Below are 54490 nucleotides of genomic sequence, written 5' to 3'. Positions count from 1 at the left end.
GGAAGGCTTTTCCGAGGATCTCGTGGTTCAGTTCGAGGCGGTCGTCGAGCCAGGTGAACAGGCGGTTGTTCGGGTACTTCTGTCTGGTCTCGATCTCGCGGCCGTGGACGGGCTCGCCGCCGGTCGTGCCGTCGTACCCGCCCGCGTGACCGGCACCGTCCGTCTGTGGGGCCGGCGGGGAGTCCGACCGCTCGCCACCGTCGGCCACCGCGTCGTCCGAAGCCGTGTCGTCGTCTGGGCTGTCGCGTGTCATGTTACTGGGGACCGACCGGACCCTCGAAGGGGCCGGTCGCGAGGAGCAGTTGGCCGTCCTGTCCGTCTTCGACGCCGATGGGGAGCTGTGGGAGGGGACTCGGTGCCGGGCCGCCGGTCACCTTCGCGCCCTGCAAGGGGTCGAACTGTGACCCGTGACACTGGCAGTAAAACTGGTTGCCTTCCGTCCCGTTGACGGCACAGCCCAGGTGTGTACACACCTTCGAGTAGGCCGCGTAGCCCGAGACGGTGCCGTCGAGGTTCGTCGGTTCTTGATAGCTGTCCTCGGGGAACCGGACGAGCAAGACCGCGGCCCGATCCTCCGTGATCGCGCCGCCGCCCTCTTTCTCGGGGTAGACCGTCGTCGGCTCCAGTGTCTCGGTTTGCGGAATCGCGTCCGCGGTCGTGAGGGGGTTGCCGTCCGCGTCGACCAGTCGGACGCCCTCGACGAACAGCGGTTCCGGCGGTTCGATCTTCCCCGATTCGCCGAGACCGGCGAGGGCAGAGACGCTGAACGCGCCGACCGCGCCGGCACCGCTTACCGCGGCGAGCACCTTCGCGACCTGCCGGCGTTCGATCTCGATCTCCTCGTGTGGCTCCTCCGGCGGTGTGTCCGATGACATATTAGTGATCCCTCCGTTCGGCGACGGTGATCGAGGGGGTGAAGAAGACGGCGTAGACCAGCACCGTGGCCGCCAGCGAGAGGAACAGCATCCCGGCGTAGACCCCGATGAACTGGTTGCGCGCCTGGCCGAGGCCCTCGAGTCCCAGCAGTGCCGCGAAGACGAGGGTACTCCAGGACAGCCCCGCGAGTGCGATCAGGCCCGTCCGGTCGGCCGGCGCGGGCCAGTAGTCGACGATCCAGCGCGTGTCGGTCTGGAGGTAGGGCGGGACCGTGACGACCGGCTTCCCACCGTCCGACCGGGAGTCTGAGGAGGGGCCGCTCGCATCGCTCGCGTGCCCACCGTCGGTTTCCACGTCGCTCCCGGCGACCGACTCGCGCGTGTGTCCGAGTCGGTCCATGAACCGGGCCGCACCGGCCATCCCGGCGACGGTCACGAGGAGGGCGACCCAGGTGACGACCCCGGACTGGTTGGGACCGACCTCGACGGGCGTGGGGAGGAACTTCCCGGTCGGGTTGATATCCGCCGACTGGTTGACCGGGACCGGGTCCTCCCCTTTCCCGAGACCGATACCACTGCCTTCGGTGCCGCTGGTGAGCGCGACGTACCACATCGGGAGCAACACCGACGCGATCAACAGAACGATGAGTACCGTCTCGCGTCTCATCTGCGATCACCGGCGACGGGCCGACGGACAGTCTGGAACGTGCCAGTGTGTACTGTGTGACTCATGAGTAGCGGAGGACTGCCGTGCCACCGACCCACACACCGTGGCGACGAGCCCCGTCCGGAGCCGTCGCCGCCGCCAGTGCGGGCCGAATCATTACCAATTCGAAGATGTTCGAGTCTGGTTTATGTCCCTTCTGTTCGCGTTCGACCCGTTGTCGCGAGTTGTTCCCCGTTGTTCGGGGTTTCCGCGGCCCGATTCCGACAGACATACTACTCGGACGCCGGGACGTTCGGACGAACGGTTCGGCCCGAACCATGAATCGACGCACCTACCTCCGACGGCTCGGGGCCAGCGGTCTGGCGGGGACCGCCCTCACGGCTCCGGCGGCCGCCACGACCCAGGAGAACGAAACCAGTGCCGGAAACCAGACCGCGACCGACGGGACGGTCGAGAACGGAACCGCCGGGAACGGGACCGACGCCGGTGGCGGCCAAGCGGCAGTCCCCGCCGACGGGGAGACCTACGAGGTCCAGATGATCACCGAGAGCGGGAGCTACTACTTCGATCCCGTCGGGTTGCACGTCCAGCCCGGCGACACCGTCACCTTCGTCAACGCCTCCGGGTCCCACAGCGCGGCCACCTACTCGACGGACAACGACCGCGCCGAGACCCGGCGCATCCCCGAGGGCGCTCGAAGCTTCAACAGCGGCGTCTTCGAGGAACAGGGCGCAACCTTCAGCTACACCTTCGCCACCGAGGGCACCTACGACTACTACTGCTCGCCCCACAAGACGCTGGGCATGGTCGGCCGTATCGTCTGTGGCGAACCGGGTGGCCCCGCGACCGAGGGCTCGATCCCCGACTCGCCGGGCAGCGGTGTCATGCCCGACAGCAAGAAGATCGTCGAGGAGGGCTCGATTGCCTACCCGTTCGTCCCCGGTGGACTGGAGCCGCTGCCCTGGCAGTTCTGGGCCGGTGCCGGCGTGTTCGGGACCGTCTTCGCGTATCTGCTCTCGAAGTACGACCGCGAGTCCGACCGCTACAGCGTCGAGAACGCCGACAATCGGATTTGAGCCGCCCTATTCTCCGTCAGGAGTTACTGTCGTCGCCGTGTCGCTGGCCTCTCGCGCCGGCGCGACCGTGATGACGCCTTTCATCCCGAGCGCCTCGTGGGGCTTGCAGGCGTACATGTGACTCCCCACGTCGGTGAACGTGTACTCGAAGGCGGCGGTGTCGCCGGCCTCGGGCGATCCGGAGTCGAACGTGCCGTCCCGGGCGACGACGTTGTGTGCGCCGCCGTCGCCGGTCCACTCCCATCGCACCGTCGTCCCCACGTCGACGACGACGTCTACGGGGTCGAACGCGAACCCATCTTCGCCGGCTCCGGCGTCGATCGTCACGACGCCCTGTGCCCGTCTGTCGGCAGGTCTGCCACCGTCGTACCCGTTCGCATCGTCGAGGTAGTGGCCCTGCTCGTCGGTGGTGTCGTGGTCGTCCTCGGCAGGGAGAGGTTCGTCGGTCGTCGGGTAGTCGGTGCCGACGACGACCGAGCCGAGCATCCCGACGCCCCGGTGGGGCAGGCAGGTGTAGTTGTAGACACCGTCTTCGGAGAACGTGAACTCGTATTGGACGCCCGAGTCGCCGACCACGGCCCCGGAGTCGAGTGGTCCGTCGTCGGCCGAGACGACGTTGTGTGCGCCGCCGTCGCCGGTCCACTCCCATCGCACCGTCGTCCCGTTGTCGACGTGGACCGCCGGCGGGTCGAACGCGTACGTGTGCTCGCCCACGCCGACCGTCACCGTCACCGTCTCCTGGCCGGTCCGGTCCACCACCGTCCCGTCGAAGCCGTTTGCGTCGTCGAGGTGCCCGCCGAAGTCGGGCCGTTCGTCGCTCGACTGGTCGTCGGACTCGGTCGCCGCGGGTTCTTCCGTCTCTGTCTCCGGGTTCGTCTCGGTCTCCGGGTCCGGGTCGCCACCGCTCCCGGACACCGAGCGCTCGACACAGCCCGCGACGCCGAGGAGGGTACCGACCGCCGTTGCCTGTCCGCATCTGGCAAGCAGGGACCGTCGTGTTGCCATGCCAACACTATTCAGGACCCACAGCAAAACCGTTTTTGGACCGCCGACAGCGGCCAACGGGGTTATGTGTGACCCGCACAGCACCGTTGGGCCTTTGAGGCTGTACCCCGTAATTCGGTCGATGGCAAACCTGGAACTCTACGAACTCGAGGGGTGTCCGTACTGTGCGAAGGTCACGAAGAAACTGGACGAACTGGATCTGGACTACGAGTCCCACATGGTCCCGCGCAGCCACAGCGAGCGCACCGAAGTCGAAGAGATCAGCGGCCAGACCGGCGTCCCCGTCCTCGTCGATCCCGACAACGGCGTCGACGGGATGCCCGAGTCCGACGACATCGTGGAGTATCTCGAGAACACGTACGCCTAAATTTTTACTTCGTCGGGTTGCGCGCCCCCGGCGCGCAACCGCTCCTCGCAAAAATTTAGTATAAAAACTACCCGAACGCGAGCCTCAGGCTCGCGTTCGGCGAACCGGCGCGCTCCGCGCGCCGGATGCTGGCGGTGACCGCACCGCGACCGCACCGCGACAGCATTCCGCTACTTCCGTTCGATCTGCAGATCCGTCTGACTGATCGGGACGGCCGCCAGACCGTTGTCGTAGGCGTAGACGATCACGCCGGCCTTGTGGTCGATGACGCGTTTGAGCGTGCCGTCGAGGTTCTCGTCGTGAATCCGGGCCAGGGCGAGGTCCGGCCCCGCGTCGGAATCGCCCTCGAACGGCGACTCGTCGGTCACCTCGAACTCCGATGCGTCGTAGTCGGACCCCTGCTCGTCGGCATCGAACAGTCCCATACCGACCGTTCAACTCGGTGTCACAAAAGCGGTGCGCTCCGCGGGATCAGGCCGGCGTCTCGTCGGCCCGTTCCTTGATCAGATCCTTCAGGTCTTCCACGTCCCGGATGTTCTCGATCTCCTCGCGTTCGATGAGGGCGGTGCCGTCGACGGACTCCTGGCGAGCGCGGTCGACGACGTAGATCGAGGTGGTCCGGGTGACCCGGCCCACCGAGGACATGATCCGGGCGCGCTTCTCGGCGGTCTCGGTGAACTCCGAGTGGCCGGTAAGCATCCGCTGTTCGCGGTCTTTCTCCTCGCTGATCGTCTTGAACGGCGCGCGGTCGGTCGGGTGGACGTCGAAGCCGACGCGGGTGAGGACGGCCACGACGGGTGCGTCGTCGGGGTCGACCTCGGGGTCCTCGGGCATCGGTTCGTCCTCGCGGACCTCGTCGGCCCCGTCGATCACGTCGACGGGCGAGGTGAGGGGAGCCTCAAACAGGTCTTCGAGCTGGGTGGCCACGTCGACAGAGGCGTCCATGCCGTCCTCGTACTTCGAGACGGTCCGACGGGAGACGCCGAGTTCCTGGGCGAGACGGCCCAGCGACCAGTCTCGTTCCTCGCGGGCGTCGGCCAGCACCTCGCTGTCGATGTTGACGTAGAGGCCGCCGGGCGCGGCGTAGATCAGCGGCGGCACTTCCTCGACGAACAGGTCCATCGCGGTGTCGGGCGAGAGGACCGGGACGCCGTGGCGGAAGTAGACGACGCCGGGCTTGAGGTCCTCGTCGCGTGTCCGGAGTCCGATCACCACGGGCGTCGCGCGCAGGTACTCGCCGAGCCGACGCATCTCCGCGCCGGTCTTGGCGTCGAAGGCGTCGATGTTGCCGAGGATCTTGACCAGTACCGTGTCCTCACCGCGGCGGGCCGCGACGTCGAAGCTCTTGGGCCGGATCGCACACCGGTCGCTGACGAGAAACCCCGCGTCCCGCAACATCGCGGTGACGTTACCGACCAGTGCGGATCGTGACATCAGCGATACTTTAGTAATCCCTCGCATAAAACGTTTGTGACGGCGGGACACGCCCCGTCCGGCGGTTTTCGAGGTTCTTCGCCGATAGATTCATATAGTGTGATGGGTCCGAAACGCGTTACTCCGGCGGCCCGGAAGGGGCGGCCGTGACCATCGTCGGCCTGGACGACACCGACTCCCGGACCCAGGGGATGTGTACGACCTACGCCGCCGCCGTGCTGGCCGAGCGGGTGCGCCGGGCGGGCGGCAACGTCGAGCGCCTGCTCTTGATCCGACTCAACCCGGCCGTCGAGTACAAGACGCGGGGCAACGCCGCGCTGGCAGTCCACTGTGATCTCGGCGTCGACGAGGCCTTCGAGCTGGCGACGACCCTCGTGGACGAGACCGCCGAGACCGCCGACGACCGGACCAATCCCGGCGTCGTGGTGACCGAGGACGACCTCGGCGCGAAGTCTGACTGGCTCCGAACGCTCCCCAGGCGGGCGATCCAGGAGGTTCTGGACCCCGAGACCGATGTGCGCGACCCCCTCGACGCGGGTGGCTACCGCTACCGGGGCTGGGGGAACGGTCGCGGGCTCGTCGGTGCGAGCGCGGCCGCCGGCGCGTGGGCGGGACTGAGCGATAGAGGTCCCGTGGCCCAGCCCGCGGACTGGACCTACGAGTGCCTGACCTACCGCGAGCGCGAGCGCTGGGGGAGCGAGCGGGACGTGGACCCCGAATCGGTCTTTTCGGTGGCCGAAGAGTTCTACCCCGACATCTGGGACACCGTGGACCGCGGCGAGGGGGAAGCGGTCTGTGTCCCGAATACACCGGGCCCGGTGCTGTACGGCATCCGCGGTGACGACCGCGAGAGCGTCGAGGCGGCCGCCGAAGCCATCGAGAGCGAACCCGTCGCGCGCCGGGCGACGTTCGTCACGAATCAGGGGACCGATCAGCACCTCCGGAGCGTCGAGCCGGACAGCATCGCCGAGGATCAGGCCGTCCGCGTCACCGGGGAGGTCGTCGAGGGGCCCGAAACCTGGGAGGGCGGGCACGTCTTCTTCACGCTCGGGTTCCCGGACGCGGCGGTCGATACGCTCCGGTGTGCGGCGTTCGAGCCGACCAAGCGGTTTCGTGACCGCGTGCGCGCGCTCCGCGTGGGCGACCGTCTGACCGTCTGTGGGGAGGTCAGCGAGGGGACCTGCAAGCTGGAGAAGTTCGCCGTTCGCGACCTGAATACCACGGCACTGGTCACCCCGGACTGTCCCGAGTGCGGGCGGTCGATGAAGAGTGCGGGCGCGAACGCGGGGTATCGCTGTCGGGACTGCGGGACCAGCGCCGACGGGAAGGTCGAACAGTCGATAGCGCGCGACCTCGAACGCGGGTGGTACGAGGTCCCGCCGTGTGCGCGACGGCATATCGCGAAGCCGTTAGTGAGAGGTGGGTTCGACGGGGAAACGCATCCCGAGCGATAGGTCGCGTCAGTCGTCGTTTCGCTGCCGCCACGCACCGAACGCCAGGAGCGCGCTCCCGAGCATGGCGAGGGGAAACAGTACCACCATGGTCAGAACCGGAGCCACGAAGCCCGGGCTGTCCCGGTACGTCGTGATCTCGTGGACTCGACCGTCGCGCTGGACGAGGTACCAACCTATCCCTGGACCCGAGTGATCAGTCGTATATCTGAAATCGGGCGCAGTCTCGCCCTCGCTTTCGACGACGTATTCGCCGCGTTCGACGGTTCGGTCGACGATTGTCCGTCCGCGTTCCGAGAGATTCGCGTAGCGGAGGTGGCCCTTCTGAGACGCGTTGAACTCGTCCGAGGCGGGTTCGCCACGGTGGACGAAGTCGGTATCCCACAGGACGAATCCACCGGCGGCGACGGCGACGATCAAGACGACACCGACGAACACCATGAGTCGCCCGCGGCCGAGGTCCATGTGGGTGCTGTAGCTGTCAGCGGTAAGTACTTTCTGTGGCGGTGCAGATGCGGACGCAGTGCTGCTGGCAGGAGGACGGGCCAACGCACCCCGGGTGGTGAAAGAGTTCAGTTCTCGTCAGGCGGTCTGTCCGCGGTTCGCCGTCGGTACGCATCGAACGCGACGAGAGTTATCCCGGCCACGATGCAAGCGGCCCCCGCCATCCCCAGCGGAAGCAAGAGGAGCATCGCAGGGAACCAGAGGAGTCCCATCCCGGGCCCCTCCCGGTGCGTCGTGATCTCGTAGGCACGGCCGTCGCGCTGGACGACGTACCGGCCATCGCCATCATCGATATACATGAACTCGGGTGCGGTCTCGGCCTCGCTTTCGACGACGTATTCGCCCCGTTCGATGGTCCGGTCGACGGCTTCCTGCCCGCGTTCGGAGAGGTTCGCGTAGTGGAGGTGCCCCTCCGTCGAGGCGTCGAACGCCGCAGAGTCGTTCTGGAGTTCGTGGACGTAGTCGGAATCGAAGACGACGAAGCCGCCGACAGCCGCGACGGCGAGCATGAGAATTCCAACGGCGACCAGCCACGTCCCCCGGTCCCAGTCCATGCGGGTGCTGTAGCTGTCAGCGGTAAGTACTTTCTGTGGAGTGTGGAAGCGGTCGTGGTGCGGTCGGGGATGAGTAACAGCATCCAGTGATCTCTGACCGAGGTGTGGAGATTATCCGGAAGCTACTAGACGAGGATACGGTAGTCAGTCCTCTGTTGGGTACTGCCAGACGAACAGCGGGATGGAGAATCCGAAGTAGTTCGCCAAAACAGCCTGCACGTCGTTTTCAGTTCGCTCTAGCGTCGGGAAATTAACGTAATCGGGAATGAGAAGGACGGCAACGTCTGCGTGGTATCTGTCGTCGAACCCACGGGGGTCCCGGTACGCCGCCTCCATTTTGAGCAGATGCCAGTTCGCACGCATCTGCTCACCGCGCTCGTGTTCGAGTAACACACCGTCCTTGTACGCGTCGAAACTCGCACGACGGGAGGCGGTTCCGTCGGCCGTGAACGCCTCGAACTGCGCGGATACCTCCTGTTCCCAACCCAGCGGATTGAGTTCGTCGGCCCGAGCGGTGTAATTCTGGTTTCCCCCGCCGTGCGCATCGAACGCCCCTGCGATAGTCGGTAGGTCATCGAGTAGCCCTTTCTGTTCGATTATAGCTCGACCTTCGCGGAAGGACCACGTCGCGTCGCTACGCATTTCCGGTAACATGGCCGATACCAGACACGCCTTCCAGTTCGCTATTTTGGTAGCACACAGAACGGCGGACGAGAATCAATAGCTGTCCACGTCCGTCCCGACTGAACAGACGTACTCGCCGGTCGCGACCTGCGGGAGGCGGCGAGTGCGCCAGAACACGCCCTGAGAGTCGGCGGTGACTTCGGCCTTGGGCTGGCCGAACACGTCGGTGATCTCGAACAGAGTATCGTTGCGGGAGACACGATCGCCGAGATCCTTCTCGAAGGAGACGAGGCCGCCGGCGGGCGCGCCGTACTGCTCGAAGCCGCTGGCGCGGGTCTGGGGGTCGGGGACGTGGGTCTCGTCGGTGAAGCCGTAGTACGCGAGCACGTTCTGGACGCCCTGGACGCCGATTTCGATGGAGGTCTCGTCCCAGCCGACACAGCCCCCCAGCTCTGGGTCGATAGTGGGGATGCCGTCGTCGGGACCGGCGCGGGCCAGTTGGCCGTCGGGGCCTTTCTGGTCGAGGATGTAGCCACAGCCGAAGACTTTGGCGAGTTCGAGACACTCCTCGTGGAGGCGGTGGCGCGGGCCACACCGGACGCGGCACTCGTCGATCATCCGGGAGGTCGAGCCCTGGTGGAGATCGAGAATGAGGTCGGCGCGAGTGGCGGCGTCGAAGGTGGCGGCGGCGATGCGCTCGCTGGAGGTGCCCCGTTCGTCGCCGGGGTAGGTCCGGTTCATCTTCGTGTCGTCGACCGGGTTGCGGTGTTCGGCGACCTGGAAGGCGTGGTAGTTGACGATCCCGACGATCAGGATGGTGCCGGCGATCTCGTCGGGGTCGAGCTGGGGGACGAGGCGCTGGATCACGCCGACGCCGTTGAGTTCGTCGCCGTCGCTTGCGGCCTGCACGTAGAGCGTCTTCCCGCTGTCGGCACCGTTGACGACCGCGACCGGCAGTCCGACCTCGGTGCCGTCACGGGTCTCGCCGACGAACAGCCGCCCGGTGTCGATCTCGCCGGGGGCCGCAGTCGCCGTGCCGAGGCTGGTCATTATCACCACAGCGCGGTTGCACGGTCTTAGGAGATTCGATATGTTCCACGCCCTGCCGGAACCGGGGGCGAGTTCGATTTCGTCACGGGACGAACCGTGGATTCGCCGAGCAATTCGAGACGGTTCATCGTCCAGCATCCGGCGACTTGCTGGCCGCCAGAAATCTCCGGTGTCTGGGGACGTCTTTGCCCGAGCGGGTCGCGACTACCGGGATCGACCCCGAGGAGGACAGGTGGACCGACGCGATTTTTGCCCGGGAGTCACTAGTCGGAGTGTGACAGACGAGAGCGGGGACGCGAGTTCGGACGGCGGGACGGCGACCGACGCTGGCGGCGGCACTGGCGGTGACCCACGCCCCGACCGTCCGGGCGGAAAGACGGCGCTGGTCGAGGCGCTGCACGTCCGAGCGAAGGCCCGGCGCGGGCTGGTAGTCGGACTGGTCGTCACCGTCGCGATCTTCGGCTTTTTCGTCGTGATCCCCGGTGTCGACCGGTCGGCGCTGTACTACGCCGCGCTGGCGTTCGTCCTGTTTCTGACCACGTGGATGCTGGCGGTCGCGACGCTGGTCGGGCGGCGGGCACTCCACCTGACGGCGACGCCGGCGGGGATCGTCCGGTGGAGCGCCCGCGGTGGCGTCCTCGCGGGGGTGCTCTGGTTGCTGGCGGCCGCGGACCTCGCGCTCGGTGGCTCGCCGGCCGGCCTGACGGGTCTCCTCCTGTCGACCGCACCGGTGGTCGCGCTGTTCGGGGTCTGGGCGGTCCACACGCGATACAAGCGCGCGACGCTGGTTCGACCCCTGGCGACGGCGGGTGCGTGGCTCGCGATTCCGGGGGCGCTCGGGCTCGCCGTGACCGTGAGGGCACCCGACACCGGACAGGCTCTCCTGCTCCCGGCGTCGCTGCTGGTCGTGGCGCAGGGGTTACAGGCGGTCGCGACGGTGCTCGCCGACGCCGGTGGACGGGTGCCGGTCCTGCTCGGTGGCGGGTCGGCGGCGGGACTCGGCGTCGCCACGGTCACGCTCCCGGCGACGACGGGCCTCGTCGCGCTCGCTGTCGGGTTCGGGCTGCCGTGGCTCCTGATCGGTGTGTGGTTCCGGGGTGTCCGTGACGAGGACGTTCCCGGCGGGACCGAGTCGAACCTCGCGGCACCCTAGCCGTCGGCGAAGTCGTCGCCGGTGAGATCGGCCAGCCGGTCGCTTCCTGACCGGGTCCCCTTCGCGATCAGCACGTCACCGGGGTTGAGTTCCGTCTCCGGGCCGGGTGAGATGACCCAACTCCCGCCCTCGCGGCCGGTGCGTTCACTCTCGGCACGCCCGCGGCGGACGGCGATGACGCGCATACCGGTCTCGGTCTTGACCATCTTCTCGCCCAGCGTCGTGCCCGCGAGGTCGCTGTCGGGGGCGACGGTCAGGCGGACGATCACCTCGTCGGACTCGCGGACGGCCTCGGCGACGACTGGGTGGGTTCCGAGTCCCCGCAACACGCCCTCGCTGATCTCCAGGGCCGCGTCGCTGATGACCTCGGTCGCGCTGGCGAGCTGGACCAGCCCCCGCAGGTCCACGGGGTCGTCGACCCGGCCGGCGGCCCGGAGCGTCCAGGCCTCGAAGCGGGACTGGAGGGCGTCGACCTCGGCTTCGAGTTCCAGCACTTCCTCGGCCACCTCGTCGGAGTCGAACAGCACTGCGCCGTAGGCCAGATCGACGGCGAGTTCGCTCATGTTTTTCATGTGGACGATGGAGTCCACGGCGCGTTCGAGGTCGTCGATACCTGGCTCTGGGGGTTCGGGCGGGGCGTACGCCCGGCCGCTGGCGTCTTCGTAGACGCCAGCGATGTCCTCCTCGGAACCCCGGAAGATGACCACGTCGTCGGGCCGGAGCGTGGTCTCGGGACCGGGGTTGAACAGCCACTCGCCGTCCCGACGGATCGCGATGGCACGCACGCCCGTCTCGGTTTCGAGGTTGATGTCCACGAGCGTGCGGTCGGCAAAGGGCGAGTCGGGGACGATCACGGCCCGGACGACCGTCTCGACGGCTTCGGGGAGGGTGGCCCGCATCGCGTCGGGGAGGCCGATGTCCTCCAGCACGATCTTGGCGATGTCGCCGGCGGCGTCGGAGACCTTCTCGGCGGCCCCAACGACGCCCAGCACCGGCGCGAGCGCCTCGGCGTCCTCGGGGTTGCGGGCGGCCATGAGCAACCCCATCCGCGCACGTAGCTGGAGCACGTCCATCTTGGCTTCCAGTTCCAGCACCTCCTCGGCCACCTCGTCGGAGCCGAGCAGGACCGCCGAGTACGAGAGGTCGATCAGCAGTTCCGCAGTGTCTTTCATCTCGGCCAGCAGTTCCTTGACGCTGACCGGCTCGTACTCGACGTCGTCGACTGCCATACCCGAGGGTCCTCGTCGCCAAGTGAAAAGCGTTGCCCGGCGACAGCCGTCGCGCCCGGTATCAGAAACGTAATCAGTCCAGAGCGTGCGGGCACACCCCGACCGGCCGGCCCGTGCTGGTCACAGTCCAATCACCCAACGTTAGCGTTCCGAGGTGGATAGTTTTAATATTTCAGCCCGTATTTTATTCGCTCGTCCACTCCGTAGCCGGCGGGCGGATTTCGTGTCCCAGCCAAAAGATAATGCTTTTCCCGGCAGGTAGAGAACGCCGACGTATGTCCGACGAGCTCAAGAAAGGGCTTGAGGGTGTCCTGGTCGCCGAGTCGGAACTGAGTTACATCGACGGCGATGCCGGCGAACTCATCTACCGGGGCTACTCGATCGACGATCTGGCGCGTGACGCGAGCTACGAGGAAGTGCTGTACCTGCTGTGGCACGGCCACCTCCCGAACAGCGAGGAACTCGCCGAGTTTACCGAGGCGATGAGCGCCGAGCGGGAACTGCACGACGACGTGCTCGACCTGGTGCGCTCGCTGGCCGAGGCCGACGAGAACCCGATGGCCGCGCTGCGGACGGCCGTCTCCAGCCTCTCGGCACACGATCCCGACGCCGAAGCCGATCCCCAGGATCGGGAGGCAAACCTCCGAAAGGGGCGGCGCATCACCGCGAAGATTCCGACGATCATCGCGGCGTTCACCCGGATCCGCGACGGCGAGGAGCCCGTCGAACCCCGCGAGGACCTCACCCACGCCGAGAACTTCCTGTATATGCTCAACGGCGAGGAGCCCGACGAGGTGCTCGCCGAGACGTTCGACATGGCGCTCGTGCTCCACGTCGACCACGGACTGAACGCCTCGACGTTCTCTTCGATGGTAATCTCCTCGACGCTCGCGGACCTGCACTCTGCGATCCCCGGCGGGATCGGCGCGCTCTCTGGCTCGCTCCACGGCGGCGCGAACCAGGACGTCATGGAGGCCCTGCTCGAACTCGACGAGTCCGGCAAGGAGCCGGTCGAGTGGGCCAAAGACAAGCTCGAAGCCGGCGAGCGCGTCCCTGGCTTCGGCCACCGTGTCTACAACGTCAAGGACCCCCGGGCCCGCATCCTCTCGGACAAGTCCAAGGCCCTCGGCGAGGCCGCTGGCTCGCTGAAGTGGTTCGAGTACTCCACCTCGATCGAGGACTGGATGAAAGACGAAAAAGGACTCGCCCCGAACGTCGACTTCTACTCGGCGTCGACGTACTACCAGATGGGCATCCCGGTCGACATCTTCACGCCCATCTTCGCGATGAGCCGCGTCGGCGGCTGGATCGCGCACGTCCTCGAACAGTACGACGACAACCGGCTGATCCGCCCGCGCGGTCGCTACATCGGCTCGACCGACGAGGAGTTCGTGCCGGTCGAGGAGCGGTAGAGCACGAGCGCAGCACCCGTCACGAACGGTGCGAGGTGTGACCGGAGGGCGCACCCCAGAGAGCCAAGCGGGCGACGCCCGCGAGGCAGTGAGTGAGCGGTCCTTTTTTGCCCGAGCTTTTTGCGAGGAGCGGTACCACAGCGAGCGAAGCGAGCGAGGATACCCGACGAAGGAAAAAGGTCGTGGTACGATCGGCTGATCCGGCCGCGCGGTCGCTACACCGGCACCACGACCGAGGAGTTCGTCCCGGTCGACGAGCGATAGGGAGACGCGACTGGAAGGAGCGTCTCCGGTACGCGAGCGGTGGACCCGCGAGGCACAGGAGGGCGACCGGAGAGAGAGAGAGACCGCCGATACGGGAGCGGCGACCTTCGGGAGCCGCGAGCGGGAATAATTTTTGTCGTTCGATCGTGAGTGCAATCCCGTGAGCGATACGTCAGCACCCGCATCCGACTGGCACGTCCCAGAGATCAGGCTCATGCTCACGATCCCGCTCCTGGCGGGCCTGTGCTGGGTCGTCTGGGCTGGCTACGCCGCCGGCCAGTTCCGGCCGGTGCCGCTCGTGGGCGGCGTAGCGGCCGGGATGCTGACGCCGTTTGTGGTTCGGCGACTGCCCGCCGGACGGGAAGCGAAGCCGGCGGACCAGCTGTCGGCCCGCCGGCAACTGGTGGTGTCGTTTCTGGCGAGTATCGGGGGGATCGCCGTCTTCGAGTACGTTCTGGTCCCGGTCGTGCCGGCCTGGGTCGGGCGCTGGTTCCTGTGGGGACTGCTCGGGTGGGGTGTCGCCCTCGTCAGTTACGCGGCCGGTGACGCGGTATGGTCGTCCGTCTAGAGCCAGCCCTCGATCTCGTCGGCCAGCGGACCCCGCCTGTGAATCTTGCCGGCCTCGACATCGACGACTGTACTTCCGCCGCCAGGGGTCTCCCCGCCGTCGAGCAGGACGGTGGCCGTGTCCCGAATCTGGTCGCCCAGTTCGTCGAGTTCGCGGACGCTGCCGGTTCCGCTGACGTTGGCGCTGGTGGCGGTGATCGGGTGGAAGGCGTCCAGCAGTTCGAGTGCCAGCTCGTGGTCGGGCACGCGAACGCCAACTGTCCCGCTGCCGGCGGTCAGCACGTCCGGCACCACGTCTGTGCGGTCGACCAGCACCGTCACGGGCCCGGGCAGGAACTCGTGCATGAACGCACGCTCGTCGGCGGTCGGCGCGGTGTACTCCAGGGCGGTCTCGATGTCGGGGACGGCCAGCGACACGGGCTTGTCACGGTCCCGGCCCTTCGCCTCGAAGACGGCTTCGACGGCGTCGGCGTCGGTGGCGTCCGCGCCGAGGCCGTAGACGGTCTCGGTGGGGTAGACGACGAGATCGCCGTTGCGCAGGGCGTCGGCGGCACGCTCGATGGCTCCGTCGGTCATGGGAGAGGATGGGCCGGCGACGGGCAAAAGTCGGTCGCTACAGGTCGTCGATGGCGGCCTCGATCTCGTCGTAGTCGGGGAACTCGGGCCACTCGTCGGCGACCCAGGCGTACTGGATCACCCGCTCTGTGTCGAGCAGGAAGACCGCGGGCCGGGGTTCGCTGACGCCGGCCATCCCGTCGAGGTCGTGGGCGATGTCGTACTGCTCGGCCACGCCGTTCTGCGGGTCCGAGAAGAGCCGATAGTCGGTGTTCTCGATGCCGCGTTCGGCGATGGTCGTCTTGTGTTCGTACGGCGAGGAGACCGAGAGCCCGACGACGGTCAGGTCGTCGTCCGCCTCGCGCTCGCCCCACTCGCGGTCCCGAATCTCGTTCCACAGATAGGTCGTCGGGAAGGCCCCGTCCATGGTGTGAAAGAGCAGGAGGACCGGACCGTCGGCGGTGAGGTCCGACAGCGCACAGTCCTCCCAGTACTCGTGGTTGACCAGGGGGCGCTCGAAGTCGGGGGCCTGCTCACCTTCTTCGGGGTGGTCGGCGTCGGGGAGGGCGACGACATCGAAGTCGAGTCCCATCGCCATCAGGCGGCACCTCCGGTCTCGTCGGCGTCGCCGTAGGTACGGTCGAGGTAGTCGACGATGTTGGCGCTTTCGGACATCGTGACCCCGGTTGCCTCGTCGACCATGGCGGGGACGGTTCGCTTGCCCGAGATGCGTTTGACAACGTCCCGGTCGGAGTGCATCGGTTCGACGAACCGCGACCGGTAGTCGAGGTCGTAGGCCTCCAGTTTGCGGACGACGCGTTCACAGAACGGACACGCCTGGAGCCGGTAGAGTGTGATCTCCGGGTTGCTCATCGGTGGCTCATTGGGACGAGGCCCGGGTAAGCCCTTCGGGGGTTCGCGCCGCGACTGCACGGACGCTCGGCGGACCGTCCGGAATCGGGAGTCGATAGCGACGTAATCGAGGGATGGCGCGCATTACGGCGATGACAAGTCTTAATCCCGCCGACGGCAAAGTCAGCGGGTAATGGGCGCAACCTCGGCCGTCGCGCCGCTGTTCGCACCGACGAGACCGCTCACGACGCAGGTACTTGGCGTACCGCTGCCCGACAGCCTCGTCCCCATCGGTGGGATCGTCGTCGTCTTCCTCCTGCTCGTGCTGTCGGCGTTTTTCTCCTCGTCGGAGATCGCCATGTTCTCGCTGGCGGCCCACCGCGTGGACGCGCTCGTCGAGGACGGCGTCCCCAGCGCGAAGACACTCAGGGACCTCAAGGCCGACCCCCACCGCTTGCTCGTGACGATCCTGGTCGGGAACAACCTGGTCAACATCGCGATGACCTCGATCACGACCGGGTTGCTGGCACTGTACGTCGACAACCAGGCACTCGTCGTCGTCGTCTCGACGTTCGGGATCACGGCGCTCGTCTTGCTGTTCGGTGAGAGCGCACCGAAGTCGTACGCCGTCGAGAACACCGAGTCGTGGGCGCTACGGATCTCCCGCCCGCTGAAGGCCGCCGAGCGCGTGCTGTGGCCGCTGATCGTCGTCTTCGACTTCCTCACCCAGCAGGTCAACCGCGTCACTGGCGGCCAGACCGCTATCGAGACCTCGTACGTCACCCGCCAGGAGATCCGCGACATGATCGAGACCGGCGAGCGCGAGGGCGTGCTGGACGAGGAAGAGCGGGAGATGCTCCAGCGCACGCTCCGGTTCAACAACACCATCGCCAAGGAGGTCATGACGCCGCGGCTGGACGTCGACGCCATCTCGAAAGACGCCACCGTCGAGGAGGCGATGGAGCAGTGTGTCCAGTCGGGTCACGCCCGCCTCCCGGTCTACGAGGGGAGCCTCGACAACGTCATCGGCGTCGTCCACATCCGCGATCTGGTCCGGGATCGCAACTACGGGGGCGCGGCAGACGGGGACCTCGAACTGGAAGACCTGATCGAGCCGACCCTGCACGTCCCCGAGTCGAAAAACGTCGACGACCTGCTGGCCGAGATGCGCGACGAGCGCCTCCACATGGTCGTCGTCATCGACGAGTTTGGGACGACCGAGGGGATCGTGACGATGGAGGACCTCACCGAGGAGATCGTCGGCGAGATCCTCGAAGGCGAGGAGGAGGAACCCATCGAGTTCGTCGACGACGACAGCGCCATCGTCAAAGGCGAGGTCAACATCGAGGAGGTCAACGAAGCCCTCGACATCGACATCCCGGAGGGCGAGGAGTTCGAGACCATCGCCGGTTTCATCTTCAACCTCGCCGGCCGCCTCGTCGAGGAGGGTGAGGAGATCGAGTACGACGGCGTCGAGATCCGCGTCGAGCAGGTCGAGAACACCCGGATCATGAAAGCGCTGGTCACTCGCAAGCACCAGCCCGGCGAACCGGACGTCGACGAGACGGACGACGAACCCCAACCCGAAACCCAGCCCGAGTGACGCCCGTTTCCGCGCTCGATATCCACCCAGCACTCATCAGTAGAGAGATACCTATCGGGACACGATGGTTGGGGCTGCGGACGTGGTCGGCGTGGGGCTCGCGAGCGTCGCGATTCCGGCGTTCGCACTGATCGCCGGCGCGAGCAAGCACAGGAGCAAGCCGGGGGTGCGGGGATTCGTCGTGGCGGTCGTCGGCATCGGCTGCTGGTCGCTGGCGAGCGGCCTTCGCGCGCTGGTCGGCGACCCGGGCGTCCAGTTCGTCTCGGTCGTCGGGCAACTCACGGCTGTGAACGTGACGATCCTCGGCTGGGCGTTGCTGGTCGCGGAGTTCGTCCGCCGGCGCCGGATCGGACTGTGGTCGAAGCCGGTCGCGGCGGCGCTCGTGATCCCCGCCTGTACGGTCGCACTCGCCGTGACCAGTCCCTGGCACCACCTGGTGTACACGAGCGGGACGGTCGTGACGGCGGCGGGCTTTCGCCAGTTCGGACTCGGGCCGTGGTATCCGATCCACGTCGTCTACGTCCTGTCGCTGAGTATCGGTGCCGCGGTGGTGTTGTTCCGCGAACTGCCCGGTTCGAGCGGGTTCCACCGGCGGCAAGTGACGTTGCTGTTTCTGGGGTGGCTCGTCGGCACGCTCGGCACGTTCGATTTCTTCCTCAAGAACGTCGGGCCGTGGCCGTTCGCGCCGTACGTCGACATCACGCCGGTTGGGTTCCTGGTTGGGAGCGCCGTCTGGGGGCTGGCGCTGTTCCGTCACGACCTGTTCGAACTGGTGCCCGTCGGCCGGCAGACGGCCGTCGAGACGATGCCGGACGCGGTGCTGACGGCCGACGTCGAGGGGCGAATCGTCGATGCGAACCCCGCCGCCCGGTCCCTGCTGGCCACGGATCCCATCCGGAAGCCGGTCTCGGCCGTGTTCGCCGACTATCCAAGGCTCCTCGAACACTACCGCGATTGCGAGGAGCGGACGACGGACGTGCAGATCCTCGACGAGGGGACCGTCAGGCACTTCTCGGCGACGACGACGCCCATCGTCGAGCGAGGGCAACGAACCGGGACGGTGATCGTGCTGCGGGACGTGAGCGCGCTGAAGCGCCGCGAACAGGAGCTCGACCGCCACAGGCAGGTCTACAACCGCATCGTGCGGCACAACCTCCGGAACGAGCTCACGGTCATCAGGGGAAACGCCGAGGAGATCGCCCGGCGAGGCGACGGCCAGCTGACCGAGTTCGCCGAGACGATCCGCGACCGGAGCGACGAACTCATCGAGACGAGCGAGAAGGCCCGCCGCATCATGCGCATCATCGAGGCCGATAGCCACCTGCTGACCGTCGAGGGCCGGACGCTCGTCGACGGCATCGCGGCGGAGATGCGCGAGCAGTACCCGTCGGCGTCGATCGAGACGAGCGGCCCGGCCGAAGCCTGGGTCAGCGCCCACGAGGATCTCGAGGTGGCCGTGGGGAATCTCGTCGAGAACGCCATCGTCCACAACGAGGGGACGCCGAACGTCGAGATCGCGGTGGCACGAACCGGCGAGACGGTCGAGCTCACCGTCACCGACGACGGGCCGGGCATCCCCGAACACGAGATCAGCGTCCTCGACCGGCTCACTGAGACCGCCCTCGAACACAGCAACGGGGCGGGCCTCTGGCTGGTCAACTGGATCGTGACGAAATCCGACGGCGACCTCGATTTCGCGGTGACCGACCGCGGGACGACCGTCACGGTCACTCTGCAGGCCGCGACCGTCGGGGGCGACGACGTGACGGAGTCCCAGGAGCTAGCTCACTGACGGGACACCGAGAGCGCCACTGCCGTCACACGACCGCCGAGACGGCGATCTCGTTGAACGAGACGGGGATGCCGAAGAAGACGGCGGTCTGAGCGATGGCGAAGGCGGGAATGAGCGCGGCGAGTGAGGGGGCGACCGAAGTGCCCTGCGGTGTGACCAGCACAGCTTATTTTGATTCGTTGCCACAACGTCTCGATATGCCCTCCTTCCGGACGAAGCGCGGTCGGTGCCACCTCGATGGGGAGACCCTGCGTCTCGAGTCGAGTTTCCGTGGGTACGCCCGTCGGCTCCGCGAGGGGAACCGGCTCCTGTTCTGGGCGTACGTCGTCGCCATGCTGGTCGCGGTCGGGACGCCGCTCTCGCTGGTCCTCTCGGGTGAGTACCAGAATCTCTGGCTGATTCTCGGCGGCGTGGCCCTCGTGGTCGTGATCGCTCGCACCAGTAACTACCTCCGCGGGTTCACGAGCGACGAGGCGATTCCCCTCGGCGACGTGGTTCGCGTCACGGCCACGAAGGGGTCGAAGGGGTTCACCCGCCCGCGGTTCGTGGTCCACTACGACCGAGACGGAAAGCGCAAGAAGCGGCACGTCATGATGCCGTCGCTGTGGCTCGACTACGGCGATGAGGCGTTCGAGCGGGCGAGCGCAGCGTTCCGTGAAGCCGGACTTCCCGTCGAAGAGGGCTAGCCACGCAACTGCGCGATGGCAGCTCGGAACTGGTCGTCGCCGCGGACGACGTGGGCGGTCAGGTCCGCGATGCCGCCCAGCAGGCCCGCCAGAACCACGCTGGCAGCGAGGTCGAGGCCAGCCGCCAGCGCGAGGGCAGTCCCGACCACTCCCCCGACGATGGCGGCCGCGACGGACTGACCCGGCGTGTCGCAGTAGGGAATCACGGTCGCTTGTTGGGACTGCCGGTCAAAGAAGCTGTCTCCGCCAGCGGTGGACCGAAGAAAACGCACAAACCGCTACACAGATCCCGTTCCTGCTGAACCGAACGACGCCGAAAGTGACGGCAACGTTTCGCGACGAGTTTCGCCGCCTCGACGACGAGTCCATCGAGCGGGTGTGAGGGGACGCTCGGCCGATAGCCGGCGGGAACGGTCAGGCCAGCAGTAGGTCGACGGCGGTGAACACGCCATAGCCCAGGGTAAAGGCGAGAACGAGCGAGCCGATCCAGGCCAGCACGGTGTAGCCCATCTTCTTCCCGCTGACTCCGCTGCCGCCGGCGGCGAAGCCGCTGCCGATGATGGCGCTGACGATGATCTCGTTGAACGAGACGGGGATGCCGAAGAAGACGGCGGTCTGTGCGATGGCGAAGGAGGGGATGAGCGCGGCGATGGAGCGGCGCGGCCCCAGCGCCGAGTAGTCCTGTGCGAGGGCCTTTATCATCCTCGGTGCGCCGGTCCAGGAACCGAGCAGGAGGCCGAACCCGCCGCCCAGCAGGACCGCGACGAGCGGGATCTCGAACGGGTCGAGCAGGGGCAGGAGGGGACCGAGCGCCAGGCCCACCTGACTGCCACCGGCCGAGAACGCGACCAGGCCGCCCAGCGCGAGCAGGAAGTGGCGCTGGCCGGCCGCGGGGTTCCCGCGGAGGTCCCACCAGAGGACGACGGCGACGAGTGTCGCAGCCGCGAGGGTGACGCCAGCGTAGACGACGAGCGACGGGAACTCGGAGAGGGACGTGGCGGCGACGTCGGTGAGCGAGGCGGCCTCGCCGGCCGGGCCGAGGACGACGAACCGGACGTTCGCGAGGATCGCGCCGACGACGCCGGCCAGCAGAGGGACGGCGATGGACTCGGGGACGCGCTCGTCCCGGAGCGTCTTGGCGGTGCCGTAGGCGATACCACCGCCGACGAAGGGGACGGCGACCCACAGCGCGACGATCTCGGTGTACTTGGCCCAGGCGGGGTCGCCGCCCAGCGCCAGCCCGACGCCGACGACCGCGCCGGTGACGGTGAAGGCGGTGGCGATGGGGTAGCCGGCGAACACGCCGATGGCGACCAGCACCGCCGCGGTGATGAGCGCGACGACGGCCGCGGGCGGCGTGATCGCGACGTTCAGGATGAGTTCCCGACCGACTGCCTCGGTGACGTTCGCGCCCTGGAGGACGGCCCCCCCCAGACCGAGCAGTCCGACGATGAAGCCGGCGCGCATGACCGAGATGGCGTTGGCACCGACCGCCGGGGCGAACGGCGTCGACCCCGACGAGCCCGCGCCGATGGCCCACGCCATGAACAGACTCGCCGCTCCAGCGACCAGAAACGTCGCGAGCGTGCCTCCAGCAACCATTCGATACACGGCTACTGCCGGCAAGCGTAATAACCTGCCGCCATCCGGCGGCCAGCGCGGTGTTAACTATCGTTTTTTGCGCGGTAGTTGCCGAATAATTATACGTGATGGCGTAAACAGTGGATGATAGGTGGGGGCAGTGGTACTGAAACGACTGCGGCGGTTCACCGGACGGAACGGGGAGTACGAGTGTCGACGCTGTGGCTCACAGTACGAGGCCCGGCGACAGGTCTGCCCGGACTGTGGCGGCTTCTCGATCGAACGCGACTGGTGATCCTGGTGCGGGGGTCGTTCCCCGCAGTAGTTCGGGCGTCGGTTGAGTGGCCCGCGGGGGCAACTGATCGCGTGACGACTGCCCGCGTCCAGGAGCGAGGAGCGCCGCCGCTCGGGTCGGAGTCGCGGCGGAAAAAGCGGTCGGTGCAGGGTCGAGCCCGTTACTCCAGATCGAAGCGGTCCAGCGTCATGACCGTGTGCCAGGCATCGACGAAGTCCTCGACGAACTCCTCTTCGCCGTCCTCGGACGCGTAGACCTCGGCGATGGTCCGGAGCCGGGAGTTCGACCCGAAGATGAGGTCGAAGCGGGTCGCCTCCCACGCGACCTCGCCGGTGTCGCGGTCGTAGCCCTCGTAGACCGTCGTGGCTCCGTCTTCGCCGGCTTCCTCCCACTCGTAGCCCATGTCGAGCAGGTTCACGAAGAAGTCGTTGTCGAGGGTTTCGGTGTCGTCGGTGAGGACGCCACGGTCGTCGCCGTGGGTCGCACCGAGCGTCCGCAGGCCGCCGACCAGCACGGTCATCTCCTCGACCGAGAGGTCGAGCAGGTCGGCCTGGTCGACCAGGTGTTCCTCGGGCTTGCGGTCGAACTCGGCGAACGCCTCGCCGACGTAGTTGCGGAAGCCGTCGGCCGGTTGCTTGAGCGCCTCGAAGGACTCCTCGTCGGTCCGCTCTTCCTCGGCGTCGACGCGCCCCGGCTCGAAGGGCACGTCGACATCGTACCCGGCCTCGCTCGCGGCCTCTTCGATGGCGGCGTTGCCACCCAGCACGATCAGGTCGGCCAGCGAGACGGCCGTCCCGTCCGAACGGGACTCGTTGAATTCGGCCTTGATCTCCTCGTAGGTCGAGAGGACCGTCTCGAGCTGGTCGGGCTCGTTGACCTCCCAGCTGCGCTGGGGTTCCAGCCGGATGCGCGCGCCGTTGGCACCGCCGCGCTTGTCGCTGACGCGGAAGGTCGAGGCGGCGGCCCAGGCGGTCTTGACCAGCTGCTGGGTCGTCAGGTCCGAGTCGAGGATCTCGTCTTTGAGCTGTGCGGCGGCGTCCTCGCCGACGGGCTCGAAGTCACGGTCGGGCAGGGGGTCCTGCCAGATCATGGTCTCCTCGGGCACTTCGGGGCCGAGGAACCGCTCGGGCGGCCCCATGTCGCGGTGGATCAGCTTGTACCACGCCTTCGAGAAGGCCTCGAGGAAGGCCCGGGGGTCGTTCTGGAACTCCTCGATGATCTCGCGGTAGTCGTCGTCTTTTTTCAGCGCCACGTCGGTCGTCAGCATCATCGGCGTCTGCTCGCCCTCGGGGTCCTGCGCGGTCGGCGCGTCTTCGATCTCGTCCGCGTCGACGGGCCGCCACTGCCAGGCACCGCCGGGGCCCTGGTGAGCTTCCCACTCGTGGTTCAGGAGGTTGTCGAGATAGGAGGTGTCCCACATCGTGGGGGTGGAGTTCCAGGGGCCTTCGATACCGCTGGTGATGGTGTCGTCGCCCATCCCGGAGCCGTAGTCGCTCTCCCAGCCCAGGCCCATGTCCTCGATGGGCGCGGCGGCGGGCTCGGGACCGACGTGTTCGTCGGGGTCGTCGGCACCGTGGACCTTCCCGAACGTGTGGCCGCCGGCGATGAGAGCGGCCGTCTCCCGGTCGTTCATGGCCATGCGGCTGAACGACTGGCGGATACGCTGGGCCGACCACTCGGGGTCGGGTTCACCCTCGGGGCCCTCGGGATTGACGTAGATCAGCCCCATCACGGTGGCGCCGAGCTGGCCGAGGAGGTCGTCGTCCTCGTCGAAGCGGTCCCAGGACTCCATCTCGTTTTCGGGCCCCCAGTCGGCACCCGCGTCGGGTTCGAACTCGTCTTCGCGGCCGCCGGCGAAGCCGAACGTCTCGAAGCCCATCGACTCCAGGGCGACGTTGCCCGCGAGGACGATCAGGTCCGCCCACGAGAGGTTCTTGCCGTACTTCTGTTTGACCGGCCAGAGCAGGCGGCGGGCCTTGTCGAGGTTGGCGTTGTCCGGCCAGCTATCCAGCGGGGGGAGCCGCTGGGTGCCGCCGGAGGCCCCACCGCGACCGTCGGTGGTGCGGTACGTGCCGGCGGCGTGCCACGCCATCCGGATGAAAAGCGGTCCGTAGTGGCCGTAGTCGGCCGGCCACCAGTCCTGAGAGGAGGTCATGACCTCCTCGAGGTCTGCTTTCACCTGCTCGAAATCGAGTTCCTCGAAGGCCTCGGCGTAATCGAAATCGTCGTCGTACGGCCCCGAGTCACGCGCGTTCTGGTCGAGCGGCGCGAGATCGAGCATCTCCGGCCACCAGTCCTTTGGTGACCTGTTCTGCGTCGGGAATGGCGTATCCTCTGTCATAGGGTGGTCTCCAGACAGACATCCGCGTTCCGCGAATACAAAGCTATTGGTTGCGATCCGCGGCCTTCGTTTTCGTCATCGGAAAAAATATTGCCCGGATCGGAAGGAGCGCCCCGGCGGCGTCGCGCTCCGGGAGCTCACTCCCCGTCGTCGGGGGCGGGCTCGTTGGACTCGGCGACGAGGTCGTCGCTGGGTTCGGGCGGGTCGACGCCTTCGGCGGCGGCGACGGTGTCGGTGTCTTTGGGCGTGTCGACGTGCCAGCGGTCGACCGAAGACTCGTAGTCGGCGAGTTTGTTCGACACCCGGATCTTCAGGTCGTCGTCGTTGACGTTGACCTCGAAGACGTACTCGGGCGCCTCGCCGCGACCCGACCGCTGGAGGTTGGCGGAGACGAGTTCGTTGTCGAAGTAGTAGGGCGCGATCTGGGTCATCACGTTCTTGTAGACGGCTCCTTCGACGGCCCGCAGGGCCTTCCGACCCGCGGAGTCGGCCGCGCGGGCCACGTAGTCGATCGACTCGCCCCACTTGTTGACGGCCTCGTCGGGTTCCTCGTCGAGTTTCTCGTAGGACTCGGTGAGTTTCTCGCCGGCTTTCTGGAGGTCTTCGTCCGGGTCCTTGCCGGCCTTTTCGCCCTCGCCCTCGCCGACGCTCGCCTGTTCGGCGGTCTTCTCGTTGACGTCCTCGTCGAGGCGTTCGTCGGTCTTGGGTCGCCAGTCGTCGAACTCCGCCAGTGCATCCTCGTCGACGGCGTCGACATCGGGGTCTTCCGCGAGGTCCGTCAGCGCGCGCATGAGCCGTTCGCCGTGTTCCACCACGTCGACCCAGCGACCGCGCTGTTTGAACCCCGAGACACTCTCTTCCATCGGTTTCCCACAGGTAAGGCACGGCGGGATATACCTTTTCCCCCATCCTCGGCAGTCGTCAACGGAGCGGAAAACGAACTTTTCCGTCCGAAACTGCTATACTGGGTTCCATGCCATCCGCACTGTTCGTCGTCAGCGAAGAGGGCTACTGGGGCGAGGAATGTATCGAGCCGCTCACCACGCTCACCGACGCCGGGGTCGACATCACAGTCGCCACCCCGAGCGGCAGCGAGCCGGTGATCGACGAACGCTCGATCGACCCCGAGGAGGTCGGCGAGGCGACCGCCGAGCACGTCCGCGAGGTGGCCGAGTCCGACGAGCGACTCGCCGACCCGACGCCGCTGGCACAGGTCGACCCCGCCGATTTCGACGCGGTCGTGTTCCCCGGCGGCCACGGCACCGCGTGGGACGTGAACCAGGACCGCCACGCCCGGGCCGCGCTCCGGACGGCCGTCGAAGAGGGCGACAGCAAGGCGCTGGTCGTCTGTCACGCCGCCGGCATCATGGCGTTCACCCGCGATTCCGACGGCGAGTTCCTGGTCGAGGGTCGCGACGTGACCGGCTTCCCCAACGCCTGGGAGGAGGGAATCGTCGACGAGAACGACAATATGCCCGACGGGCGAAAACTCCCCTACTGGGTCGAGGACGAAGTGCGCACAGCGGGCGGGAACTTCGACCCCAAGCTCGACGACGACACCGCGGTCGTCGTCGACGGCGACCTCGTGACCGCACGCGGCCCGCCGTCCTCGCACGCGGCCGCGGTGACGCTACTTTCCGAGATGGGCGTCGAGCACTGACGGCGGCTGGCCGGCGACACAGCGGCCGCGATCAGTCCGATTTTATGCTGTCGGGGCTGACACCGCCAGTATGGCAATCGAACGACGCGGCGACGCGTATCTCGTGACGCACGCGCTCGCCAAGCACACGCTCTCGGATCTGCGCAGCGTCGAGACCGAACAGGTCGCCTTCCGGAAGGGACTCGTGAAGCTCGGACGGATCTGTGGCTACGAGATCATCGACGGCGCGATGAGTACGGAGTACGTCGAGATCGAGACACCCCTGACCGACACGATGGGCGAGCGCGTCACCGGCCTCGACGACGTGGTGATCGTCAACGTCCTCCGGGCGGCCACACCCTTCGTCGAGGGACTCCTGAAAGCCTTCCCGCACGCGAAACAGGGGGTCATCAGCGCCGGCCGCGACGAGAGCGCCGGGATGGACGAGGACGGCCAGTTCCCCATCGACGTGGACTACGAGAAGATGCCCGAGATCACCGAGGCCGACACGGTGATCGTCGCGGATCCGATGCTGGCGACGGGCTCGACCATGACCGCCGTGCTGGAACGGGTCACGGCCGCTGGCGACCCCGACAACCTGTTCGTCCTCTCGGCGGTCAGCGCCCCCGCCGGCGTCACCCGCGTCGCCGAGCAGTTCCCCGAGGTCGACCTGCTGACCGTCAGCATCGACGACCACCTCGACGACGACGGCTTCATCGTCCCCGGGCTGGGCGACGCCGGCGACCGCGCGTTCCGCACGACCTGACTCGTCAGTGTGGGGAATGTCGACGCACGTCGAAACCCCCCCGTTTCACCTGGAAAACCACAAGACTGCAGTCGAACTGTAACTTGCATCCGAACACAGGTTGGGTCGTTTATACGTTCTCGATGACGGCACGGCCGCTGGTCGCACTCCGGATCCGGTCCCGGAGGGCGGCGGCGTCGGCGACCGGGACGCGAACGTCGAAGGTCACGTCGGCCTCGTAGTCGGCGTCGAACTCGACGCCCTCGGATTCGAGAATCCCCCGGACGGTGCCGGAGTCGTCGTATTCGACGGTGATCGAGAACGACTCGTGGGGGCGGCGCTCGGTGATTCCGGCGTCCTCGACGGCGACCTTGACCCCCTCTGAGTAGGCGCGGGCCAGGCCGCCCACGCCGAGTTTCGTCCCGCCGTAGTAGCGGGTGACGACGGCGACGACGTTCTCCAGGTCCTCGCCCTGCAGGACGTTCAGCGCGGGTTTGCCGGCCGAGCCGGAGGGTTCGTCGGCGTCGGAGGCCCACTCGGTGAGCGGGTCGGTCCGGACGCGGTAGGCCGGGACGTTGTGGGTCGCGTCGGCGTACGTCTCACGGATCTCCGCGACGAAGGCCTCGGCGGCCTCGACGCTGGTCGCGGGCGCGGCGTGGCCGATAAACTCCGAGCCCTTGCTCTCGAAGGCGGCCTGCCCGCGGCCGGCGAGGGTCCGGTAGCGGTCGGTCACGGGCGGGGATAGCGGGGCGGGGCCCAAACCGCTTCCGCCGTCGTTTTCGGGGCCGAGCCGTGCCGACCTTATTTGTCGGTTCGGTACACTGTTGGGGGTATGTCACGGTCGACCGGGGATGCGATGCTCGACGAGATGCTCGGTGGGGGCGTGCCCGAGGGTCGGACGCTGTTGTTCCGTGGCCCGTCGGGCGTAGGGAAGAGCCGGCTGGCGATGCAGTTTCTCGACGCGGGTGCCCGCGAGGGCGAGGACTGCCTGTACGTGACCACCGACGAGCCCCTGGGGGTGGTCCGGTCGTCGCTGGACCCGGCCGAGAGCGTCTCGCTGGCGGCCGTCCACCGCGACACCAGCGGCGGCGGCGTCCGCTTCGTCACCGCCGACGGTGCCGACACGATCCCCTTCGGCTCGCTGATCGAGCGCCTCTCGGGCGACGAGTGGGACCGATTGGTGGTCGACGGGGCTGGCGGACTGGTCGAGCTCGCACCCGACCGCGAGCGCGGCCGCCACGGCCGCTTTCACCTGCTCGAACGGCTCGACGACCACGCGACGACGGCGGTGTTGACCGCCACGGACGACGAACCGGGATCGGTCGCTCGCCTGGCCCACGGTGTCGTCGACTGCTGGCGCGAGGAGATCGAGGGCGACGCCCGACCGTTCTGCCGGGTCGAGAAACTCCGGAGCCGGGACCACGACACCCGCCGGCACGCACTCGCCCACGACGACGACGGCGTCACGGTCACCGCCAGGGAGTGGGCGACCCACGAGGACCCGTTCCGGACCGGCATCCCGACGCTGGACGACCTCACCGGCGGCTTCGTCCGCAACGGCACCACCCTCTTCGAACACGACGGGACGGCCGATCACTGGCCCTTTACCGCCGCACTGGTCGCCCGCGCCGTCGAGCAGGACGCGCCGGTCGTGCTGGTGACGGCGCCCGGCACGCTGGTCAACCGCGTGGACGGCCTGCTCTCCGACGCGGTCGCGCCGGTCACGGAACTGATGGACCGGAACCTGCTGTACCTGATCGATCCCATCAGTCGGAGCCCGAACGAGCCGGCCGTCGCCGGTCTCGACACCGACAACGTCGTCCTGCAGGAGGAGGAGGGCAGTATCCAGGAGGCGTTCCGGACGCTGGTCGCGGCACTGGGTGGTCGGGTGGAGGAGGCCGTGGCGATCATCGAACACTCGGCGATGGCCCACCTCGTCACGGAAAACGAGTCCCGGCAACTCTACTACTGGGCCGACGGCAACCTGATGAACGGCGAGTACGACCTCACGCTGGTGTTGACCGGCGACCGCGCGGTGGCCGGCGACCGGCTCACCGCCTTCTTCTCGGGGGTCGCGGATCAGGTGATACGCACCTGGCGAGGGAACGACGAACTCCAGTACCTCTCGGTGCCCAAATCGCCCGCCGGGACGCCCGGCCACACGCGCGTCGTCGAACCGCTCGAAGTCCCGCCGTACGTCCGGTTGCGCTGACCGCCTCGCGGTCGCGCCGGCTACCCGGCGTGGCGGGGGAGGTGCATCGTCACGACGTTGCCGTCGTCGTCGGTCTCGAAGGTGAGCCGGCCGTCCGAGAGGTCGACAGTCCAGTACGCGAGCCAGAGCCCGAGGCCGCTGCTGTGGAGCAAGGCGTCGTCCTCGTAGTCCTCGGTCAGGCTGGCGTACTCGCGTTCGGGGATAGGCGGGGCCTCGTCGGCCACCGAGAGTTCGGCGACGTCCTCGTCGGCGGTGAGCGTGACAGTCACCGTCGGGGACGGATGCGTCGTGTGTTCGATGGCGTTCTCGACGAGTTCGCGGACGCCCCCGACGATCTGTGGAACCGCCGACACCGTGACCGACGCGGGCAGGTCGTACTCGACCGTGGCGGCCGGGTGGGCGTCGGCAACGTGCTCGACGGTCTTCCGGACGGCCGCGGCGAACGCGACCGGCTCGTGGACCGCGCCCGCTTCGAGGACGTCGATGATCGCGCGCTGTTTTTCGGCGGCGTCGACGATCCGTCCGGCCGTGCGCTCGATGGTGTCGAGGTGCGCGTCCACGTCGGCGTCGGCCTCGCGTGCGGCCTCCGTCCGGCCCATGATGACGTTCATGTCGTTGCGGAGGTTGTGGCGCAACTGTCTGTCGAGGACCTGCATCTGCCGGGTCCGTCGCCGCCGGTCGGTGATGTCGCGGGTGAACCCGACGATCCGGGTGACCTCGCCGTCGACGGTCACGGGCGTCGCCTGGATCCACACCCACCGCTGGTAGTCCCGGTCGGCGTTGACCCGACACTCCAGTTCGGCCGGCTCGCCGGCCGAGAGCCGTTCCATCTCGTGTCTGACCGCCTCCCGGTCCTCGGGATGGACGGCCGCCATGAACTTCGTCGGGTCGGCCCGGAGTTCGTCGGGTGACATCCCCCAGATGTCCTCGTAGGCGGAGTTGATGAACAGCAGTTCCTCCCAGTCGCTGGTGTACATCCAGAGGGCGTCGCTCGTGTTCTCGCTGAGCTGGCGGAGACGGCGCTCGGACTCGCGCCGTCTGTCGGCCAGTCGCTTGCGCTCGGTCACGTCACGCGAGGTGACGACGTAACCGTCGATCTCCGGCCGCCGGGCGTTCGAGACGCGACTCTCCAGCCACACCCACGAGTCGTCCGCGTGCTGGAACCGGTAGGTGGCCTGTTCGACCAGTTCGTCGTCCGCCTCGACGACCCGATCGAAACACTCCCTGACCGCCGCCGTGTCCGCGGGGTGAACGTAGTCGAACACGCAGGTGCCGACCAGCTCGTCCGGCGCGTACCCGAGGAGCCGCTCGACCGCCGCGTTGGCGTACTCGAACCACCCCGCCGCATCGAGGACGACGATCTTGTCCTGTGCGAGGTCGAGCAACGCCTCGGCGTCCGGCGACGGGGCCATGTCATCGTCTTTCAGGAGGATCCTCAAAATTATTTGTGGCAGCCCGGCCCCGCAGGGACCCGTCGACTCACTGTAACTCGATCTTGCGCACGTAGTCGCGGTCGCGGATCTCGTTGAGGAGGTCGCCGGGCAGGGCCTCCTCGGTCACGATGTAGAGTTTGGGGTCGACAGCGAACTCGGGATCTTCGGAGACGGTCTGGCGCATCGAGATGCCCTCCTCGGCGATCATGCCGGCGATCTCGGCGACGATGCCGGGCTGTTCGGTGTCGTACACGTCGACGGTCAGGACGTGCAGGTCAAGCACCGGGGCCAGGTCCATCAGGCTGGGGATCTGGGAAATGTTCTGGAAGATGCGCCGCAGCTGTTCGTCGTCGAGGATGGCGTCGGTCGTCGAGTCCACGACCCGCCGATCCACGTCGATCTCCCGGGCGATGCCGGTGTTGGGAATCTCGATGCCGCCCGAGACGACCCGGCCGTCGTCGTTGACCGAGAAGCCCCGTTCGAGGAGGAGTCGAATCACCGCCTGCTGGGAGGGGCTGCCCTCGAATTTCTCCATGATCTCCGCGAACATACTCCCCAACACGACCGCCGACCGTAGTATGTCTTGGCATCGGTCAGCTGTCGGGGCCCGAGACCTCTGTCTTATAAACACCCGTCTCGATTCGTGAGAACTGCTACCAGGGAGGGCGACGACTGGGCAACGAGATGCAGATAACCGGAGTCACGCAACACCACGTCAGCCACCAGCTGGCGGACAGTTTCCGACCGAACTGGATCCCGGGCTACCCACAGGGGAGCCACGAGGCCGAAGTGTTCGAGATCGAGACCGACGCCGGCATCACGGGCGTCACCGCGAGCCCGAGTTTCGCCGGCGGCCTCGACTACGCGACACCGCTCTCGCTGTTCCTGCAGGGCGAGGACCCACACGACGTCGAGGGCATCATGCGCAAACTGGAGACGGTCGATCTGATCGGGCCGCGGCCGTGGCACCTCGAACTCGCGCTGTGGGATATCATCGGCAAGGACGCCGGCAAGCCCGTCTACGAGTTGCTCGGCGGGTGCGACGACCCGATCCGGGCCTACGCCAGCACCGGTGAGGTCCAGCCGGCAGAGGAACGCATCGGGTACGTCGAGGACCGCGTCGACGAGGGGTTCGAGGCCGTCAAGCTCCGGATCGCCGAGCGGGCCGACCTCGACGTGGTGCGGGCGGTCCGGGAGGCGTTCCCCGACCTCACGCTGATGGTCGACGCGAACAAGGGGTGGGCGGTCCGGGTGATGGAAGACGAGACCCAGTGGTCGGTGGCCGAGGCCGAGGCGGTCGCCCGCGAGTTGGCCGACATCGGCGGGATCGCGTGGTTCGAGGAGCCCCTGCCCCGCCACGACTACGACGGGTACGCGCGCCTGCGCGACGCCGCCGCGGTTCCCATCGCCGGCGGGGAGTTCAACGGCGGGCCCCAGGAGCTGTACGAGTTCCTCGACCGCGACGCCGTGGACGTCCTCCAGCCCGACGCGGCGCTGGTGACCGGGATCAAGCGGGCCGTCGAGGTCGCCGGGGCCGCCCGGAATCGAGGTGTTCGGTTCGTCCCACACACCTGGACCAACGCCATCGGCTTCGCCGCGAACCTGCACGTGATGGCGGCGATCGGGGCCGACTGGTGTGAGTTCCCCCACGACCCGCCGTGGACGCCCGAGGCGTGGGCGGCACCGATCCACGGCGAGTTCACCGCCACGGACGGCACTGTCACGCCGCCGAAGGGACCGGGCCTGGGTATCGAACTGGATCGGGACCTGCTGGAGGGCGAGTGATGGGGGTCCTCGACGAGTTCCGGCTGGACGGGTCGGTCGCGCCGGTGACCGGCGCGGCGGGGATGGCTGGCCCGTTATAAATATACGGCTCGATTCGCGGCAATCGCTACGGGCGGGGCGCTAAATCAGCGAGTATGGCACTCACACTGCCGAGTGACGCTGACGAGTGGATCGAGGCGTGGGGCGAACGACTGAACGGCTCGGCGGAGTACAGCGAGGTCGGCGCGGGCTGGGGCGTCGATTTCAACGGCGACTTCCTCTTTCACATCCGGCCCGACGACACCTACGACGGCGAGGACCTGTACTTCTTCGTCGGGCTGGAAGACGGCGTCTGTACCGACGCGTTCCGGACCGACGACCCCGACGGCGTCGACTGGGGCTTTGCCTTCCGTGGCGAGTACGGCACCTGGAAGGAACTGCTCCGGGAGAACCTGGGAGCCATCGACGGGCTGATGAGCGGCGAGTTCGAGCTGGACGGCGATATGCAGCGGACCCTCCAGTACAGCGACGCGGCCGTCGTGATGACCGAAGAAGCCGCGGCCATCGACACCGAGTTCGAGTACTGAGCCGGGAGACAGAACCTTCAGCCCCGCCACCGTGAGGCAAACGTGATGCGCGCCGTCGAAGGACAGGTCCTCCCCGAGGGGCAGGCGTTCCCGGGCGTCGACGCGGCCATCGCGGGCGTCGACGGCGTCCAGCGGGAGGCGCTCGTGGCCCTGGAGTGGCACAGCGACGGGACCTACGCGCTCCTGTACCGGCTGGCCGGCGACGACGCCGCGGCGCTCGACGCGGTGTTCCGCGACCGCGCGGACGTGTACGACTACGACGTAATCGACGGGGGTGACGGACAGCTGTTCGCGTTCGTCCACGTCAGCGAGCGCGAGACGCTGAGCGAGTTGCTCGCCATCGCCGAGTCCCACGCCCTCATACTGGACCCACCCTTCCGGTACACAGACCGGGGCGTCCGGGTCACGGTGGCGGGCACGGAGGCGGCGCTCCAGGCCGCCTTCGCCGAGGTGACCGACCGGATCGCCGTCGAAATCGAGTGGACCGGCGAGTACACGCCGGACGAACCGGGCTATCTCGGCCGGCTGACCGACCGCCAGCGCGAGGCGGTGCTGGTCGCACACGAACTGGGGTACTACGAGACACCGAGAGCCACCTCCTTCGAGGCGGTCGCCGACGAACTGGGCTGTGCGCCCAGTACCGCGAACGAACTGCTCCGACGTGCCGAGTCGGTCCTGCTGGACGCGCTGCTGGAGTCAGTCTAGAGTTCGCCTTTCGTACTCGGCGTGTCGCTGCGGCGCTCGTCGATGCGGGTCGCATCGTCCAGCGCCCGCGCCAGCGCTTTGAACAGCGCCTCGACCTGATGGTGGGCGTTCTCGCCGGTGACCGAGGCGTGCAGGGTCAACCCGGCGTTCGTCGCGAGCGAGCGCAGGAAGTGCTGGCCCATGTGGCTGGTGAACTCGCCGACCTGTGCCTGTGCGAACGCGCCGTCGAACTCGAAGAAGGGGCGGCCCGACACGTCGACGACGACCTCGGCGACGGCCTCGTCCAGCGGGACCTTCCGGTCGGCGTAGCGGCGGATGCCGCGCTTGTCCCCTAGCGCTTCCTCGAAGGCCTGGCCAAGGGTGATCGCCACGTCCTCGACGGTGTGGTGGTCGTCGATCTCCAGGTCGCCGTCGCAGTCGACGGTGAGATCGAACAGACCGTGTTTGGCGAGGGCTTCCAGCATATGGTCGAAGAAGCCGATGCCGGTGTCGACCGTCGCATCACCGTCGCCGTCCACGTCGAGGGTCACCTCGATCTCGGTTTCGGCGGTCTCACGGGTCACCGCCGCCGTCCGGTCGCTCATACGTCGAGGGAGACGGGCCGGGCATAAGGTGGTTTCGGGCCGTGAGCCGCGGCCGGCAGCGCTGACGCGCCGATGACGGCCGTCTGACTGAGCTATTTGTGCGTGTGACTGTTCACCACACGAGTATGCACAAGCGCGACGCGCTCGGCGTGCTCGTGGCGGCGACAGGACTGTTGTTCGTCGGGAGTGGCCCGACGCTGCCCGTCGCCGTCGTCCTGCTGGCGGTGGGCGCGTACCTGCTCGCTGTCCCGCGGTTTTCCGGCCCCGGTGGCCGCGTCGACCGCCCCGGCGGTCGGCAGGGGCGGACCTGATCGGCGAGCGCGGCAGGCGTTATCGTTTTGCCCCGTCGGTGCTGGCGTACTGACATGGATCGCCGTCGATTTCTGTGGGCGGTGGGGGCCGCCGCCGGACTGACGGGTTGTATGGGGGGATCGTCGGACGGGACGCCGAGCGACAGCGCAACCGGAAGTGCTGGGACCGACAGCGGGACGCCGGAGTCGATCTCGGCCGCGGCGGACGGATATCCCGATCCGTCGGTGATCGACGAGACGCCACCGCCGCCGAACGCGGACACGTCGTCGTTCGAGACCATCGCCTACGAGCAGGGGATCGAGGTGCCGCTGGTGCCCATCGACGTGGCCTACGACTGGTACCGCCGGCGCGAGGCGCGGTTCGCGGACGCCCGCGGCGAGCGACAGTACGCGACTTCACACGTCACCGGCGCGGTCCTCAGCCCGGCGAGCGGCCGCCAGGACGACCCCGCGACGGCCTGGCCCGAGGGCGACCGGATCGTGACCTACTGTGGCTGTCCACACCACCTCTCGTCGATGCGAGCGGCCCAGCTGTATCAGAACGGCTACGAGGAAGTGTACGCCATCGACGAGGGGTTCTGGGAGTGGCACCAGCTGGACTACCCGATGGCCGGCGAGAACGTCGAGTATCAGCCCTACGGCCACGTGATCGAGGGGACTGCCGACCCCGCACACGCCGGCGAGTACGCCTGGGCGCGGACGGTCGACGGAAGCCAGGAGGAAGCCAACCCGATCGGATCGGACGGTGACTACGAACTCGTCTTGCACTTCTCGGGCGTCACCGACAGTACCGAGATCACCGTCGAGACGCCCGCATACAGCCTCACCGAGCCCCTCGGGGAGTTGACGAGCGGCGGCGTCACCGCGGCGGGGCGGGTCACCGGCGGCACGCAGGCCTGACTACTCACCGGCCGCCATCGCGTCTTCCAGCGTGAACTGCCCCTCGTAGAGGGCGCTCCCGACCACGACGGCGCTCGCGCCGGCCGCCTGCAGGTCGCGAACGTCCTCTAGCGTCGCGACGCCGCCGCTGGCGATCACGGGGATGTCGACGGCCTCGACGACCCGCCGGACGGGGTCGGTGCGGACCCCCTCGAGTTGCCCTTCCACGTCCACGTCGGTGAACAGGATCGCACCCGCGCCGAGATCCTCGTACCGGGTCGCGGCCTCGGCCGGGTCGAGGCCGGTGCCCTCGGTCCAGCCCGAGACGACGACCTCGCCGTCCTTCGCGTCCAGACTCACCGTGACGCTCCCGGGGTGTTCGTCGCTGATCCCTTCGACGATCTCGGGGGTCTCGACGGCCGCGGTGCCGAGGATGACGCGGTCGACGCCACGGTCCAGCAGGTCGGTGGCGTCGGCGACGGTACGGATGCCGCCGCCCAGTTGCACGTCGACGTCTACGTCGTCGAGGATGGCGTCGACGGCGGAGGCGTTCTCGCGCTCGCCCTCGAACGCGCCGTCGAGGTCGACGAGGTGGAGGGTGCGTGCGCCCGCGTCGACCCAGCGGCGGGCGGCCTCGACGGGGTCGCCGTACTCCGTGCCGGTGCCGCGCTCGCCGCCGACGAGCTGGACGACCTGGCCGTCCTGCATATCTACGGCGGGGACGACCTCGAACTCGGGAAACATATACCCGACTCCGCGGGCGACTGCGGAAAGGGTGTCGGTCGCAGGCGGCCGATGGACGGGTTCCACCGACGGCGGCGGGTATCGTCGAAAGCGCCATCGTTTAATCTGCGGCACTCGCAGGAGCGCACATGGTATCGGCCCTCCTCGCGCTCGGACTTCTGGTGGCCGTATTCGTCGGATTCAACATCGGTGGATCCTCGACGGGCGTGGCGTTCGGCCCCGCCGTCGGCGCGGGAACGGTCTCGAAGATCGGGGCTGCAGGGCTGATGACGGTATTCGCGCTGCTGGGCGGGGTCACCGTCGGGACGGAGGTGGTCGAGACACTCGGCGGACAGATCGTCCCCGAGAGCGCGTTCACGCTGTCGACCTCCATCGCCGTTCTGTTTTTCATCGGGTTCGCACTCTTTCTCTCGAATGTCGTGGGCGTGCCGGCCTCCACATCGATGACGGCGGTCGGCGCGATCGCGGGGCTCGGACTGGCCCAGAGCACCCTCAACTGGGCGGAGATGGGCGAGATCGTCTCCTGGTGGCTGTTCGCGCCGGTGCTCGCGTTCTGGGTCTGTGGCGTCATCGGGCGGTACTTCTACCCGCGGCTGGTCGAGTCGTTCGCCATCTCCCAGTCGGAGGGCTCGCTACTCGTGCTGGATCGGTCGGGAACGGTCCCGTGGCCCACGCTGGGGCCGGGGACGACTCGTCGGGAGTTCGTGGGGACGCTGTCCGTCGTCGGTATCGGCTGTTACATGGCGTTCTCGGCGGGGGCCTCGAACGTCGCCAACGCGGTCGCACCGCTGGTCGGGAGCGGCTCGCTCGGGCTCTACGACGGCGTCTTGCTGGGTGGGGCGGCCATCGGGCTGGGTGCGTTCACCATCGCCCGGCGGACGATGGACACGGTGGGCAACGACCTGACGGATCTGCCGATCCTGGCGGCGCTGGTCGTCGCCGTCGTCAGTTCCACGCTGGTGACGATGCTGTCGGCATTCGGCGTGCCGGCCAGTTTCGTCATCATCGCGACGATGAGCATCGTCGGCCTCGGCTGGGGGCGGGCGACCCGGACGGCGACCATCGGCGACGCGGTCCGGGGCGGGGGCGATCAGCCCGCGGTCTCACCGGGTGCACTGGCGGCCGAGGCAGAGGACGCGCCGACGGTCGGCGGGGAGGGCGGCACGCCCGAGAGCGGCGACCGGAAAGCCATCGGCGAGGAAGAACCCGAGGACCTGCCGAGAGCCTCGGACCTGTTCGAGCCGGCGACGACGGCGCGAGTAATCTTGCTCCAGAACATCGTCCCGGCCATCGCGACGGTCGCGTCGTACCTGCTCTTCCGGTTCGTGCCCATCTTTTGACCGGCTGGCCGGAAACATTCGGCATAATTGTTCATCGGGGGAACCCGAAAACAGCAAAGTCTAACAGTCAGGGGGCCGAACGACAGAGTTGATGCCCACGGTAGAGTACCTTAATTACGAAGTACTGGACGATCACGGTTGGGACATGTACGACAGCGAGACGTTCGACAAGGCCGCCGAGGCCGACCTCGACGACGAGGACTACGGCACGCTCGAGGTCAACGAGGGCGAGTACATCCTCGAATCGGCCGAGTCCCAGGGCTACGACTGGCCTTTCTCCTGTCGCGCCGGCGCGTGTGCAAACTGCGCCGCCATCGTGGTCGAAGGCGAGATCGACATGGATATGCAGCAGATCCTCAGCGACGAGGAGGTCGAAGACAAGAACGTCCGTCTGACCTGCATCGGCAGCCCCGACGCCGACGAGGTCCGGATCGTCTACAACGCGAAACACCTCGACTACCTGCAGAACCGCGTCATCTAACGCGGCCCCTTCTCCGTTTCGAGCCGTTCGCAAACGCTATTGTCTAGCCGTGGCTGGCCCCGGGTGTGGTAGCGACCGATATCGTGACGGCGTCGATCCCGGATCTGCTCCGGCTGGTGGCGGTGCCGGCGCTGGGGTGGGCCGCGTGGCGGGACATCAAGACCCGACGGGTCCCCAACCAGGCGTGGCTTCCGTTGCTCGGGGTCGCGCTGCTCGCGCTCGCCGTCGAGGTCTGGCAGGTCTGGACGGGCGCGACGGTAGGATACGTCAACCAGCGAGCGTACTTCCTGCGGGTGATGATCAGCATCGGGTTCGTGGTGCCACTCGCCTACGGCTTCTGGTGGATCGGTGGCTTCGGCGGGGCCGACGCCAAGGCGCTGATCACGCTCGCCGTGCTCTTTCCGACTTTCCCGACGTACCTGTTTCCCGACTTCGCGCTCCCGGTCGTCGTCCCGACGCTGGGCGTGTTCGCGATGTCGGTCCTCTCGAACACCGTCGTCGTCGGCCTCTTCTACCCGGTCGCGCTCACGTTGCGCAACGCGGCCGGCGGCCACGTCGCCAAGGCGATGGTGATCGGCCGCCCGGTCGCCACCGAGCGGGTCACCGAGGAGTACGGCCGCCTGCTCCAGACGCCCGACGGCTTCACCCGGCGTGGGCTCGACCTGGACGCGCTCCGGATGTATCTGTCCTGGCGGGGCGCGAGCTTCGCGGAGCTACGGGCCGATCCCGACGCGTTCCGCGACCCGGCGACCATCCCGGCGGAGACGAATCCACCCGGCGACGGCGCGATCACGGTGACCGACGGCGGCCGGCCGACTCCGGAGGACGACGCCGCGGCCGATGATCCGTCCGTCGACGCCGACGACGAGGACCCAGCCGAGGAGACGGAGATTGCCGATCCCTGGGGGGCAGAGCAGTTCTTCGAGGAGATCGAGGGAAGCGCGTACGGGACGACGCCCGAACAGTTGCGGGAAGGGCTCACAGTACTGACCAGCGACGACGAGGTGTGGATCACGCCCGGCATCCCCTTCCTCGTCCCGATGTTCCTCGGGCTCGTGCTGGGGCTGACCTACGGGGACGTGCTGTACGCGGTGATCGAAGGGCTCGGCGTCTTCTAGAACCCGAACCGTTTTTCCGTGACGGTCAGATCCAGGTAGATCGTCCGGCGCTCCGGCATATCGCTCGGCCAGGCACCGCCAGCGGCCGGGTAATCGGAGTGATCGAGGACGAAGTAGTACGGCCCGGTCGCGTCGATGGATTGGCGGCCGCCGTCGTTTTCCGTACTGGCCTTGTACTCGCCGCCTGTAGTTTCCGTGGCCGTGCGCCCGATGTCGCGGTCGCCGGTCGGCTTGGTCTCGGGGTCCTCGCCGCTGGTGTAGGCGTCGTACTGGCGCATCTGTTTCTCGCTGGTGAAAAAGTACACGTCGAAGGGAGCCTGTGACCGGGAGATATACGAGATCGAGCCGCCGGGGTCGGACACGTCCGGAATCTCCCGGATCCAGCCGGTCCCGGGCTGGACGGACACGTCACGGGAGACTGTCACGACGACCTCGCCACCCATGCCGAGACAGCCGACGGTCCCGAGGGTCACGCCGACCGCCCCGCGTCGTAAGAATTTCCGGCGCTCCATCGACACAGGCTCTGTGCCACAGCGGCTTCAATCCTCAGACCCGATTACAGTTTCTGAGAACGCAGAGAGCAAGTAATCCTGCGTTTTTCGACGTGATAATAAGTTCTGAAACCGAAATCGGTTCGGCTTCAGAGATGATATCGACGGACGGCGACGGCGACACAAAGCATATCGGTGCCACGGTCACAGAGGGGAGTATGGACAACGCCGACGTCGAGTTAGCCTTCGACGAGCAGGATTTGCTCCCGGCGGTCGCTCAGGACGCGGATTCGGGCGAGGTTCTCATGCTCGCGTTCGTCACCCGGGCGGCCGTCGAGCGGACCCGCGAGACCGGGCGGGCCCACTACTACTCGCGAAGCCGCGACGAACTCTGGGAGAAGGGCGCGACCAGCGGCCACATCCAAACTGTGGAAGAGATTCTGGTCGACTGCGACGGCGACTCGCTGCTGTACCTGGTCGAACAGGAGGGCGGCGCGTGTCACACCGGGTATCGCTCGTGTTTCTACCGCACCATCGACGGCGAAGTCGTCGGAGACCGGGTGTTCGATCCCGACGACGTGTACGATGAGTGACGGCGCGGGCCCCGACGACGTAGCGGACCTGATCGCGGACCTCGAATCGGCCCACCGCGCGGCCGAGAGCGCACAGGCCCGCGTCGAGGAGCGCGGCGAGGGCGACCTCGAAGCCGTCGCCGAGCAGTACGACCGGCTCCAGCGGCTGTTCGACGACTACGAGGAGGAAGCGACCGGCGACGGCGATTTCAGAGTCTTCATCGAGTTCCAGGAAGAGATGGAGAAGTTCGTCGACGGCCTCCCCGAGGAGTTGCCCCATCGGGAGTGCTTCGAGGAAGTCGACGACATCATGCAGCAGCGCCGGCTCACGGAATCGGACTTCGCACGGGCGCGGGAGGCGCTCTCGCCGGCCGCCGACGACGCCGCCCTGCTGGAAGAGCGCGAGGCGACCCGGAATCGGTACGCGGAACTGCGCACCCGCGCCGAGCGCCGCGTGCGGGAACTGGACGAGCGGATCGCCGACCTCGACGCCCTCGTGGCGATGGGCGAGGCCGACCTCGACGCCCCGGTCGAGCGACTGCGCGAACCCATCGCGTCCTACAACGACGCCGTCGAGGCGGCCTTCCGCGAGTTCAAACGGGAGGCGAGCGCCCGAGACGTGCTGGGGTTCGTCGAGGCGACGGCGTCGTTCCCGCTCGTGGAGTACCGCCAGCCGCCTTCGAAGCTGACCGACTACATCGAGACTCACCAGCCGGGGACCGAACCGATCCCCACCCTGCTCGAGTACGCCGATTACTCCAAGTCCAAGCTCGACCACTACGTCGACGACGCGACGGCGCTGAAGACGGCCATCGGGGCGAGTCAGACGTACCTCCGGCGACTCGACGCCGAGCCCCTGACCGTCTCGTGGCCGCCGCCGGCCGCCGCGGAACTGCGCTTTCTCGCCCGGGAGCTGATCCAGGTCACGGGCCGGTTCGCGCCGGAGGACGTGGTCGCGAAGGTCCGCACCGTGCGGGCGCTGACCGAGCGCGAGGACTACGACCGGCTCCGGACGAGCGCACAGGCCCGCGAGCAACTCGACGACGCCGAACGCCAGCGGCTCCAGTCGGGCGCGGTCCAGGCGGACCTGGACGCGACGCGAGAAGCACGCGAGGAACTGGCGGCGACACTCGAGGAACTGCCCGGTTAGTCCTCGTCGCGGGCGGCGACCATGGCCTCGTGCATCCGTTCGACCAGGTCGGCCGACCGGGCAGGGTCCCGTGACTCGGCGTAGACGCGGATCACTGGCTCGGTTCCGCTGGGCCGGGCCAGCACCCAGCTGTCGCCGTAGTCGAGCCGGTAGCCGTCGGTCGTGTCGAGCGTGGCGTCGGCGTCCCGTGCGACGGCTTCGACGGCGTCGAGCAGGCGGCGGCGCTCGTCGTCGGTCTCGTATTTCACGTCTGTCCGGAGCAACTGGTAGTCGTCGTAGGGTGCGACCACCTCGCTGGCCGGTCGTTCGGCGAGAAGTTCGAGGAAGCGCGCGGCCGTGTAGGCCCCGTCGCGGGTGATCCGGTAGTCGGGAAAGAGGATGCCGCCGTTGCCCTCGCCGGCGACGGGGACCGACTCGCCGTCGGCCTGGAGGTTGCGGATGCGCGTGATGATGTTCGTACTGCCGATGGCCGTCAGCGACAGGGCCGCCCCGGCGCGGTCGGCCACGTCGACCAGCCGCTGGGAGACGTTGACCGCCGAGACGGCCGTGTCACCGGCGTCGAGTTCCGCCGCCGCGAGCGCCGCCAGCGCCCCGTCACCCTCGATGAACTCGCCGTGTTCGTCGAAGAAGATCGCCCGGTCGGCGTCCCCGTCGTGTGCGACCCCCACGTCGGCGTCGGCCGCCCGGACCAGCCGTCCGAGATCGGCCAGGTTCTCCGCGACCGGTTCGGGGTCCCGCCCGGGGAAGTGGCCGTCGACCTGGGCGTTGACCGTAACCACGTCACAGCCCAGTTCCCGGAAGATTCGGGGGCTGGTGAGCGCCCCCGCGCCGTGCCCGGGATCGAGCGCGACCGTCAGGTCGGCGTCGGCGATGCGCTCGCGGTCGACGGCGGCAAGCAGTTGCTCGACGTAGCGGTCACGGGCGTCGTCGATCCGCTCCTCCCGGCCCGTCTCGTCCCAGGGGACCGAATCGAAGTCCTCGGTGAGCAGGCGCTCCTCGACGCGTTCGAGGGTCCCCCGCGAGAGTTCGATCCCGTCGGCTCCGACGAGTTTCACGCCGTTGTACTGGGGCGGGTTGTGCGAGGCGGTGATCATCACGCCGGGGACGCCGACCCGCTCGCAGTAGGCCTGCAGTCCAGGTGTCGGGACGACCCCGAGTCGGTGCACGTCCGCTCCCACGCTGGCCAGCCCGCTGGCGGCGGCGTTGGCCAGCATCTCGCCGGTGGTTCGCGTGTCCCGGGCCAGCGCGACGGCGTCGGCGTCCCAGACCGAGCCGGCCGCTTGCGCGATGTTGCAGACGAACTCGGGGTTGAGGTACTCGTTTGCCACCCCGCGAACGCCGCTGGACCCGAAGATTTCCATCACCAGTGGCTCCGGACGGCGACCCACTAAACCTTTGCAACTTATCGAAGGTCGCGTGCCCGCCCCCAGGCCCGGAGCAGTCCCGCGAGCGTCCGGTTGACCGGCGCGTCGATCCGCTCGGCGACGGCCCCGTTGATCGCGTCGACCTCCGTCCGGCGCTCGGCCAGCACGTCCTGCTGCATCGAGGACGTGTTGTCGGCCGTCGCCTCGGCGACCGCCCGGACGGCATCGACGGCGGCCTCGTCGGCGAGATCGACTCCCGCCTCGCGTGCCGCGCGGGCGGTCTCGCGGGCGGCCTCGGCAGCCACCTCGCTCGCCGGCCCGGAAAGCACCGCGCCGTTCTCGATCCGGGCCAGCGCCGTGGTGGCGTTGATCCCCGCGTTGACCGCCAGTTTCTCCCAGATTCGGCGCGGCATATCTGCCGCGACAGTGGTCTCGATCCCGGCCGTCTCGAAGGCCGCACCGACTCGATCCGCGGGGTCGGACTCGCCGCCGTCACGCGGTCCCAGTACGACCTCGCCGACGCCGGTGCAGGTGACCCGGCCCGGTTCCGCGAGCATCGCGCCGTAGGTGCAGGTCCCTGCCAGCACCGGGCAGTCGAGACGGTCGGCCAGCACCGTTTCGTTGTCGAGACCGTTCTGGAGGGAGAGCGTTGCCCCCACGTCGGCGTCCGCCAGCGCCTCGGCGGCGGCGTCGGTGTCGTAGGCTTTGACGGTCACGAGCGCAAGATCGGGGGCGGCGTCGGACGGGACTGCAGTCACCCCGTCCGGTTCGACGTGACACTCGATCTCGCCGTCGACGGTCAGACCCTCGGTGGCGACGGTCCCGACGTGGGGGTCACGCCCGACCAGGGTCACGCGGTGCTGGCGGGCGAGCAGGCCGCCGACGAGCGAGCCGAGGCTCCCGGCCCCGAACACGAGGACGTCCACGGTCGCCGGTCAGTCCTCGGTCCAGTAATAGATGTCCTCTTTGGGCGCGCCACAGGTGGGACAGGCCTCGGGGATGTCTTCCTCGATGTCGCCCATCTCGCCACATCCCCAGCAGCGCCACATCAACTCGGCCTCGCCCCACTCGTGGCCGGAGGTGACGTGTTCCTCCGAGAAGCCCTCGATGCCCTCGTCCAGCGTCACGTAGAACCCGTGTTCGTCGAATCCGCGGATACGGCCAAGTTCGTTGCCTTCGTCGTCGTAGACGCTCTGGCCGAACGACGGCGTGGTGCCCTCCGGACTGTCGCTCATACCCGTGACGATTCGTCGGGCCCGGGGTTAAATCTACGGCCGACACTGCGAAGATGGAGGGGAGTGGTACGGCCGCGGAGGCGGTCGCAGTGCGGTCGCGGTGCGGTCGCGGAAACCGCCAGCACAGCACCGGAACTCGCGCACGGCGCGAGTTCCGCTTTTTCGCCCACGTTTTTGGCGAGGGGGTCGCAGGGCGACCCCCTCGCCAAAAAGGTGGTCTTACATGAAGTCGCCAATCCCGCTCTGTTTGTTGTTGTCGTTCTCGAAGATGCGCTTGATGGACTTTTTCAGGATCTCCAGGCGCTGGGTGGTGTACTCGCGAGTCCCGTACTCCTCGGCGACTTCCAGGGCCGTGTCGATGTACTTGTTGACCGACCCGTGGTGGACGGTGAGGGTCATGTCGCCACCGCAGTTCCGGCAGTCGCCGGTCAGCGGGACGCGCCGGTACTTCTCGCCACAGTCTAGACAGCGGGTCTCCTGCTGGGAGAAGGCTCTGAGGTTCCCGATGATGTCGGGCAGGAAGTGGTACTCGATGACCCGCTCGGCCACGTCGGTCTCGTCGACGGCCCGGAGTTTCCGGGAGAGCTCCAGCTGGGCGTTCATCTTCTTCATCATGTCGTCCAGCGTCTTGTACGCCGACAGATCCGGCCCGAGCGCGATGTTACTGGTGTCGTGGGTGTGCCGGAAGTCGGTGTACTCGCGGTCGGTCCCCAGGTTCTCCTCGGCGATGGTCATGATGTCCTCGACGTCCTCGGGGTCGGCCATCTCGCGGGTGGCCTCGTAGAATTCGCGGGGGTACTGGTCCATCACGTCCATGTTGTGGGCCTCGTCGTCGATCTCGGTGGGGTCGATCCGGGAGGACATGACGAGAGGTGCGTCCATGGAGTTGTGGGCGTACAGCCAGTTGGCGGTGAAGATCGGCTCACCACCCACCTGTAGATCGTAGAGATAGCCGTCGTAATCGACGCGGTCGACGTTTTCGACCCGCAGGTACGAGAGATCGCCGTCGACGAGTGGGCGCAGATCGTCGAGTCGCTCCGCTGCATCGGTGGGGAGATCCCGCGATTCGAGTTCGCGGACGATCTCGCGGAGTTTTTCGAGTGAGATGTTGTCCCGGCGCTTGAGGTACTTCGGGATCAGTTGTTTGATCCCCTCGATGTCCATCTCCCGAACCTCCATCAGGGCATCAGGAATCGAGACGACCAGACTCTTCGGATAGTAGGGTTCCTCACCGTCGAGAATCCGATGGAGTGGATTGTCGGTCGCACCGCCCGAGACGGTGATCGTGTAGATGTCCTGGCGGTTGCCCTCACGATTCGTACGTTCGGAGATGTTGGCGACGAGTCCGAGGCGGTGCAGGAGGAACACGATGCCGTCCTTCACATCGTCGCTCGTGGTGTGGAAGCCGACCGTCGTTACGTTCTCGTCCGTGCTGTCACTGCCATCGCCGGCGATGAACCCACGAAGGAACGAGAGGACGACTTCGCGCGGTGCGTGGAGAATACAGTCGGGCACGACCTTCTCGCTAGAGTCGTAGGAATCGACGTCCTCGAACCCGAGGTCGTACAGTACTTCGCGGAATACGGTCGGGAACCGGAGTTCGTACGCCCGGTTCGACCACCGTCTGCCGGGTTCGTGTCCGAGCGTGTCCTCGATAATCCCCGCCGCACGGTCGATGAGACTCTCGTCGGCGTTGTGGATCGTGGGACAGACGCTCGAAGTGGATCCTTCAGCGACGAACAGGCCGAGCAACCACGCGAAGTCTCCGTCGACCGCGACAGTTCGAGAGATACCGTCCGAAGATCCTGGTCGACCGATTTCCGTCGTCTCCGGTAGTTCGAACCCGCCAGCCTCTAGAATGGTCTTCAAGGCCTCGAGGGGGATCTTCTCCTTGGAGAGTCGGTAATCCAATCCACCAGCGGGTGGCCGGTGGTTGAGACCGGTGAGAAACGCCTCCCGTTCGTCACTTCCAGTCTCTCCCGATTCCCAGACTGTCCGGAGGAGGTCTTCGACGTGGTCGTCGATGGCGACGTACGGCTCGTCGACGCATTCGGCTACGTCGATGGTTGTACGCTGCGCCTCGACATCGAATTCGCGGGGCGCGACGACGAGGTCCCCTTCTTCGAGGTCCCCACCGGCTACCTCCTCGATTCCGTCGTCGTACCGGAACAGGCTGTGGTGGTCGGTGATCTCCAGTGATCGACCGAACTGCGTCTCGATCTCGACCAGCGACTCGTTCTCGTCCGCCTGGTATCTGATCGCTTTCTCGATGGGTTGCAGGGTCGCCTCGTGGTTCTCGTCGAACGCGTAGGTCCGCCAGCCCTCGGCGTAGCAGGTCCGCTTGCGGAACTTCCCGTCGACCTCAAGCGGCGATTCGAGTTCGTTCCAGAACTCCTCGAAGGTCAGGAACCGGACGTCGTCGTCGGGGTCGACGGCGACGAGTCGGGAGTCCTCGGCGACGCTCCCGCCACGCTTGTCGGGCAGGTACTTCTTGCTGAAATTCAGGAGGCCGTCGAGCAGGAGCATCACACAGTCCTCGTCGCCGTCACACTGGCCGGTGAGGATGCCGTTCGCGACGACCCGGTTCGTCTCCGCGACCGTGAGGCAATACGTGTGTTCGACATCGGACGCGCGGAACTGGACCCGGTCTACTATTTCAACGTTCGTGCCGCCGTCACCGACCGCCTGGGGCGTCGCGGTCGCTGGTTTTTGCTGATCGTGCTCGTCCACCGGAATCGCGTCTCCGGGTTCGAGTTCGTGCGCGCGAACGGACTCGATGCCGCCCGTCCATCGGACCATCTCGTGGTCCGGCGTGACGGTGATCGACCGTCCGGTCTGGGTTTCGATCTCGACCAGATGATCGGGTGCGGGGTGTTTCGAGACGGCTTCGACGCGTTTGCGTACCCAGTTGCCGTCGTCGTCGAGTGACTGGACGCGGACGGTCTCGTCGAGTTCCGTGTACTCGACCCCGAACTCGTCGGGTTCCGGATCGTCGAGTCGTCGCTCGACGAACGTCTCGATGGGCACCTCCCGGAGTCGCTCGCGGTCGTCCTCGTACCGGATTTCGGTGTCGGGATGGAAGCAATTCCGGCGCTTCGCGGCGTGGAAATAGGGGTGAGCGTACCCAACCGCAGCTGACGTGAATCCGATAATTCGTCCGACTGTCGCCGCACTCGTGTGCGGCGCCATCCCGAAGACCAACTCCCCGACGAGTTCCTGGCGGTCGTCCACGTCGTAGAAGGGGTCGAGGCCGTAGTAGCTCTCCAGCAGGTCGTCGACGAAGTCGGCGGTCTTGAGCATATGTTCGGCCGCGCCGTCCGAGAGGACGATGTCCTGCACTTTGAGTTCGACCAGTTGATCGTCGTGGCGCAGGGGTTCGCCCTGCATATCCTCCTCGTAGCCGAGTTCACGGAACTGGTCGGCGGTCACGTCGAGTTCGGCGGGGCGGACGGCGGTCACGGGCAGGTCGGTCATGTCGTAGCGGACGGTGCCGTCCTTGAACGCCGAGACGCCGTGTTTGGCCCGGAGGATGCCCTTCTCGATGGGTTCGGGGGTCTTGGTCTTCGAGGAGAGTCCCTTGACGCCTTTGACGATGTCGAACGCGTTCTCGCGCAGCCCGACCTCGTCGAGCGCATCGCGGAACTGCTCGCGGACGCTGATGGTCTCGGTCTGGACGGGCGAGGCGAGGCTCTCACAGCGGTGACACTCCGCGCGGCCCGACTCGTCGGGTTCGACTTCGATGTCACAGTCCCGGCAGACGTAGACGGCGTCGGTGACGCCGTTGCAGTCGGGACAGCGCGCCTCGTAAGTCCGGGTGCCACAGTCGGTACACTCCCGGCGGCCGACCTGCACCTCGATCTCCCCCTGGGTGCCCTCGACGGCGTCGCCGGCGTCGGCGGCCTTGGACACGTCGCGCTGGCTCCCACCAGCCTCGCCGATGGGGAAGAGGGTGTGGACCGCGGGCGAGAGTTCGCGAGATTCGGATTTCTCGGGACGACCCATCCGGTTGCCGATACGGGTCGGGGCCCGTTCCCGAATCTCGAAGGGTGCGACGGCGTTGACGGCGCGGATGGCGTTGTCGCCGTCGGCGTACTCGCGGGCCGCGGTCGGGAGATCGGCGGGCGCCCACTCCCGTTCGAGGCGTTCGGTGAGGCCCAGCGACAGGACGAGCGGTTTCCAGTCCGGGACGACCAGCCGGTCCTCGTACTGGCGGTGTTCGACGAGGAGGCTTTCGAGGACGCCGGCCACGTCGGCGTCCTCGGCTTCGGGGCGGGGGACGATCAGGTCGCCCTCGGCAGGGTCACCAGCGCCGTCGTCCGACAGAACTGCACCGTCGGTTTTGGCGACCTCAGCGTCCGCGACCGCGGCGGTCAGTCGCTCGAACTCGGCGACCGACACGTCGTGCCAGCAGTAGGTGTACTTCGGGTGGAGCGGCGCGTCGTACTCCGTGGCCCACTCGATGGCCTCCTCGGCGCTGGGGTCGTCCAGATCGACCCGAACCGAATCGCGCATGGCCTGTACGTCGGCGTCAGAGGCGGCGAAGTCCTGTTCCCACCACTCGACGGTGTAGGACGCGGGGGCCAGTGGATGGTTGTTCTCGACGAACTCGCCGTAGTTGACCAGATACTCTCCGAGGTCGAGGATGGCCTCGACGCCGTTGCGGACTTCCAGCGCCTCCGCGGGGTCGTCGATGCGGCGGACGTCGCCGTTGGCCAGCCGAACGGTGGGGCCCTCGATGGTGTCGACGGGGACGACGCCCGCCGCCTTGCCGGGGCGTTCGGTCTTGATCTGGGTCCCGGTCGCGAGGAAGTCGTCGACCAGATGCATCGTGGCGGGGTGGACGCCGGCGGTCGCGAACCCGTGGTTGCGTGAACGGCCGTAGCGCAGGCGGAAGCCGCCGGGTTCGCTCGGGTGGGTGAACACCGGCCGGCCGGCGATGAGGTCCCGCAGGAACTTCTCGGAGGGGTCGACGCGGGGCGGCCCCGCCGGCTCGTCGGCCTCGTCCTCGGCCGTGTCGTCGGCGTCGTCGGCGTCGCTCGCGGCTTCGCCGCTCGCGTCGTCCGAGGTCTCCCCCTGGTCGGTCTCGCTCCCGTCGTCTTTGCCGATCGTGCCGTCGATGAGGTCCTGAAGCCAGGGCCACTCGACTTCCTCTAAATTCCGGGTGTAGCGCTGGATCTTCGGGGCCTTCAGGGCGATCCCCTCGGCGAAGACCAGACACATCCCGCCGCGGGCGGAGTTGGTATCGATTCGTTCGAGGTCGCGGTAGCCCGAGACCTCGTCGTCGCCGGTCGCTTCCCCGTCCAGCATGATCGGCATATGCTCGGCGATGAACTTGCTTTCCTTCTCTTTGGGGGAGTACTGCAGGCCCGTCTCCTGATCGTAGAGGTCGACCTCCTCGGCGTACCGGCCGATCTCGTCTTTCCGGGCCTTGAACTCGTCCATGCCCAGCAACGAGCGAGCGTAGTCGGCGACCAGCACGGAGAGCGCTTGCGCGGTCCCGCCCGCAGACCGGATCGGGCCGGCGTAGTAGACGTTGACGAACTCCGTCCCGTCGTCGTTCTCCAGCACTTCGACGCGGTCGATCCCCTCGATCGGTGCGGCGACGACCCCCTCGGTGAGCAGGGCGACCGCCGTCCGGACCGCGCCCTCGATCTTGCCTGCGTCGGTGTCGTAGTCGCCGACGGAGCCGTCCACGAAGTCCTCGACGAGTTCGAGCGCGGCCTCCTCGCGGCTCATCTCGCCTTCGAGCTCTCGCACCCGTTCGGCGACGCCGTCGATCCCGAGGATGTTCTCGACGCGGTCGGCCATGTCCCGCGCGGTCGGAATCTCCACGTCTTTCGTGGGGTCGCCGCCGCGCTCGCGGGCCGCGGTGGCGACCTCGAAGGCGTCGTCGAGGTCGGCTTCCAGCCGGTCGAAGTACCGCTCGTCTGCCTCCCGCATTACAGCGGCCAGAGGTCGAGGTCGGTCGTCTCGTCGTGCTCGCGGTCCAGTTTCGTGTCGAACTCGCGCACGTAGAGTTCGCCCGCGAACGTCGTCGCCTCGTCCAGGTGCCCGGCCACGACCGAGCCGTCCTCGCGCGAGAGGGTCATGTGGGTGTGCGCGAAGCGCTCGCCCTCCAGCCAGGAGATGTTCCCGACGGCGGGCACGACCTCGAACGGCTCGTCGAACTCGACATCGTAGTACTCCTGGACCTCCTGATCGTAGAACAGCAGTGTCGCGTCCTGCACCGCGCCCAGACCGATGAAGAAGGCCGCGTCGATGCCCTCCTCGGCGGCGAACTCCTCGATCTGACTGCGCCAGCCGACGCCGTGGTCGAGCCGGGCAACGTACTCCCGGGCACCCTCGACTTCACGATAATCCATACCGACTCGGAGGACGCGAGGGGGCAAAAATCTTCACCGTTCGCGGCGACGGCCCCGCCGCTGTGAGTGGTCGGTGCCGGCGGTCGAAAACGAGTGCGAGTGGCCTCAACACCACTCGTCGAGCGAGGCAGCGTCTGTAAGTGGGATGGACGCCCAGGCGTCGTCCTGACACGGGTACGCGATAATGAACTGATCGACCTCGCCGCTGTCGACCGAGCCCATCGCTTCACAGTCTGCGACCGATTCCCTGGCAGCGCCATCCTGTGCCATGCATGAGAGTCTTACACACGACAATAAAAAGCTGCCGGATTATTACGGTCTGCTTTTTCAGTTGTCGTCGGTTTAGCCCGGTCAGTCCGGGTGGCACGGGCCGACGCCCGGGTGTGATTCGGTGGGGACGCGGGCGCGGGCGGGGTCAATGTGAAGGCCTTTGTAGGTGCAGGCAGGACTTGGACCCAATATGAAGGTCGCAGACGCCATGACGCCCCGTTCGGCGGTCGTCACGGTCGAGTTGCCAGGGACGCGTGACGACGTCCTCGAGTATCTGCAGGAGCGGGCGTTCTCGTCGGTCCCCGTGATCAAAGAGGGAGACGACGGCGAGGAGTTCCGGGGGCTGGTCTCCCGGGACGCGCTGATCGAACGGCCCGACGAGGACCAGCTCGCGCTGCTGGTCGAAGAAGTCCCTACGACCACTCAGGACGCCGATCTCACCGAGGTCGCGGAGCTGATGGTCACCGAAGGCGCGCGCCGCGTGCCCGTCGTCGACGGACAACTCGAAGGGATCGTCACCGTCACCGACGTGATCCACGCCATCGCCGAGGGCGAGGTCGACGGCGACACGGAGGTCGGCGAGCTCGCGACCCGGAAGATCAACTGCGTCTACGTCGAGACGCCCCTGCCCGTCGCCGAGCGCGAGCTCTCCCACGCGGGCGTCCCCTACGCTGTCGTCCTCGACGAGGACGGTGACATGGACGGCATCATCACCGAAGTCGACATCCTCGACGTGGCTCGCGTCGTCGAGGGCGAGGCCGACACCGGCGAGTCCATCGCCGACGACGACGACGACTGGAAGTGGGAGTCGGTCAAGGCCGTCGGCAACAGCTATATGCCGACCCGCAACGTCGAGATCCCCGCCAAACCCGTCCGGGAGTTCATGAGCGACGGCGTGGTCACCGTCTCGAAGCGCAAGACGGCCAAAGACGCCGCCCAGCTGATGATCGACAACGACATCGAGCAGATCCCGCTCGTCTCGGGTGACGCCCTCGCCGGCGTCGTCCAGGACGTGGACCTGCTTCGCGCACTCTACCGATGACCGACGACACCGCAACCGACCGACTCACGGAACTGGCCAAGCGACGGGGCTTTTTCTTCCAGTCCAGCGAGGCCTACGGCGGCGTCTCCGGCTTCTACGTCTACGGTCCCGAAGGCGCGACGCTGAAAGAGAACCTCGAAGACGCCTGGCGCGACCGCTTCGTCCGCCGCGAGGGCCACATGGAGATCGAAGCCCCCAACGTGATGCCCGAACCCGTCTTCGAGGCCTCAGGCCACCTCGACGGCTTCGACGACATGATCGTCGAGTGCCCCGAGTGCGGGGCCTCCCACCGCGCCGACCACATCGTCGAGGACAACACCGACATCGAGGAAGCCGAGTCCATCGCCATCGAAGACATCGAGGAGATCATCGCCGAGAACGACCTGGTCTGTCCCTCGTGTGGCACCGAACTCGCGGGCGAACCCGTCGACGATTTCAACCTCATGTTCGAGACGAACATCGGACCGGGTTCGTCCTCGCCGGGGTACCTGCGTCCCGAAACCGCCCAGGGCATCTTCGTGGAGTTCCCGCGGCTGAAGGAGTACGCCCGCGGCCAGTTGCCCTTCGGCGTCGCCCAGATCGGCGCGGCCTACCGCAACGAGATCAGCCCCCGAAAGGGACTGGTCCGGCTCCGGGAGTTCGCCCAGGCCGAACTCGAACACTTCGTCGACCCCGAGACCGACGAACCCGACCTGGAATCGGTGGCCGACGTGGAGGTCACACTCTATTCGGAAGCCCGCCAGGACGACGCGGACGGCGAACCGGTCGAGATGACCGTCGGCGAGGCCGTCGCGGAGGGCGTCGTCGGGAGCGACTGGGTGGGCTACTATCTGGGCGTCGCACAGGGCTGGTACGAGCGCATCGGCGTCGACATGGATCGGTTCCGCTTCCGCCAGCACCGCTCGGGCGAACTCGCCCACTACGCCGCGGACTGCTGGGACGCCGAAGCCGAGATCGGTGGTGACTGGATCGAGATCACCGGCTTCGCCTACCGGGGCGACTACGACCTCTCGAAACACGGCGAGTACGCCGACGACGACTTCACGATCTTCAAGCAGTACGACGATCCGATCACCGTCGAGCGCGCCACGGTCGATCCGGACATGAGCTACCTCGGGCCCGAGTTCGGCGGCGACGCGGCCGCCGTCGGTGAGGCCCTCGAAGACCTGGCCGAACGGGACCGGAGTGCCTTCGAAGGTGACGAGGTGACCGTCGCAGTCGCGGGCGAGGAGTACACGGTGCCGGTCGAGAAGACCGGCTTTTCCGTCGATGAGATCACCGAGGCCGGGGAACACGTCACGCCACACGTCGTCGAGCCGTCCTTCGGTGTGGACCGGCTGGTCTACACGGTGCTGGCCCACAGTCTGACGCAGGACGATGCCGGCGAGAGCGGTGCCGACGAGGACGAGGACGAGGAGCGGACCGTCCTGACGCTGCCGCCGGAACTCGCGCCGACGACGGTGGCGGTGTTCCCGCTGATGGACAAGGACGGGCTGGGCGAGCGGGCCGGCGAGATCGCCGAACGACTCCGTCGGGCCGGCTTCGAGGTCGCCGAGGACGCCTCCGGCTCCATCGGCCGGCGCTACCGCCGACAGGACGAAGTGGGGACGCCCTACTGCGTGACCGTCGACTACGACACGCTGGAGGGCGACACGGTGACGATCCGCGACCGGGACACGACGGCACAGACCCGCGTCGGGGTCGACGACCTGCCAGGCGTGGTCGCGGACCTGCGGGCCGGCGAGACGACCGTCGGCGATCTCTGATGGCCAACGAGGTGGCCCGCCGGCTCGTTCACGCGAGCGGCGCGGGGGTGCCCGGACTCTACCTGCTGGACCTGCTCACCTGGCCAGAACTGCGCTACCTGCTGGTGGGCGGGCTGATCTTCACCGCCCTGCTGGAGACGGCCCGCCTCGGCCTCGGGTTCGAGTGGGTCGTCTTCGACGTGCTGACCCGGGAGTACGAGCAGGAGAACGTCGCTGGATACGCCCTGTACGTCTTCAGCGGCTCGACCACCGGCCTCGTCTTCGGCCCGACCATCGCCGTCCCCGCGATCCTGATGCTCACGCTCGGCGACCCGATCTCCGGCCTGCTCGGGTCCGACGAGCTCCGGACGATCAAGCGACCCCGCGTTCTCGTCACGATGTTTCTGGTCTCCAGTGGCCTGGCGCTCCCGTTCGTCCCGCCGGTGGCGGCGGTACTCGGTGGACTGGCGGCGATGCTGGCCGACGGCGTCAAACCCGTGATTCGCGGGTACGTGATCGACGATAATCTGACCATTCCGCTGGTCGCCGCGGGGGCGATGGCCGTCGGGCTGTCCCTCGCACCGGTGCTCTGATCGTCACGCGACCTGGACGCCGCTGAGCAGGACGCGGATGCCGGTGTCGGGAGCGTCGCCGTTCTCGCGAGCCCCGCCGGGATCGGTGATCTCGACCTCCCAGCCGTGGGCCTTGGCGATCTGCTCGACGATAGCCAGCCCGAAGCCACTGCCCTCCTCGGCGGTCGAGTAGCCGGACTCGAACACCTTCTCCCGTTCGTCCTCGGGAATCCCCGGGCCGTCGTCCTCGACGTAGAGGCCGACGACCGACGTGTCGTCGTCGGTGTCGACCACGGCTGTCGTCCCGACCGTGACCGTCACACCGGACTCGGTGTGCTGTGTCGAATTGTGAAAGAGGTTCTCCAGGAGTTGCTGGAGGCGGCTCTCGTCGGCCCGGATCGTCGGTGCGTCGGCGATGTCGAGCGTGGCGTCGTCGCCGCCGGCCATCTCCCAGGCGGCCCGGGCGGTGGATTCCAGGTCGACCGGTTCGGTCTCGGCGACGCGCTGGCCCTGCTGGGCCATGGTCAACATATCGCTGATGATCGCGTCCATCCGATCGAGGGCGCGGCCGAGGCGGTCGAGATGCTCGGGCACGTCCTCGCGACGGTCCGGGTCCTCGAAGTCCTCGGCGGCCAGGTCCCGCGTCGTCTTGGCGACGTTCAGCGGATTCTTCAGATCGTGGGAGACGACGCTGCGGATCACCTCCAGCTGGTCGTTCTGTCGTTTCAGCTCCTGTTCGTGTTCACGGAGTTCGGTGATCTCCCGGGAGTTGACGACGAAACCCTGCACGTCGGGGTCGTCCAGCAGGTTACGGCCCCGGGATTCGAGGACGGGCCAGGAGCCGTCGGGGTGTTTGAACGGCTCAATTGAATCCACAGACGGCGCCGGGATAGGTCGTTAGAATCACGGGTATGAAGCGGGAGAGTAATGTTATGCCCAACACCCTCTTCCGCTTCGTGAGGCAAGTGGCTTCACTCGCTCAAAAGCTTACTGACGCTGCGCTGATGGAACTGAGTGATCCAGCCGGCAACGGGTTTGCCGGCTGGAAGCACGCAGTCTTGCTCTATCTGCGCGAACATATGAGTGCAGAATACAAGGAAGTCCTCGACTGGGCCGAAGAGATGGAGCGTGTTCGAGCGGTATTGAACCTTCAACGCGGGGAGTTTCCCGCGCCTTCGACGCTGTGTAAGGCGTTCAAACGGGCATCG

At 67.3% G+C, this 54490-nt stretch carries 57 protein-coding genes and 3 pseudogenes (1 of these 60 cut by a window edge); 27 read left to right on the top strand and 33 right to left on the bottom strand.

What is annotated here, in order from left to right:
• The 3 genes in view from BMX17_RS05740 to BMX17_RS05730 are tightly spaced (at most 1 nt apart) and all read right to left on the bottom strand, a layout consistent with a single transcriptional unit that may run on beyond the window.
• A protein-coding gene (locus tag BMX17_RS05740) for a cytochrome b (protein ID WP_092658526.1) crosses the window boundary here: on the bottom strand, positions 1-253 show its start. 1553 nt of this gene lie to the left of the window's left edge; only the first 253 of its 1806 coding nucleotides appear in the window; its start codon is at positions 251-253; its stop codon lies off the left edge, out of view.
• A gap of 1 nt (position 254) precedes the next feature.
• The gene (locus tag BMX17_RS05735) at positions 255-875 is read right to left on the bottom strand and encodes a QcrA and Rieske domain-containing protein (protein WP_092658525.1); all 621 of its coding nucleotides are present in this window, start codon (positions 873-875) and stop codon (positions 255-257) included.
• A gap of 1 nt (position 876) precedes the next feature.
• Positions 877-1542, bottom strand: a complete 666-nt coding sequence (locus BMX17_RS05730; protein WP_092658524.1) for a hypothetical protein — start codon at positions 1540-1542, stop codon at positions 877-879.
• 317 nt (positions 1543-1859) lie between these two features.
• On the opposite strand from BMX17_RS05730, the gene BMX17_RS05725 reads away from it, so the two are divergent.
• The gene (locus BMX17_RS05725) at positions 1860-2618 is read left to right on the top strand and encodes a plastocyanin/azurin family copper-binding protein (protein WP_092658523.1); all 759 of its coding nucleotides are present in this window, start codon (positions 1860-1862) and stop codon (positions 2616-2618) included.
• Between the two features lie 6 nt (positions 2619-2624).
• On the opposite strand, the gene BMX17_RS25945 is transcribed toward BMX17_RS05725, so the two are convergent.
• Positions 2625-3623: a halocyanin domain-containing protein gene (locus BMX17_RS25945; RefSeq protein WP_170845336.1), complete on the bottom strand. Its 999-nt coding sequence runs from the start codon at positions 3621-3623 to the stop codon at positions 2625-2627.
• Positions 3624-3744: 121 nt separating this feature from the next.
• Here BMX17_RS25945 and BMX17_RS05715 point away from each other — a divergent pair, with 121 nt between their 5' ends.
• On the top strand, positions 3745-3990 hold the full coding sequence (locus tag BMX17_RS05715) for a glutathione S-transferase N-terminal domain-containing protein (protein ID WP_092658522.1): 246 nt from the start codon (positions 3745-3747) through the stop codon (positions 3988-3990).
• 170 nt (positions 3991-4160) lie between these two features.
• On the opposite strand, the gene BMX17_RS05710 is transcribed toward BMX17_RS05715, so the two are convergent.
• Positions 4161-4415, bottom strand: a complete 255-nt coding sequence (locus tag BMX17_RS05710; RefSeq protein ID WP_092658521.1) for a hypothetical protein — start codon at positions 4413-4415, stop codon at positions 4161-4163.
• Between the two features lie 46 nt (positions 4416-4461).
• On the bottom strand, positions 4462-5424 hold the full coding sequence (locus tag BMX17_RS05705) for a transcriptional regulator (protein ID WP_092658520.1): 963 nt from the start codon (positions 5422-5424) through the stop codon (positions 4462-4464).
• A gap of 146 nt (positions 5425-5570) precedes the next feature.
• Here BMX17_RS05705 and BMX17_RS05700 point away from each other — a divergent pair, with 146 nt between their 5' ends.
• Positions 5571-6878, top strand: coding sequence for a tRNA(Ile)(2)-agmatinylcytidine synthase (locus tag BMX17_RS05700; RefSeq protein ID WP_092658519.1), 1308 nt, complete (start codon positions 5571-5573; stop codon positions 6876-6878).
• Between the two features lie 6 nt (positions 6879-6884).
• Here BMX17_RS05700 and BMX17_RS05695 read toward each other — a convergent pair whose 3' ends face one another.
• From BMX17_RS05695 to BMX17_RS05680, 4 genes are all read right to left on the bottom strand, one after another.
• Positions 6885-7340 carry a DUF7979 domain-containing protein gene (locus BMX17_RS05695; protein ID WP_092658518.1) on the bottom strand — a complete coding sequence of 152 codons (456 nt, stop codon included), beginning with the start codon at positions 7338-7340 and terminating at the stop codon, positions 6885-6887.
• Positions 7341-7447: 107 nt separating this feature from the next.
• A complete protein-coding gene (locus tag BMX17_RS05690) occupies positions 7448-7933 on the bottom strand; it encodes a DUF7979 domain-containing protein (RefSeq protein ID WP_092658517.1) in 486 nt (161 codons plus the stop codon).
• Between the two features lie 144 nt (positions 7934-8077).
• Positions 8078-8575: a hypothetical protein gene (locus tag BMX17_RS05685; RefSeq protein ID WP_244514938.1), complete on the bottom strand. Its 498-nt coding sequence runs from the start codon at positions 8573-8575 to the stop codon at positions 8078-8080.
• A 75-nt stretch (positions 8576-8650) separates the two neighbouring features.
• Positions 8651-9607 carry a succinylglutamate desuccinylase/aspartoacylase family protein gene (locus BMX17_RS05680; RefSeq protein ID WP_092658515.1) on the bottom strand — a complete coding sequence of 319 codons (957 nt, stop codon included), beginning with the start codon at positions 9605-9607 and terminating at the stop codon, positions 8651-8653.
• A 274-nt stretch (positions 9608-9881) separates the two neighbouring features.
• Here BMX17_RS05680 and BMX17_RS05675 point away from each other — a divergent pair, with 274 nt between their 5' ends.
• Positions 9882-10760, top strand: a complete 879-nt coding sequence (locus BMX17_RS05675; protein WP_092658514.1) for a DUF7536 family protein — start codon at positions 9882-9884, stop codon at positions 10758-10760.
• Here the strand turns inward: BMX17_RS05675 and BMX17_RS05670 are convergent.
• Positions 10757-11989 carry a potassium channel family protein gene (locus BMX17_RS05670; protein ID WP_092658513.1) on the bottom strand — a complete coding sequence of 411 codons (1233 nt, stop codon included), beginning with the start codon at positions 11987-11989 and terminating at the stop codon, positions 10757-10759. The two genes, BMX17_RS05675 and BMX17_RS05670, sit on opposite strands and share 4 nt — an antisense overlap.
• 275 nt (positions 11990-12264) lie before the next feature.
• Between BMX17_RS05670 and citZ the strand changes: the two genes are divergently transcribed.
• The gene (gene citZ, locus BMX17_RS05665; protein WP_092658512.1) at positions 12265-13401 is read left to right on the top strand and encodes a citrate synthase; all 1137 of its coding nucleotides are present in this window, start codon (positions 12265-12267) and stop codon (positions 13399-13401) included.
• A 424-nt stretch (positions 13402-13825) separates the two neighbouring features.
• Positions 13826-14233 (top strand): hypothetical protein, encoded by a 408-nt coding sequence (locus BMX17_RS05660; protein ID WP_092658511.1) that lies wholly within the window; start codon positions 13826-13828, stop codon positions 14231-14233.
• Here BMX17_RS05660 and BMX17_RS05655 read toward each other — a convergent pair.
• The 3 genes from BMX17_RS05655 to BMX17_RS05645 are packed head-to-tail and all read right to left on the bottom strand — an operon-like array spanning position 14230 to position 15660.
• Positions 14230-14808 (bottom strand): L-threonylcarbamoyladenylate synthase, encoded by a 579-nt coding sequence (locus tag BMX17_RS05655; RefSeq protein WP_092658510.1) that lies wholly within the window; start codon positions 14806-14808, stop codon positions 14230-14232. The two genes, BMX17_RS05660 and BMX17_RS05655, sit on opposite strands and share 4 nt — an antisense overlap.
• Before the next feature lie 37 nt (positions 14809-14845).
• The gene (locus tag BMX17_RS05650) at positions 14846-15379 is read right to left on the bottom strand and encodes a redoxin domain-containing protein (protein WP_092658754.1); all 534 of its coding nucleotides are present in this window, start codon (positions 15377-15379) and stop codon (positions 14846-14848) included.
• Positions 15380-15384: 5 nt separating this feature from the next.
• Entirely contained in the window at positions 15385-15660 is a 276-nt protein-coding gene (locus BMX17_RS05645) for a glutathione S-transferase N-terminal domain-containing protein (protein ID WP_092658509.1), read from the bottom strand.
• A gap of 172 nt (positions 15661-15832) precedes the next feature.
• On the opposite strand from BMX17_RS05645, the gene BMX17_RS05640 reads away from it, so the two are divergent.
• Entirely contained in the window at positions 15833-17242 is a 1410-nt protein-coding gene (locus BMX17_RS05640; protein WP_092658508.1) for a hemolysin family protein, read from the top strand.
• A gap of 64 nt (positions 17243-17306) precedes the next feature.
• Complete coding sequence (locus tag BMX17_RS05635; protein ID WP_092658507.1) at positions 17307-19034, top strand: histidine kinase N-terminal 7TM domain-containing protein; 1728 nt, start codon at positions 17307-17309, stop codon at positions 19032-19034.
• Positions 19035-19059: 25 nt separating this feature from the next.
• Here BMX17_RS05635 and BMX17_RS25940 read toward each other — a convergent pair whose 3' ends face one another.
• Positions 19060-19197 (bottom strand): hypothetical protein, encoded by a 138-nt coding sequence (locus BMX17_RS25940; RefSeq protein ID WP_170845334.1) that lies wholly within the window; start codon positions 19195-19197, stop codon positions 19060-19062.
• A gap of 34 nt (positions 19198-19231) precedes the next feature.
• Between BMX17_RS25940 and BMX17_RS05630 the strand changes: the two genes are divergently transcribed.
• Complete coding sequence (locus BMX17_RS05630; RefSeq protein ID WP_092658506.1) at positions 19232-19720, top strand: hypothetical protein; 489 nt, start codon at positions 19232-19234, stop codon at positions 19718-19720.
• Here BMX17_RS05630 and BMX17_RS05625 read toward each other — a convergent pair.
• Positions 19717-19926 (bottom strand): hypothetical protein, encoded by a 210-nt coding sequence (locus BMX17_RS05625; protein ID WP_092658505.1) that lies wholly within the window; start codon positions 19924-19926, stop codon positions 19717-19719. The genes BMX17_RS05630 and BMX17_RS05625 overlap by 4 nt on opposite strands.
• 208 nt (positions 19927-20134) lie before the next feature.
• Entirely contained in the window at positions 20135-21322 is a 1188-nt protein-coding gene (locus BMX17_RS05620) for an inorganic phosphate transporter (RefSeq protein ID WP_092658504.1), read from the bottom strand.
• Between the two features lie 139 nt (positions 21323-21461).
• Between BMX17_RS05620 and BMX17_RS27255 the strand changes: the two genes are divergently transcribed.
• A complete protein-coding gene (locus BMX17_RS27255; RefSeq protein WP_280141361.1) occupies positions 21462-21596 on the top strand; it encodes a hypothetical protein in 135 nt (44 codons plus the stop codon).
• 160 nt (positions 21597-21756) lie between these two features.
• Here the strand turns inward: BMX17_RS27255 and katG are convergent, their stop codons facing one another.
• Entirely contained in the window at positions 21757-23937 is a 2181-nt protein-coding gene (gene katG / locus BMX17_RS05615) for a catalase/peroxidase HPI (protein WP_092658503.1), read from the bottom strand.
• 137 nt (positions 23938-24074) lie between these two features.
• Positions 24075-24800 (bottom strand): DUF5828 family protein, encoded by a 726-nt coding sequence (locus tag BMX17_RS05610; protein WP_092658502.1) that lies wholly within the window; start codon positions 24798-24800, stop codon positions 24075-24077.
• A gap of 110 nt (positions 24801-24910) precedes the next feature.
• Here BMX17_RS05610 and BMX17_RS05605 point away from each other — a divergent pair, with 110 nt between their 5' ends.
• Both BMX17_RS05605 and upp read left to right on the top strand, forming a co-directional pair.
• Positions 24911-25597 (top strand): type 1 glutamine amidotransferase domain-containing protein, encoded by a 687-nt coding sequence (locus BMX17_RS05605; RefSeq protein WP_092658501.1) that lies wholly within the window; start codon positions 24911-24913, stop codon positions 25595-25597.
• A gap of 70 nt (positions 25598-25667) precedes the next feature.
• Positions 25668-26342 carry a uracil phosphoribosyltransferase gene (gene upp, locus BMX17_RS05600; protein WP_092658500.1) on the top strand — a complete coding sequence of 225 codons (675 nt, stop codon included), beginning with the start codon at positions 25668-25670 and terminating at the stop codon, positions 26340-26342.
• Positions 26343-26451: 109 nt separating this feature from the next.
• On the opposite strand, the gene BMX17_RS05595 is transcribed toward upp, so the two are convergent.
• Positions 26452-27054 (bottom strand): IMPACT family protein, encoded by a 603-nt coding sequence (locus BMX17_RS05595; RefSeq protein WP_092658499.1) that lies wholly within the window; start codon positions 27052-27054, stop codon positions 26452-26454.
• 99 nt (positions 27055-27153) lie between these two features.
• Between BMX17_RS05595 and BMX17_RS05590 the strand changes: the two genes are divergently transcribed.
• Positions 27154-28533, top strand: a complete 1380-nt coding sequence (locus BMX17_RS05590; RefSeq protein WP_092658498.1) for an RAD55 family ATPase — start codon at positions 27154-27156, stop codon at positions 28531-28533.
• A gap of 20 nt (positions 28534-28553) precedes the next feature.
• Here BMX17_RS05590 and BMX17_RS05585 read toward each other — a convergent pair whose 3' ends face one another.
• Together BMX17_RS05585 and BMX17_RS05580 are read right to left on the bottom strand one after the other, a co-directional pair.
• A complete protein-coding gene (locus BMX17_RS05585) occupies positions 28554-29945 on the bottom strand; it encodes a PAS domain-containing sensor histidine kinase (protein ID WP_092658497.1) in 1392 nt (463 codons plus the stop codon).
• Between the two features lie 67 nt (positions 29946-30012).
• Positions 30013-30516 carry a TrpY family transcription regulator gene (locus BMX17_RS05580; RefSeq protein WP_092658496.1) on the bottom strand — a complete coding sequence of 168 codons (504 nt, stop codon included), beginning with the start codon at positions 30514-30516 and terminating at the stop codon, positions 30013-30015.
• A 134-nt stretch (positions 30517-30650) separates the two neighbouring features.
• Between BMX17_RS05580 and BMX17_RS05575 the strand changes: the two genes are divergently transcribed.
• From BMX17_RS05575 to BMX17_RS05565, 3 genes are all read left to right on the top strand, one after another.
• The gene (locus BMX17_RS05575) at positions 30651-31751 is read left to right on the top strand and encodes a mandelate racemase/muconate lactonizing enzyme family protein (RefSeq protein WP_092658495.1); all 1101 of its coding nucleotides are present in this window, start codon (positions 30651-30653) and stop codon (positions 31749-31751) included.
• A 134-nt stretch (positions 31752-31885) separates the two neighbouring features.
• Positions 31886-32317: an SCP2 sterol-binding domain-containing protein gene (locus BMX17_RS05570; RefSeq protein WP_092658494.1), complete on the top strand. Its 432-nt coding sequence runs from the start codon at positions 31886-31888 to the stop codon at positions 32315-32317.
• Between the two features lie 45 nt (positions 32318-32362).
• Positions 32363-33022: a helix-turn-helix domain-containing protein gene (locus BMX17_RS05565; protein ID WP_092658493.1), complete on the top strand. Its 660-nt coding sequence runs from the start codon at positions 32363-32365 to the stop codon at positions 33020-33022.
• Here the strand turns inward: BMX17_RS05565 and hisB are convergent.
• Entirely contained in the window at positions 33019-33606 is a 588-nt protein-coding gene (gene hisB, locus BMX17_RS05560) for an imidazoleglycerol-phosphate dehydratase HisB (RefSeq protein WP_092658492.1), read from the bottom strand. The two genes, BMX17_RS05565 and hisB, sit on opposite strands and share 4 nt — an antisense overlap.
• A 125-nt stretch (positions 33607-33731) precedes the next feature.
• Here hisB and BMX17_RS05555 point away from each other — a divergent pair, with 125 nt between their 5' ends.
• Both BMX17_RS05555 and BMX17_RS05550 read left to right on the top strand, forming a co-directional pair.
• Complete coding sequence (locus tag BMX17_RS05555; RefSeq protein ID WP_092658491.1) at positions 33732-33917, top strand: hypothetical protein; 186 nt, start codon at positions 33732-33734, stop codon at positions 33915-33917.
• A gap of 54 nt (positions 33918-33971) precedes the next feature.
• Positions 33972-34817, top strand: a complete 846-nt coding sequence (locus BMX17_RS05550; RefSeq protein WP_092658490.1) for a rhodanese-like domain-containing protein — start codon at positions 33972-33974, stop codon at positions 34815-34817.
• On the opposite strand, the gene hisA is transcribed toward BMX17_RS05550, so the two are convergent.
• Positions 34818-35540, bottom strand: a complete 723-nt coding sequence (gene hisA / locus BMX17_RS05545) for a 1-(5-phosphoribosyl)-5-[(5-phosphoribosylamino)methylideneamino]imidazole-4-carboxamide isomerase (RefSeq protein WP_092658489.1) — start codon at positions 35538-35540, stop codon at positions 34818-34820.
• A 128-nt stretch (positions 35541-35668) separates the two neighbouring features.
• Between hisA and BMX17_RS05540 the strand changes: the two genes are divergently transcribed.
• The 3 genes from BMX17_RS05540 to BMX17_RS05530 all read left to right on the top strand — a co-directional run bounded on the left by BMX17_RS05540 (position 35669) and on the right by BMX17_RS05530 (position 38479).
• A complete protein-coding gene (locus BMX17_RS05540) occupies positions 35669-36880 on the top strand; it encodes an inorganic phosphate transporter (protein ID WP_092658488.1) in 1212 nt (403 codons plus the stop codon).
• 91 nt (positions 36881-36971) lie between these two features.
• A complete protein-coding gene (gene fer / locus BMX17_RS05535) occupies positions 36972-37361 on the top strand; it encodes a ferredoxin Fer (RefSeq protein ID WP_092658487.1) in 390 nt (129 codons plus the stop codon).
• A 65-nt stretch (positions 37362-37426) separates the two neighbouring features.
• Complete coding sequence (locus BMX17_RS05530; RefSeq protein ID WP_394327894.1) at positions 37427-38479, top strand: prepilin peptidase; 1053 nt, start codon at positions 37427-37429, stop codon at positions 38477-38479.
• Here the strand turns inward: BMX17_RS05530 and BMX17_RS05525 are convergent.
• Positions 38476-38991: a hypothetical protein gene (locus BMX17_RS05525; RefSeq protein WP_092658486.1), complete on the bottom strand. Its 516-nt coding sequence runs from the start codon at positions 38989-38991 to the stop codon at positions 38476-38478. The genes BMX17_RS05530 and BMX17_RS05525 overlap by 4 nt on opposite strands.
• 197 nt (positions 38992-39188) lie before the next feature.
• Here BMX17_RS05525 and hisI point away from each other — a divergent pair, with 197 nt between their 5' ends.
• A complete protein-coding gene (hisI, locus tag BMX17_RS05520; protein WP_092658752.1) occupies positions 39189-39563 on the top strand; it encodes a phosphoribosyl-AMP cyclohydrolase in 375 nt (124 codons plus the stop codon).
• Positions 39556-40692 (top strand): DUF7118 family protein, encoded by a 1137-nt coding sequence (locus BMX17_RS05515; RefSeq protein WP_092658485.1) that lies wholly within the window; start codon positions 39556-39558, stop codon positions 40690-40692. The genes hisI and BMX17_RS05515 overlap by 8 nt, the downstream gene beginning before the upstream one ends.
• Here the strand turns inward: BMX17_RS05515 and glmM are convergent.
• The 7 genes and pseudogenes from glmM to BMX17_RS25935 all read right to left on the bottom strand — a co-directional run bounded on the left by glmM (position 40689) and on the right by BMX17_RS25935 (position 49923).
• Positions 40689-42053: a phosphoglucosamine mutase gene (glmM, locus tag BMX17_RS05510; RefSeq protein WP_092658484.1), complete on the bottom strand. Its 1365-nt coding sequence runs from the start codon at positions 42051-42053 to the stop codon at positions 40689-40691. The two genes, BMX17_RS05515 and glmM, sit on opposite strands and share 4 nt — an antisense overlap.
• Before the next feature lie 41 nt (positions 42054-42094).
• Complete coding sequence (locus BMX17_RS05505) at positions 42095-42982, bottom strand: ketopantoate reductase family protein (RefSeq protein WP_092658483.1); 888 nt, start codon at positions 42980-42982, stop codon at positions 42095-42097.
• Between the two features lie 9 nt (positions 42983-42991).
• Positions 42992-43291, bottom strand: coding sequence for a DUF7130 family rubredoxin-like protein (locus tag BMX17_RS05500; protein WP_092658482.1), 300 nt, complete (start codon positions 43289-43291; stop codon positions 42992-42994).
• 219 nt (positions 43292-43510) lie between these two features.
• Positions 43511-44173 (bottom strand): annotated as a pseudogene (locus BMX17_RS27695) (DNA polymerase II large subunit); the annotation flags it as partial.
• A 63-nt stretch (positions 44174-44236) separates the two neighbouring features.
• A pseudogene (locus BMX17_RS05495) lies at positions 44237-49231 on the bottom strand (DNA polymerase II large subunit); the annotation flags it as partial.
• Positions 49231-49653, bottom strand: coding sequence for a PPC domain-containing DNA-binding protein (locus BMX17_RS05490; RefSeq protein ID WP_092658480.1), 423 nt, complete (start codon positions 49651-49653; stop codon positions 49231-49233). The gene BMX17_RS05490 and the pseudogene BMX17_RS05495, both read right to left, overlap by 1 nt.
• Before the next feature lie 105 nt (positions 49654-49758).
• Entirely contained in the window at positions 49759-49923 is a 165-nt protein-coding gene (locus BMX17_RS25935) for a DUF7556 family protein (protein WP_170845335.1), read from the bottom strand.
• Between the two features lie 190 nt (positions 49924-50113).
• Here BMX17_RS25935 and BMX17_RS05485 point away from each other — a divergent pair, with 190 nt between their 5' ends.
• Genes BMX17_RS05485 through BMX17_RS05475 form a run of 3 tightly spaced genes read left to right on the top strand, consistent with a single transcriptional unit; the run spans position 50114 to position 53303 of the window.
• Positions 50114-50965 carry a CBS domain-containing protein gene (locus BMX17_RS05485; protein ID WP_092658479.1) on the top strand — a complete coding sequence of 284 codons (852 nt, stop codon included), beginning with the start codon at positions 50114-50116 and terminating at the stop codon, positions 50963-50965.
• A complete protein-coding gene (glyS, locus tag BMX17_RS05480) occupies positions 50962-52731 on the top strand; it encodes a glycine--tRNA ligase (RefSeq protein WP_092658478.1) in 1770 nt (589 codons plus the stop codon). Before BMX17_RS05485 ends, glyS begins: the two co-directional genes overlap by 4 nt.
• On the top strand, positions 52731-53303 hold the full coding sequence (locus tag BMX17_RS05475; protein ID WP_092658477.1) for a diacylglycerol/polyprenol kinase family protein: 573 nt from the start codon (positions 52731-52733) through the stop codon (positions 53301-53303). The genes glyS and BMX17_RS05475 overlap by 1 nt, the downstream gene beginning before the upstream one ends.
• A 3-nt stretch (positions 53304-53306) precedes the next feature.
• Here the strand turns inward: BMX17_RS05475 and BMX17_RS05470 are convergent, their stop codons facing one another.
• A complete protein-coding gene (locus BMX17_RS05470) occupies positions 53307-54158 on the bottom strand; it encodes a sensor histidine kinase (RefSeq protein ID WP_092658476.1) in 852 nt (283 codons plus the stop codon).
• Between the two features lie 35 nt (positions 54159-54193).
• On the opposite strand from BMX17_RS05470, the pseudogene BMX17_RS05465 reads away from it, so the two are divergent.
• Positions 54194-54490: pseudogene (locus BMX17_RS05465) on the top strand (IS5/IS1182 family transposase); the annotation flags it as partial.

It is taken from the genome of Halorientalis persicus, from assembly GCF_900110215.1.
Taxonomy (GTDB): Archaea; Halobacteriota; Halobacteria; order Halobacteriales; family Haloarculaceae; genus Halorientalis; species Halorientalis persica.
The sequence above is the reverse complement of the archived record's forward strand: the minus strand, read 5'-3'. Positions and strand labels throughout refer to the sequence as shown.

Coding starts and splice junctions, on each gene's coding strand:
- BMX17_RS05735 (WP_092658525.1), bottom strand. CDS start 875: ATGTCATCGGACACACCGCCGGAGGAGCCACACGAGGAGATCGAGATC.
- BMX17_RS05730 (WP_092658524.1), bottom strand. CDS start 1,542: ATGAGACGCGAGACGGTACTCATCGTTCTGTTGATCGCGTCGGTGTTG.
- BMX17_RS05725 (WP_092658523.1), top strand. CDS start 1,860: ATGAATCGACGCACCTACCTCCGACGGCTCGGGGCCAGCGGTCTGGCG.
- BMX17_RS25945 (WP_170845336.1), bottom strand. CDS start 3,623: ATGGCAACACGACGGTCCCTGCTTGCCAGATGCGGACAGGCAACGGCG.
- BMX17_RS05715 (WP_092658522.1), top strand. CDS start 3,745: ATGGCAAACCTGGAACTCTACGAACTCGAGGGGTGTCCGTACTGTGCG.
- BMX17_RS05710 (WP_092658521.1), bottom strand. CDS start 4,415: ATGGGACTGTTCGATGCCGACGAGCAGGGGTCCGACTACGACGCATCG.
- BMX17_RS05705 (WP_092658520.1), bottom strand. CDS start 5,424: ATGTCACGATCCGCACTGGTCGGTAACGTCACCGCGATGTTGCGGGAC.
- BMX17_RS05695 (WP_092658518.1), bottom strand. CDS start 7,340: ATGGACCTCGGCCGCGGGCGACTCATGGTGTTCGTCGGTGTCGTCTTG.
- BMX17_RS05690 (WP_092658517.1), bottom strand. CDS start 7,933: ATGGACTGGGACCGGGGGACGTGGCTGGTCGCCGTTGGAATTCTCATG.
- BMX17_RS05685 (WP_244514938.1), bottom strand. CDS start 8,575: ATGCGTAGCGACGCGACGTGGTCCTTCCGCGAAGGTCGAGCTATAATC.
- BMX17_RS05680 (WP_092658515.1), bottom strand. CDS start 9,607: ATGACCAGCCTCGGCACGGCGACTGCGGCCCCCGGCGAGATCGACACC.
- BMX17_RS05670 (WP_092658513.1), bottom strand. CDS start 11,989: ATGGCAGTCGACGACGTCGAGTACGAGCCGGTCAGCGTCAAGGAACTG.
- citZ (WP_092658512.1), top strand. CDS start 12,265: ATGTCCGACGAGCTCAAGAAAGGGCTTGAGGGTGTCCTGGTCGCCGAG.
- BMX17_RS05655 (WP_092658510.1), bottom strand. CDS start 14,808: ATGACCGACGGAGCCATCGAGCGTGCCGCCGACGCCCTGCGCAACGGC.
- BMX17_RS05650 (WP_092658754.1), bottom strand. CDS start 15,379: ATGGGACTCGACTTCGATGTCGTCGCCCTCCCCGACGCCGACCACCCC.
- BMX17_RS05645 (WP_092658509.1), bottom strand. CDS start 15,660: ATGAGCAACCCGGAGATCACACTCTACCGGCTCCAGGCGTGTCCGTTC.
- BMX17_RS05640 (WP_092658508.1), top strand. CDS start 15,833: ATGGGCGCAACCTCGGCCGTCGCGCCGCTGTTCGCACCGACGAGACCG.
- BMX17_RS05635 (WP_092658507.1), top strand. CDS start 17,307: ATGGTTGGGGCTGCGGACGTGGTCGGCGTGGGGCTCGCGAGCGTCGCG.
- BMX17_RS05630 (WP_092658506.1), top strand. CDS start 19,232: ATGCCCTCCTTCCGGACGAAGCGCGGTCGGTGCCACCTCGATGGGGAG.
- BMX17_RS05620 (WP_092658504.1), bottom strand. CDS start 21,322: ATGGTTGCTGGAGGCACGCTCGCGACGTTTCTGGTCGCTGGAGCGGCG.
- katG (WP_092658503.1), bottom strand. CDS start 23,937: ATGACAGAGGATACGCCATTCCCGACGCAGAACAGGTCACCAAAGGAC.
- BMX17_RS05610 (WP_092658502.1), bottom strand. CDS start 24,800: ATGGAAGAGAGTGTCTCGGGGTTCAAACAGCGCGGTCGCTGGGTCGAC.
- BMX17_RS05605 (WP_092658501.1), top strand. CDS start 24,911: ATGCCATCCGCACTGTTCGTCGTCAGCGAAGAGGGCTACTGGGGCGAG.
- upp (WP_092658500.1), top strand. CDS start 25,668: ATGGCAATCGAACGACGCGGCGACGCGTATCTCGTGACGCACGCGCTC.
- BMX17_RS05590 (WP_092658498.1), top strand. CDS start 27,154: ATGTCACGGTCGACCGGGGATGCGATGCTCGACGAGATGCTCGGTGGG.
- BMX17_RS05585 (WP_092658497.1), bottom strand. CDS start 29,945: ATGGCCCCGTCGCCGGACGCCGAGGCGTTGCTCGACCTCGCACAGGAC.
- BMX17_RS05580 (WP_092658496.1), bottom strand. CDS start 30,516: ATGTTCGCGGAGATCATGGAGAAATTCGAGGGCAGCCCCTCCCAGCAG.
- BMX17_RS05575 (WP_092658495.1), top strand. CDS start 30,651: ATGCAGATAACCGGAGTCACGCAACACCACGTCAGCCACCAGCTGGCG.
- BMX17_RS05570 (WP_092658494.1), top strand. CDS start 31,886: ATGGCACTCACACTGCCGAGTGACGCTGACGAGTGGATCGAGGCGTGG.
- BMX17_RS05565 (WP_092658493.1), top strand. CDS start 32,363: ATGCGCGCCGTCGAAGGACAGGTCCTCCCCGAGGGGCAGGCGTTCCCG.
- hisB (WP_092658492.1), bottom strand. CDS start 33,606: ATGAGCGACCGGACGGCGGCGGTGACCCGTGAGACCGCCGAAACCGAG.
- BMX17_RS05555 (WP_092658491.1), top strand. CDS start 33,732: ATGCACAAGCGCGACGCGCTCGGCGTGCTCGTGGCGGCGACAGGACTG.
- BMX17_RS05550 (WP_092658490.1), top strand. CDS start 33,972: ATGGATCGCCGTCGATTTCTGTGGGCGGTGGGGGCCGCCGCCGGACTG.
- hisA (WP_092658489.1), bottom strand. CDS start 35,540: ATGTTTCCCGAGTTCGAGGTCGTCCCCGCCGTAGATATGCAGGACGGC.
- BMX17_RS05540 (WP_092658488.1), top strand. CDS start 35,669: ATGGTATCGGCCCTCCTCGCGCTCGGACTTCTGGTGGCCGTATTCGTC.
- fer (WP_092658487.1), top strand. CDS start 36,972: ATGCCCACGGTAGAGTACCTTAATTACGAAGTACTGGACGATCACGGT.
- BMX17_RS05525 (WP_092658486.1), bottom strand. CDS start 38,991: ATGGAGCGCCGGAAATTCTTACGACGCGGGGCGGTCGGCGTGACCCTC.
- hisI (WP_092658752.1), top strand. CDS start 39,189: ATGGACAACGCCGACGTCGAGTTAGCCTTCGACGAGCAGGATTTGCTC.
- BMX17_RS05515 (WP_092658485.1), top strand. CDS start 39,556: ATGAGTGACGGCGCGGGCCCCGACGACGTAGCGGACCTGATCGCGGAC.
- glmM (WP_092658484.1), bottom strand. CDS start 42,053: ATGGAAATCTTCGGGTCCAGCGGCGTTCGCGGGGTGGCAAACGAGTAC.
- BMX17_RS05500 (WP_092658482.1), bottom strand. CDS start 43,291: ATGAGCGACAGTCCGGAGGGCACCACGCCGTCGTTCGGCCAGAGCGTC.
- BMX17_RS05490 (WP_092658480.1), bottom strand. CDS start 49,653: ATGGATTATCGTGAAGTCGAGGGTGCCCGGGAGTACGTTGCCCGGCTC.
- BMX17_RS25935 (WP_170845335.1), bottom strand. CDS start 49,923: ATGGCACAGGATGGCGCTGCCAGGGAATCGGTCGCAGACTGTGAAGCG.
- BMX17_RS05485 (WP_092658479.1), top strand. CDS start 50,114: ATGAAGGTCGCAGACGCCATGACGCCCCGTTCGGCGGTCGTCACGGTC.
- glyS (WP_092658478.1), top strand. CDS start 50,962: ATGACCGACGACACCGCAACCGACCGACTCACGGAACTGGCCAAGCGA.
- BMX17_RS05475 (WP_092658477.1), top strand. CDS start 52,731: ATGGCCAACGAGGTGGCCCGCCGGCTCGTTCACGCGAGCGGCGCGGGG.